At 38.4% G+C, this 57,671-nt stretch carries 56 protein-coding genes, 3 pseudogenes and 2 riboswitches (2 of these 61 only partly in view); of the genes and pseudogenes, 50 read left to right on the forward strand and 9 right to left on the reverse strand.

Features of this window, described 5'->3' with window-relative positions; genetic code table 11:
• The 8 genes and pseudogenes from RCG17_RS14650 to larC form a co-directional block, all read left to right on the forward strand.
• A protein-coding gene (locus RCG17_RS14650; RefSeq protein ID WP_308170933.1) for an MATE family efflux transporter crosses the window boundary here: on the forward strand, positions 1-1,157 show its 3' portion. The gene continues 211 nt to the left of window position 1, outside the view; only the last 1,157 of its 1,368 coding nucleotides appear in the window; its start codon lies beyond the left edge, outside the window; it ends in the stop codon at positions 1,155-1,157.
• 181 nt (positions 1,158-1,338) lie between these two features.
• Positions 1,339-2,037 (forward strand): FadR/GntR family transcriptional regulator, encoded by a 699-nt coding sequence (locus tag RCG17_RS14655; protein ID WP_308170934.1) that lies wholly within the window; start codon positions 1,339-1,341, stop codon positions 2,035-2,037.
• A gap of 15 nt (positions 2,038-2,052) precedes the next feature.
• Positions 2,053-3,327, forward strand: coding sequence for a nickel pincer cofactor-dependent isomerase, group 22 (locus RCG17_RS14660; RefSeq protein ID WP_308170935.1), 1,275 nt, complete (start codon positions 2,053-2,055; stop codon positions 3,325-3,327).
• Between the two features lie 22 nt (positions 3,328-3,349).
• On the forward strand, positions 3,350-4,753 hold the full coding sequence (locus RCG17_RS14665; protein ID WP_308170936.1) for an FAD-binding oxidoreductase: 1,404 nt from the start codon (positions 3,350-3,352) through the stop codon (positions 4,751-4,753).
• Positions 4,750-5,370 carry a (Fe-S)-binding protein gene (locus RCG17_RS14670; RefSeq protein WP_308170937.1) on the forward strand — a complete coding sequence of 207 codons (621 nt, stop codon included), beginning with the start codon at positions 4,750-4,752 and terminating at the stop codon, positions 5,368-5,370. Before RCG17_RS14665 ends, RCG17_RS14670 begins: the two co-directional genes overlap by 4 nt.
• Positions 5,367-6,116, forward strand: a complete 750-nt coding sequence (locus RCG17_RS14675) for a (Fe-S)-binding protein (RefSeq protein ID WP_308170938.1) — start codon at positions 5,367-5,369, stop codon at positions 6,114-6,116. Before RCG17_RS14670 ends, RCG17_RS14675 begins: the two co-directional genes overlap by 4 nt.
• A gap of 216 nt (positions 6,117-6,332) precedes the next feature.
• Positions 6,333-7,155: pseudogene (gene larE, locus RCG17_RS14680) on the forward strand (ATP-dependent sacrificial sulfur transferase LarE).
• Between the two features lie 273 nt (positions 7,156-7,428).
• Positions 7,429-8,313 (forward strand): nickel pincer cofactor biosynthesis protein LarC, encoded by an 885-nt coding sequence (larC, locus tag RCG17_RS14685; protein ID WP_308175851.1) that lies wholly within the window; start codon positions 7,429-7,431, stop codon positions 8,311-8,313.
• A gap of 902 nt (positions 8,314-9,215) precedes the next feature.
• Here the strand turns inward: larC and RCG17_RS14690 are convergent.
• Positions 9,216-10,280: an oxidoreductase gene (locus RCG17_RS14690; RefSeq protein ID WP_308170939.1), complete on the reverse strand. Its 1,065-nt coding sequence runs from the start codon at positions 10,278-10,280 to the stop codon at positions 9,216-9,218.
• The gene (locus tag RCG17_RS14695; RefSeq protein WP_308170940.1) at positions 10,267-11,055 is read right to left on the reverse strand and encodes a DeoR/GlpR family DNA-binding transcription regulator; all 789 of its coding nucleotides are present in this window, start codon (positions 11,053-11,055) and stop codon (positions 10,267-10,269) included. The genes RCG17_RS14690 and RCG17_RS14695 overlap by 14 nt, the downstream gene beginning before the upstream one ends.
• Positions 11,056-11,370: 315 nt before the next feature.
• Between RCG17_RS14695 and RCG17_RS14700 the strand changes: the two genes are divergently transcribed.
• The gene (locus tag RCG17_RS14700; RefSeq protein WP_374120824.1) at positions 11,371-11,562 is read left to right on the forward strand and encodes a winged helix-turn-helix transcriptional regulator; all 192 of its coding nucleotides are present in this window, start codon (positions 11,371-11,373) and stop codon (positions 11,560-11,562) included.
• Between the two features lie 333 nt (positions 11,563-11,895).
• On the opposite strand, the gene RCG17_RS14705 is transcribed toward RCG17_RS14700, so the two are convergent.
• Positions 11,896-12,225 carry a tyrosine-type recombinase/integrase gene (locus RCG17_RS14705; protein ID WP_308175852.1) on the reverse strand — a complete coding sequence of 110 codons (330 nt, stop codon included), beginning with the start codon at positions 12,223-12,225 and terminating at the stop codon, positions 11,896-11,898.
• A 139-nt stretch (positions 12,226-12,364) separates the two neighbouring features.
• Here RCG17_RS14705 and RCG17_RS14710 point away from each other — a divergent pair, with 139 nt between their 5' ends.
• The 6 genes from RCG17_RS14710 to arsA all read left to right on the forward strand — a co-directional run bounded on the left by RCG17_RS14710 (position 12,365) and on the right by arsA (position 18,794).
• A complete protein-coding gene (locus RCG17_RS14710; RefSeq protein ID WP_308170941.1) occupies positions 12,365-13,579 on the forward strand; it encodes a bacteriohemerythrin in 1,215 nt (404 codons plus the stop codon).
• A 1,101-nt stretch (positions 13,580-14,680) separates the two neighbouring features.
• A complete protein-coding gene (locus RCG17_RS14715) occupies positions 14,681-15,028 on the forward strand; it encodes an ArsR/SmtB family transcription factor (RefSeq protein WP_308170942.1) in 348 nt (115 codons plus the stop codon).
• A gap of 14 nt (positions 15,029-15,042) precedes the next feature.
• On the forward strand, positions 15,043-16,098 hold the full coding sequence (gene arsB, locus RCG17_RS14720; RefSeq protein ID WP_308170943.1) for an ACR3 family arsenite efflux transporter: 1,056 nt from the start codon (positions 15,043-15,045) through the stop codon (positions 16,096-16,098).
• A 26-nt stretch (positions 16,099-16,124) separates the two neighbouring features.
• Positions 16,125-16,547 carry an arsenate reductase (thioredoxin) gene (arsC, locus tag RCG17_RS14725; protein ID WP_308170944.1) on the forward strand — a complete coding sequence of 141 codons (423 nt, stop codon included), beginning with the start codon at positions 16,125-16,127 and terminating at the stop codon, positions 16,545-16,547.
• 95 nt (positions 16,548-16,642) lie between these two features.
• Positions 16,643-17,005 carry an arsenite efflux transporter metallochaperone ArsD gene (gene arsD / locus RCG17_RS14730; RefSeq protein ID WP_308170945.1) on the forward strand — a complete coding sequence of 121 codons (363 nt, stop codon included), beginning with the start codon at positions 16,643-16,645 and terminating at the stop codon, positions 17,003-17,005.
• A gap of 16 nt (positions 17,006-17,021) precedes the next feature.
• Positions 17,022-18,794 (forward strand): arsenical pump-driving ATPase, encoded by a 1,773-nt coding sequence (gene arsA / locus RCG17_RS14735; protein ID WP_308170946.1) that lies wholly within the window; start codon positions 17,022-17,024, stop codon positions 18,792-18,794.
• A gap of 80 nt (positions 18,795-18,874) precedes the next feature.
• Here arsA and RCG17_RS14740 read toward each other — a convergent pair whose 3' ends face one another.
• Both RCG17_RS14740 and RCG17_RS14745 read right to left on the reverse strand, forming a co-directional pair.
• Positions 18,875-19,297 carry a VOC family protein gene (locus tag RCG17_RS14740; protein WP_374120825.1) on the reverse strand — a complete coding sequence of 141 codons (423 nt, stop codon included), beginning with the start codon at positions 19,295-19,297 and terminating at the stop codon, positions 18,875-18,877.
• Positions 19,298-19,370: 73 nt separating this feature from the next.
• Positions 19,371-19,817, reverse strand: coding sequence for a MarR family winged helix-turn-helix transcriptional regulator (locus RCG17_RS14745; RefSeq protein WP_308170947.1), 447 nt, complete (start codon positions 19,815-19,817; stop codon positions 19,371-19,373).
• 65 nt (positions 19,818-19,882) lie between these two features.
• Between RCG17_RS14745 and RCG17_RS14750 the strand changes: the two genes are divergently transcribed.
• Positions 19,883-20,449: an arsinothricin resistance N-acetyltransferase ArsN1 family A gene (locus RCG17_RS14750; protein ID WP_308170948.1), complete on the forward strand. Its 567-nt coding sequence runs from the start codon at positions 19,883-19,885 to the stop codon at positions 20,447-20,449.
• A 36-nt stretch (positions 20,450-20,485) separates the two neighbouring features.
• Positions 20,486-21,550 carry an HpaII family restriction endonuclease gene (locus RCG17_RS14755; RefSeq protein ID WP_308170949.1) on the forward strand — a complete coding sequence of 355 codons (1,065 nt, stop codon included), beginning with the start codon at positions 20,486-20,488 and terminating at the stop codon, positions 21,548-21,550.
• A gap of 243 nt (positions 21,551-21,793) precedes the next feature.
• On the opposite strand, the gene RCG17_RS14760 is transcribed toward RCG17_RS14755, so the two are convergent.
• Complete coding sequence (locus tag RCG17_RS14760) at positions 21,794-22,498, reverse strand: DUF421 domain-containing protein (protein ID WP_308170950.1); 705 nt, start codon at positions 22,496-22,498, stop codon at positions 21,794-21,796.
• Between the two features lie 401 nt (positions 22,499-22,899).
• Here RCG17_RS14760 and RCG17_RS14765 point away from each other — a divergent pair, with 401 nt between their 5' ends.
• The 24 genes from RCG17_RS14765 (at position 22,900) to RCG17_RS14875 (ending at position 45,757) form a co-directional block, all read left to right on the forward strand.
• Positions 22,900-23,049, forward strand: a complete 150-nt coding sequence (locus RCG17_RS14765) for a DUF3934 family protein (RefSeq protein WP_308170951.1) — start codon at positions 22,900-22,902, stop codon at positions 23,047-23,049.
• A gap of 165 nt (positions 23,050-23,214) precedes the next feature.
• A complete protein-coding gene (locus RCG17_RS14770) occupies positions 23,215-23,424 on the forward strand; it encodes a hypothetical protein (protein WP_308170952.1) in 210 nt (69 codons plus the stop codon).
• 289 nt (positions 23,425-23,713) lie between these two features.
• Positions 23,714-23,914: a cold-shock protein gene (locus RCG17_RS14775; RefSeq protein WP_028401851.1), complete on the forward strand. Its 201-nt coding sequence runs from the start codon at positions 23,714-23,716 to the stop codon at positions 23,912-23,914.
• Between the two features lie 461 nt (positions 23,915-24,375).
• A complete protein-coding gene (locus tag RCG17_RS14780) occupies positions 24,376-25,965 on the forward strand; it encodes an NAD(P)/FAD-dependent oxidoreductase (protein ID WP_308170953.1) in 1,590 nt (529 codons plus the stop codon).
• A gap of 417 nt (positions 25,966-26,382) precedes the next feature.
• A complete protein-coding gene (locus tag RCG17_RS14785) occupies positions 26,383-27,015 on the forward strand; it encodes a fumarylacetoacetate hydrolase family protein (protein WP_308170954.1) in 633 nt (210 codons plus the stop codon).
• A gap of 475 nt (positions 27,016-27,490) precedes the next feature.
• Positions 27,491-28,414 (forward strand): alpha/beta hydrolase, encoded by a 924-nt coding sequence (locus tag RCG17_RS14790; RefSeq protein ID WP_308170955.1) that lies wholly within the window; start codon positions 27,491-27,493, stop codon positions 28,412-28,414.
• A gap of 60 nt (positions 28,415-28,474) precedes the next feature.
• Positions 28,475-29,272 (forward strand): nitrilase-related carbon-nitrogen hydrolase, encoded by a 798-nt coding sequence (locus tag RCG17_RS14795; RefSeq protein WP_308170956.1) that lies wholly within the window; start codon positions 28,475-28,477, stop codon positions 29,270-29,272.
• A gap of 60 nt (positions 29,273-29,332) precedes the next feature.
• The gene (locus RCG17_RS14800; protein WP_308170957.1) at positions 29,333-30,220 is read left to right on the forward strand and encodes a carbon-nitrogen hydrolase family protein; all 888 of its coding nucleotides are present in this window, start codon (positions 29,333-29,335) and stop codon (positions 30,218-30,220) included.
• Positions 30,221-30,332: 112 nt separating this feature from the next.
• Positions 30,333-32,366, forward strand: a complete 2,034-nt coding sequence (locus RCG17_RS14805) for a cache domain-containing protein (protein WP_308170958.1) — start codon at positions 30,333-30,335, stop codon at positions 32,364-32,366.
• A complete protein-coding gene (locus RCG17_RS28355) occupies positions 32,308-32,448 on the forward strand; it encodes an ATP-binding protein (protein WP_374120826.1) in 141 nt (46 codons plus the stop codon). Before RCG17_RS14805 ends, RCG17_RS28355 begins: the two co-directional genes overlap by 59 nt.
• On the forward strand, positions 32,423-33,793 hold the full coding sequence (locus RCG17_RS14810) for a sigma-54-dependent transcriptional regulator (protein WP_308170959.1): 1,371 nt from the start codon (positions 32,423-32,425) through the stop codon (positions 33,791-33,793). The genes RCG17_RS28355 and RCG17_RS14810 overlap by 26 nt, the downstream gene beginning before the upstream one ends.
• Before the next feature lie 161 nt (positions 33,794-33,954).
• On the forward strand, positions 33,955-34,830 hold the full coding sequence (locus tag RCG17_RS14815; protein ID WP_308170960.1) for a DUF6282 family protein: 876 nt from the start codon (positions 33,955-33,957) through the stop codon (positions 34,828-34,830).
• Positions 34,831-34,846: 16 nt separating this feature from the next.
• A complete protein-coding gene (locus tag RCG17_RS14820) occupies positions 34,847-36,253 on the forward strand; it encodes an FAD-binding oxidoreductase (RefSeq protein ID WP_308170961.1) in 1,407 nt (468 codons plus the stop codon).
• Positions 36,250-36,717, forward strand: coding sequence for a (Fe-S)-binding protein (locus RCG17_RS14825; protein WP_308170962.1), 468 nt, complete (start codon positions 36,250-36,252; stop codon positions 36,715-36,717). The genes RCG17_RS14820 and RCG17_RS14825 overlap by 4 nt, the downstream gene beginning before the upstream one ends.
• Positions 36,693-37,595 (forward strand): (Fe-S)-binding protein, encoded by a 903-nt coding sequence (locus RCG17_RS14830; RefSeq protein ID WP_308170963.1) that lies wholly within the window; start codon positions 36,693-36,695, stop codon positions 37,593-37,595. Before RCG17_RS14825 ends, RCG17_RS14830 begins: the two co-directional genes overlap by 25 nt.
• A gap of 176 nt (positions 37,596-37,771) precedes the next feature.
• Positions 37,772-38,428 carry an ABC transporter permease gene (locus tag RCG17_RS14835; RefSeq protein ID WP_308170964.1) on the forward strand — a complete coding sequence of 219 codons (657 nt, stop codon included), beginning with the start codon at positions 37,772-37,774 and terminating at the stop codon, positions 38,426-38,428.
• A 17-nt stretch (positions 38,429-38,445) separates the two neighbouring features.
• Positions 38,446-39,450 carry an ABC transporter ATP-binding protein gene (locus RCG17_RS14840; protein ID WP_374120827.1) on the forward strand — a complete coding sequence of 335 codons (1,005 nt, stop codon included), beginning with the start codon at positions 38,446-38,448 and terminating at the stop codon, positions 39,448-39,450.
• A 12-nt stretch (positions 39,451-39,462) separates the two neighbouring features.
• Positions 39,463-40,203, forward strand: a complete 741-nt coding sequence (locus tag RCG17_RS14845) for an ABC transporter permease (protein ID WP_308170966.1) — start codon at positions 39,463-39,465, stop codon at positions 40,201-40,203.
• Positions 40,204-40,414: 211 nt separating this feature from the next.
• Positions 40,415-41,329 carry a glycine betaine ABC transporter substrate-binding protein gene (locus RCG17_RS14850; protein WP_308170967.1) on the forward strand — a complete coding sequence of 305 codons (915 nt, stop codon included), beginning with the start codon at positions 40,415-40,417 and terminating at the stop codon, positions 41,327-41,329.
• A gap of 683 nt (positions 41,330-42,012) precedes the next feature.
• A complete protein-coding gene (locus RCG17_RS14855; RefSeq protein WP_308170968.1) occupies positions 42,013-42,678 on the forward strand; it encodes a cytochrome c3 family protein in 666 nt (221 codons plus the stop codon).
• A 35-nt stretch (positions 42,679-42,713) separates the two neighbouring features.
• Entirely contained in the window at positions 42,714-43,433 is a 720-nt protein-coding gene (locus tag RCG17_RS14860; protein ID WP_308170969.1) for a Crp/Fnr family transcriptional regulator, read from the forward strand.
• 209 nt (positions 43,434-43,642) lie between these two features.
• Positions 43,643-44,473, forward strand: coding sequence for a 5-dehydro-4-deoxy-D-glucuronate isomerase (gene kduI / locus RCG17_RS14865; RefSeq protein WP_308170970.1), 831 nt, complete (start codon positions 43,643-43,645; stop codon positions 44,471-44,473).
• A gap of 29 nt (positions 44,474-44,502) precedes the next feature.
• Entirely contained in the window at positions 44,503-45,285 is a 783-nt protein-coding gene (kduD, locus tag RCG17_RS14870; protein ID WP_308170971.1) for a 2-dehydro-3-deoxy-D-gluconate 5-dehydrogenase KduD, read from the forward strand.
• Between the two features lie 259 nt (positions 45,286-45,544).
• Positions 45,545-45,757, forward strand: a complete 213-nt coding sequence (locus RCG17_RS14875; protein WP_308170972.1) for a DUF1540 domain-containing protein — start codon at positions 45,545-45,547, stop codon at positions 45,755-45,757.
• A gap of 48 nt (positions 45,758-45,805) precedes the next feature.
• Here RCG17_RS14875 and RCG17_RS14880 read toward each other — a convergent pair whose 3' ends face one another.
• Positions 45,806-47,125, reverse strand: coding sequence for a cation:proton antiporter (locus tag RCG17_RS14880; protein ID WP_308170973.1), 1,320 nt, complete (start codon positions 47,123-47,125; stop codon positions 45,806-45,808).
• 195 nt (positions 47,126-47,320) lie between these two features.
• Between RCG17_RS14880 and RCG17_RS14885 the strand changes: the two genes are divergently transcribed.
• The 4 genes from RCG17_RS14885 (at position 47,321) to crcB (RCG17_RS14900) (ending at position 48,900) form a co-directional block, all read left to right on the forward strand.
• Entirely contained in the window at positions 47,321-47,674 is a 354-nt protein-coding gene (locus RCG17_RS14885) for a PepSY domain-containing protein (protein ID WP_308170974.1), read from the forward strand.
• 32 nt (positions 47,675-47,706) lie between these two features.
• Positions 47,707-48,087, forward strand: coding sequence for a DUF2680 domain-containing protein (locus RCG17_RS14890; RefSeq protein ID WP_308170975.1), 381 nt, complete (start codon positions 47,707-47,709; stop codon positions 48,085-48,087).
• A 75-nt stretch (positions 48,088-48,162) separates the two neighbouring features.
• A complete protein-coding gene (gene crcB, locus RCG17_RS14895) occupies positions 48,163-48,537 on the forward strand; it encodes a fluoride efflux transporter CrcB (RefSeq protein ID WP_308170976.1) in 375 nt (124 codons plus the stop codon).
• A 9-nt stretch (positions 48,538-48,546) separates the two neighbouring features.
• Entirely contained in the window at positions 48,547-48,900 is a 354-nt protein-coding gene (gene crcB / locus RCG17_RS14900) for a fluoride efflux transporter CrcB (protein WP_308170977.1), read from the forward strand.
• Here crcB (RCG17_RS14900) and RCG17_RS14905 read toward each other — a convergent pair.
• Positions 48,897-49,301 (reverse strand): hypothetical protein, encoded by a 405-nt coding sequence (locus RCG17_RS14905; protein ID WP_308170978.1) that lies wholly within the window; start codon positions 49,299-49,301, stop codon positions 48,897-48,899. The two genes, crcB (RCG17_RS14900) and RCG17_RS14905, sit on opposite strands and share 4 nt — an antisense overlap.
• 165 nt (positions 49,302-49,466) lie before the next feature.
• Positions 49,467-49,568: riboswitch (purine riboswitch) on the forward strand.
• A 110-nt stretch (positions 49,569-49,678) separates the two neighbouring features.
• Here RCG17_RS14905 and guaA point away from each other — a divergent pair.
• The 5 genes and pseudogenes from guaA to RCG17_RS14930 all read left to right on the forward strand — a co-directional run bounded on the left by guaA (position 49,679) and on the right by RCG17_RS14930 (position 57,330).
• Positions 49,679-51,250, forward strand: coding sequence for a glutamine-hydrolyzing GMP synthase (guaA, locus tag RCG17_RS14910; protein WP_308170979.1), 1,572 nt, complete (start codon positions 49,679-49,681; stop codon positions 51,248-51,250).
• 111 nt (positions 51,251-51,361) lie between these two features.
• Positions 51,362-51,463, forward strand: a riboswitch (purine riboswitch).
• 188 nt (positions 51,464-51,651) lie between these two features.
• Positions 51,652-52,829 (forward strand): annotated as a pseudogene (locus RCG17_RS14915) (NCS2 family permease).
• Between the two features lie 194 nt (positions 52,830-53,023).
• Entirely contained in the window at positions 53,024-53,866 is an 843-nt protein-coding gene (gene glcT / locus RCG17_RS14920; RefSeq protein ID WP_308170980.1) for a glucose PTS transporter transcription antiterminator GlcT, read from the forward strand.
• Positions 53,867-54,037: 171 nt separating this feature from the next.
• On the forward strand, positions 54,038-56,107 hold the full coding sequence (ptsG, locus tag RCG17_RS14925) for a glucose-specific PTS transporter subunit IIBC (protein ID WP_308170981.1): 2,070 nt from the start codon (positions 54,038-54,040) through the stop codon (positions 56,105-56,107).
• Positions 56,108-56,347: 240 nt separating this feature from the next.
• Positions 56,348-57,330, forward strand: a pseudogene (locus RCG17_RS14930) (serine hydrolase domain-containing protein).
• A 26-nt stretch (positions 57,331-57,356) separates the two neighbouring features.
• Here the strand turns inward: RCG17_RS14930 and RCG17_RS14935 are convergent.
• Positions 57,357-57,671, reverse strand: the 3' end of a protein-coding gene (locus RCG17_RS14935) for an ArnT family glycosyltransferase (RefSeq protein ID WP_308170982.1). Its footprint extends 1,131 nt past the window's final position; the window shows 315 of its 1,446 coding nt (coding positions 1,132-1,446); its start codon lies off the right edge, out of view — the gene reads right to left on this strand; the stop codon is at positions 57,357-57,359.

Genomic DNA, 57,671 nt, shown 5'->3' on the forward strand with positions numbered 1-57,671 from the left:
GAGCATCGGTGCTCATGAGTGAATTATTTGGTGCTGGAAAGTACAATGAATTAAAAAAGGAAATATCTACTACGTTACAATTTGGCTGCTTTTTTTCCTTGTTTATTGTGTTACTTGGTTTGATTTTTTCAAAAGGAATATTGAATCTGCTTGGTGTGCCAAAGGAGATTCTCGATTCAGCAACACTATATCTAAGAATAATATTTTGTGCAATGCCTTTTACCTATTTGTATAATGCAGCATCAGCAGCAATGAGAAGTGTTGGTGATTCCAAAACTCCAATAAGATTTCTAGCCATTGCCTCTATTTTAAACGGATGCCTTGATATCGTTTTTGTAGCAGGTTTAAGAATGGGCGTGGTAGGAGCAGCATTGGCAACAGATATTGCAGAAGCTTGTTCAGCTATTTTCTGTATCCTTTACATTTATAAAAAGGTTCCATTATTAAGGCTCCGCAAAAGTGATATAAAATTAGATAAAAATCTCTTGAAAAAGACACTTCAATATGGTTCGGTCACGGCTTTGCAGCAGTCCGCTCAGCCAATTGGTAAACTATTAATACAAGGTGTTATTAATCCATTAGGTGTCGATGCAATTGCAGCATTTAATGCTGTCAGCAGAGTAGATGATTTTGCATTTACACCACAGCAAGGCATATCTCATGCAATGATGACCTTTACAGCACAGAATCGTGGAGCAAAAAATAAAAAGCGTGTTATAGATGGATTTAAAATTGGATTACAAGTAGAGGTTTGTTACTGGATCTTCATTTGTATTGTTACTTTGTTATTCAAACAACCAATTATGAAACTGTTTCTTTCTTCAAAAGAAACAGGAATGATTAGTTTGGGTGTTCACTATTTAAGCCTTATGGCATTTTTCTATTTGCTTCCTTCATTCACAAATGGTGTACAAGGATTCTTCAGAGGTATGGGAAATATGAGAATAACATTAGTTTCTACCATTATTCAAATATCCTTTAGAGTACTATTTGTATTTGCATTAGTCCCTCAGTTTGGAATGGAAGGTGTAGCTTACGCAAGCCTTATCGGCTGGATATTAATGTTAGCCTACGAAGTTCCTTATTACTTCAGATATAAGAGAAAAAATGATTTTTTTAAAGACTCAAGTGGATTTGAGGGAAAGGATGCAGTATAAAAAATTGATCTCTAATAGGAATAGGACAACAGTAGATATGTCCTTAGAATTGGCCTCCTACAATTCTTATAAATTTTCTTTTTGAAACTGTTGACATTAGCCTAAATTTAAATTAATAAGGAACTGTCCAGACCACCTGAACACCTGAACACCTGAACGAAGTATAGAAAGGTACTTTTATATGAATTTTAATGAAATTAAAAAAACAAGAGTATATGAACAAGTGATTGAGCAGATTAAAGGACTCATGGAACTTGGTAAACTAAAAGGAGGAGATAAGCTGCCATCTGAACGTGAAATGGCCGGAATGTTTAATGTTTCACGGAGTGTCATTCGGGAAGCGATGAGCGTTCTCAATGCTGGCGGAGTGCTCGATATACGGCCTGGAATTGGGGTTTTCATTGTCGATGACGAAGAATCTACATTAATTCAGAGGATGGACCGGGCGCTAAAAAAGGGGAATGTTAGTTTACAAGAGTTACTAGAAGTAAGACAGGGGTTAGAATCACAGGCTGCCTATTTGGCAGCACATAGAGCCACACCAAAGGATATAGAGAGACTTGAGGCAGCTTATCATTCTCTTCTGGAAGCTGTGAAAAAGGAAAGTGTTGGTGCCAAAGAGGACTTTATTTTTCATGAGGCCATTATTAAAGCCAGCAAAAATGAAATTCTTATGGAAATGCTCCGTTTATTATCTGATCGGTTGCTAGTGGGTATCCTGGAAAGCCGCAGTAATTCGCTGAAACAACCACAGCGGATTGAAGATGTTCTTAAGGAACATAAAAGAATTGTTGAAGCAATTTCCAATAGAGATGCGGACCTGGCAAAAAAGCTAATGTTCGAGCATCTTGAAAATGTTAAGAACTCAAATAAAATGTAAAGAAGGCGAAATGCGTTGTTAACAGGAGAAAAAGAATTTCCAATATATCATATCAAAGTTCACCACAAGTCGTCTGCAATAGCAGACATTCCCTTAGCGCTAAAAAAGGAGCTTGATCAACTTAAATTTAGTAAGCGGTTTCGAAATTTAAAACCTGGTGCTTCAATCGCTATAACGGCAGGAAGCAGAGGAATCTCGAATTATACTCTAATCTTAAAAACAATCGTTAAGACATTAAAGGAATGGGGATATGAACCATTTCTATTTTCGGCAATGGGTAGTCATGGTGGAGGAACGGCAGAGGGCCAGCAAGAAATCCTTCAAAGTTTAAATATTAATCCCGAAACAGTAGGGTGCCCTGTTTATTGTTCCAGTGAAGTGAAAATACTGGAGGAAATTGAATGGCTTGGCCAAAAAATTCCTGTATATTGTGCAGCGGAAGCGATCAATGCTGATGGTGTCTTAGTTGTTAACCGAATTAAACCACATACTTCATTTCATGGGAATTATGAAAGCGGATTGCTGAAAATGATGACAGTCGGCATGGGACGTGCTAAAGGTGCTGACAGATTCCACAGTTTGGGGGCAACACATCTTGCCGATGCTATCCCATTAATCGCTGGTCAAGTCCTGGAACGGGCTCCGATTGTTGGAGGGATCGGGATTGTTGAAAATGAACATGAAAAAACGGCTATTATTAAAGGCATACCATTTGAACAGATTGTTTATGAAGAGAAAAGCCTTTTACTAGAAGCAAAAAGACTAATGCCAAAGCTGCCGCTGGAACACGCAGATCTCTGTATTGTTGGAGAAATGGGAAAAAATTTTAGTGGAACAGGGATGGATACAAATATTATTGGGCGCCTCCGAATTCAAGGAATACCGGAACCAACAACACCTTATTTTACCTACCTTGGTGTTCTCAGATTGTCAGAACCATCACATGGTAATGCAACAGGCATTGGTCTTGCAGATTTCACTACTCAAAAATTGGTTCAAGAGATTGATTCAAAAGCTACATATTTAAATTGTTTGACGAGTGGGTTTGTGATTCGTTCGGCAGTCCCAATGACCTTTAACACGGATAAAGAATTGGTTCAGGGTGCATTGCAAGCCTTAAAATACGATGGCAGTGGTGGTATTAGGTTGTTATTTATCAAAAATACATTATATATCAATGAATTATGGGTATCGAAAGCGATCTATGATGAGCTTAAAGATAAAGAGGAAATTGAACTTGTCGAAAAATTACCAACGATTCCGTTTGACGCAGATGGAAACTGGATATAGAGAAAAGGGGTGTAAATTAATAATGGATAAAAGACATATTCAAGAAATAAAGAAGATCATTACTAAGGGCAGAGTGCTATCAGAGCCGAGTGACCTTTATAGTTATTCTTTTGATGGATCATTTGGTACGTTTGTTCCTGAAGTAGTGGTTCAGGCAAAAGATGTACAGGAGATAGCAGCATTAGTTAAATTTGCAAATCGTGAGCTTATCCCAATTACGCCAAGGGGACAAGCCACATGTCTTAGCGGAGGTCCTCTACCTGTTAAAGGAGGGATTATCCTTGATATGACAGCTATGAATGAACAATTGGAGATTAACGCGGAAGATTTGGTTGCGATTGTTTCTCCAGGTGTGCTAACAGCCAATATCCATAAAGAAGCTGAAAAACATGGCTTAATGTATGCCCCAGATCCTAGCAGTTCCCATGTGTCAACGATTGGGGGAAATCTAGCAGAGAACTCTGGTGGTCCCCGCGGATTAAAGTATGGAGTGACCAAAGATTATGTCATTGGACTGGAGGTTGTTACTCCTCAAGGGGAAATTATTCAAACCGGTGGAAGAACGGTCAAAAATGTTACTGGGTATGATCTAACCAAGTTAATTGTTGGTTCAGAGGGAACTCTGGGAATTATCACTAAGGCCATTCTGCGGCTGATTCCCAAACCACCTGCCTCCGAAACAGTAATGGTTATTTTCGATAGTTTAGTTACCGCCGGAGCGGCCATATCCAAAATTTTAACATCCGGGATCCTGCCATCCAAATTGGAGATAATGGATCAGGCTTCGATACGAGCTGTTGAAAACTATGAACCTATGGGGCTGCCCACGGATGCGGAAGCGTTGCTATTGATTGAACTGGATGGACATTTGGCTGCTGTTCGTGATGAAGCTATGCAAGTAGCTGATTTGTGCAAAAAGGTAGGAGCCAGAGCTGTCAAAGTTCCACAGACACAAAGTGAAAAAGCTGAGGTTTGGAAAGCAAGAAAACTGGTTTCCCCTGCCATCGTCAGAATTAAACCGACGAAAATTTCCGAAGATGCAACGGTTCCACGCAGCAAGATTCCTGAAATGTGCCAAAGGCTTCAAGAAATTAAGAAAAAATATAATATTCATTTAGTAGTCTTTGGTCATGCTGGTGACGGCAATTTGCACCCTAATATTATTGCAGATAAAAAAGATAAGGAAGAAATGAAACGCGTTGAACAAGCGGTAACAGAAATCTTTCAAGCTGCCGTTGAATTAGGCGGGACGCTGTCTGGGGAGCATGGTATTGGCACGATGAAGGCGCCATTCATGGAAATGGAGCTTGGCAAAGCTGGTTTGGATATGATGAAACGAATTAAAGAGGCATGGGATCCCAATAACATCCTTAATCCTGGGAAAATATTTTCTGAGCCAGGACAAAAGCTGGTGTTGAGCGAATGATACAAGATCTTGAACAATTGAAAAAAGATTTAAAGTACGAAAAAACCACCAGTTGTGTTCAATGCGGCTATTGTTTACCTGTTTGTCCAACATATGCAACAAAGAGAAAAGAGACGCATTCACCCAGAGGAAGAATAAATTTAATCAAAATGGTTGGAGAGGGAAGAATTACAGATTTGTCTGTTCTTGAAGAACCGTTAAATATATGCCTTGCTTGCCGTGCTTGTGAAACAGCCTGTCCCACCGGTGTACAATACGGAGAGATTTTGGAAGCAGCCAGGTCGGTAATTTCGAGAAATAAAGAGGCTTCTCTTCCTGAAAGAATATTAAAAAATACGCTATTGAATAAAATCATTCCTAACCCAAAAGCGATGTCCCAGATTGGCAATGCCTTATGGTTTTATGAAAAAAGTGGTTTACAAAAAGTAGTTCGTAAATCAAAAATTTTAAACATATTTCCTGCCCATCTCGGAACTTTTGAAAGGATTATCCCATATGCAATTTCACCAAAAGAACGAGCTTCGCTGCCTAAAAGGCTAAAGATAAAAGAATCTCGTTTACCTGAAAGCAGTATTAATACTAGCAAACATAACAATGGGGAGAGTATGAAAATATGACGAAAAAGTATACTGTTGCCCTTTTTACTGGCTGCATCATGGATGCAATGTTTAGGCGCATCAACCACTTGACCGCTCAACTGTTATCAGAGGTGGGCTGTGAAGTGGTCATCCTTGAAAACCAAACCTGCTGTGGCGCACTTCATGCACATACAGGCGATTCTAAAAAGAGTAAAGAGCTTGCAAAACAAAATATTATTGCCCTTGAAAAAGAGGATGCAGACTTTTTAGTAAATAATGCCGGCGGTTGTGGAGCGATGTTAAAGGAATATGACCATCTTCTAGCGGATGAGCCCGAGTGGAAAGAACGCGCGAAAAAATTTGTCGAAAAGTCAAAAGATATCTCTCAGGTATTAGTTTTGTGCGGGGGAATCCCAGGAATGGTTCATACCCCGGAACGGATCACCTATCAACGGTCATGCCATATGACAAATGTTGAAAAAGTAACGAAAGAACCTGTACAGCTTCTTAATAGTATCCAAAATGTAGAGCTTATTGAAATGAACGAAGCTGGAATGTGCTGTGGATCTGCAGGGGTTTATAATATTGTTCATTATGATGACTCAATGGAAATCCTTGATAGGAAAATGAAGAATGTTAAAGACACAAAGGCAACTACGATTATTACCACGAATCCTGGCTGTTTATTGCAGATGAAATTAGGTGTTGAAAGGGAAGGTTTATCCGGAAAAGTAAGAGCACTCCACCTTGTTGAATACCTTGCCGAAGCAGTTGGAATTGATTAATTCAAATGAGAGAAAAGATTATGCTTGAAGAGAAATATAAAACACAAGATGTATTTGATGTTCGCAGTCAGCCCTAGCTCGCTATGTAGAGATGGGTGGCCTGGAGGAAATTATAAGAAAGAGCCGTCATCTCTAATACCATTTTATAACGGTCATTAGAGATGACGGCTCTTAAACTAAAAAAGGAAAAGGTTATTTTAAGGGGAGCGGTTTTGCATGCCATTTCAAAATAAATATGAACAATTACTAGAGAATCTTAAAGGGCTTGGAAGTGTTGTGGTTGCATTTTCAGGTGGGGTTGACAGCACTTTTCTGCTTAAAGCAGCAGTTAAAGCACTGGGGGCAGAGAATGTTTTGGCTGTAACTTCTGATGCAGAGACCTATCCAGAGCGAGAGCTAAAAGAAGCCATGGACTTAGCAGAAGAAATCGGTAGCGAACACTTGATCGTTCAGACGAGCGAGTTAAGTATTCCCGGATATGCAGAAAACCCAATCAATCGCTGCTACTTTTGTAAACAGGAGCTTTTTAGCCATTTGATTCCGGTTGCACAAGAACGAGGGTTTGATCACGTTGTTTTTGGAGCAATTGCTGACGATTTAAGTGATTATCGTCCAGGTTTTAAGGCAGCAGTTGATAAAGGAGTTCGCGCCCCCTCCTGGAGGTTGGGCTAACCAAAGCTGAAATTCGCACCTTGTCCCAACAGTTAGAGTTACGAACCTGGGATAAACCATCGTTTGCCTGTCTTTCCTCTCGAATTCCTTATGGTGAAGAGATTACCCGAGAGAAATTAACGATGATTGATAAGGCTGAACAATTCTTAATGGATATCGGTTTTCGTCAAGTCCGGGTACGTCAGCATGATCTATTAGCACGTATTGAAGTTCTTCCAGTAGATATCCAAAAACTAGCGGATTTAATGAGATGATTGTAAGCAAACTGAAGAGTATTGGATATAAGTATGTAACCATTGATTTGCAAGGTTACCGAACCTGCAGTTTAAATGAATCATTAGAAGCTCCCCAATTAGCAATGGTATAATAAATGAATTCCTTACAGTTACGTTTAATCGTATAAATAAATGGATGAAAAAAATAGATAAAAACAATATTTTTGTAGGTGTTGCTGATGCAGCTAAAATTGCTGAACAGCAGAGCTTTACATGCACCAGCGAAAAATTATATGGCATTACGGGATAAAGGAGAGTGTGAGTTTTTTAATCAACAAAGGAGGCGGCAACATGAGTTTACGGAAAATATTACATCGTGTCCAAAATGGAGAAATATCTATTGATAAAGCGGAATTGAAATCGCGATTGCCGAGGGAAAGATTCATGGAGTCGACCCTATGGAGGTTCATTTCCATGAGGTGGGAGCAATGGACTCAATTATTGACACAATCGGGGTTTGTTTAGCACTTGAAAACCTCGGAATTGATGAAATTTATGCATCAGCTGTGCCTACGGGCTTTGGAAAAAAGCGAATGGCACATGGACTTTACCCCATTCCAGCTCCAGCAACGTTAGAACTGCTAAAGGGGATTCCACTTGCTGAATTAAACGTCATGGGTGAATTGACTACCCCGACCGGAGCAGGGATTTTACGAGCACTTGTGAAAAATTTTATCATGCCAGGCGGTTTTACCGTTGAACAGATTGGATATGGTGCAGGAGAGAAGGACTTTGTGCATCCTAATGTTTTAAGAACACTGCTCATTAGGCCTTCTGACTTAAAAAAAAACCCTTTTGAAGATAAAGCTCCCCTGGAACGTGAATCAGTTTTTGTATTGGAAGCCCAACTGGATGATATGACAGGGGAAGGACTTGGGTATACCATGGAGGTTCTTCTTTCAACGGGTGCCCTTGATGTATTTTATACACCTGTCTACATGAAGAAAAACCGGCCAGGTACGCTTGTAACCGTTTTGGCATCCCTAGAAACAGCAGATCGGTGTGAGACCGTTTTGCTGACTGAAACGACTACTCTTGGGGTACGGAGAAGTATCTGGAGCCGTAATATTCTTGATAGAAGATTTATTAATGCTGATACACCGTATGGACAGATAAAGGTGAAGCAAGCATTTATGGGGAATAAAATGCTGCACCAAGCACCTGAATACGAAGACGTGGCCAGAGCGGCAAAAGAGTATCAGGTAACGTTTCAAGAAGTGTACATGTCCGCAATGAAACAGGGAATATAAAAATGGGTTAAAGGTGCTAATCCATAACACAGCACCTTTTTCTTTTGGCATAATGACTTATTGCTTCAATAACTACAAAAAAGCGTCGATGTTACAAGAATGTTTTGCATGCTCAATCTTTTTGAACAAAAACTTTATAGCAGGGCAATAAGCTAGAATCGATGTGCTACAGTTTCTTCTACTTTATTCTGAGTTCTCCTTATACCACTCCTCTACATGTATTATAATGAGTCTAAAAACTAAAAATAATGAGACCTGGTCTTTTTATAAACTGTTCGGTAAACATGAACGCTTTTTATCCTTTTTAATATTTTGCGGTCTACACTTAAGCCATATGTAGTGTGTAGGACTTGAAAATATACTTATGTCTTTATTACAAAAAGCGATGCCTTAAATAGCATCGCTTTACTTGGTCAACTATGGATTGGTGTCAAGCATCACTTAGTCTTAAGAAATGTTTTATAAACAAAATGCTAACATTTTGCTAACGCAATGAAGTAAAAACGGTAAATTTGCGTTAAAGATGTTACAGTTAAAAAATGTAAAAGCCTTGATATATCGCACTTTCAAAACATAACGTGTAAGATATTACACACTCTCACCTTGTGGGCGGCATGATGTAATCTGCCCCTCAAACCCTTGAAATGACTGGGTTTTTGAGTAAGATGTGAGTGAAATGCTAACATTTTGTTATCATAGAGGATTTTAATGAAGGCTTCTCATGAGTTGACCAAACTTGTGAGAAGCCTTTTTCTTCATTTCTTTTGTCACATGACGATAGATGATCCGCGTTGTAACACAACCTCCGCTTCTGCCAGCAATGAAGTGTGCGTGTGTATAAGTGAGTGAGGAGTTAGGGTTCATTTAATCCCGCTAATTTCAGTAATCTCTTCATTCTGTTTTCAAGCGTTTTGATCAAGATGGGGTAACAAATATATTGCTTGCTTTTCTGTACTGCTTTTAAGGGCAGCCTCAATGACTTTAATAACTAATAATCCTTCATGTGCGGTAACAGGAGCACTTTTTCCTTCAAGTATGCTTTCAGCAATTTTTTTATAGTAGGTTATATAAGAGCCACGTAATGTTTCGATTGTTTCCTGCTTCTCTTTTTCCCCATCTATAGTAACAAGCTTACCGTAAAATTGTGGATCATCTGCTCCCCATGAGTGATTAACAGGCTTTTTTCCTTCCTTAAGCGCAGCTTCCTGTCCATCAAGCCCGTACTTAATAAAGCTTCCTTTGCTTCCGTGAATTTGAAAACGTGGTCCATTACTCGGAATGATTGAACCAGAATGTAAAATGACTCTCAGCTTATCGTATCCTAGAATTACATGGAAATAATCATCCGTTTCTGCATTCTCTCTTTGCGCAAAAATATCTGCTAATATGAATTGTGGCCAGCCAAATAAATCTAAGGCTTGATCAATTAGATGCGAACCTAAATCATATAATATGCCAGATCCAGGACCTTGCTTTTCTCTCCATCTATCTCTTACAACTGGCCTGAAACGATCATAATGGACCTGATAGGTATTAATTTCACCTAGTACGCCATCATTCACAAGCTTCTTAACCGTCAGATAGTCATTATCCCATCTTCTGTTATGATAAACACTTAAAAGCAGCTTTTTTTCTTCTGCAATCTTAATGAGGTCCTCTGCCTCCCATGTTTCTACCACCATTGGCTTTTCCAAGATCACATGTTTTCCAGCCATTAAACTTTGTTTGGCCATTTCGTGATGCATACCGCTCGGTGTGGAAATAACCACCAAATCAATCATTACATCCTCAAGAACCTCTTCTAGGTTACTTACTACTTCCACGTCCCCCAAATCCTGTTGAACTTTTTCCTTTTTAGAACTAACAACTTTCGTAATTTCAAATTCTTCTAAAACACTTAGCAAGGGTGCGTGAAATGTAGCACCTGAAAAGCCATACCCAACTAAACCAACCTTAATTTTCCTCATTCTTTTTCCTCTCGCTTTCTTCATCTTCTGTAACGATTAAATGAATATTATTTTCTATTATTTTTTCCTTTACAGCATCGTCCGGATTTTTATCTGTAACGATCACATCAACGTCCGTAATAGTACAAACCCTGTGTAGAAACTCCTTTTCAAACTTAGTATGATCGGCCAGCAGTATAACTTGTCGTGCACAGTTGATCATTTTTTTCTTTAAGTATGCCTCTTCCTCGTCGGGAGAAGTTATGCCTTCGGAACTGATTCCACAAGCACCAAGAAATAGTTGGTCAACGTTGTAGTCGCTCAGTGTCTCCATTGTTTTTGGACCTGTTAGATTTCTGTTTTTTCTATTGAATTTTTCGGGTAGTACAAAGGTTTGAATATCTGTATACTCGCTTAATAATTCAACTATATCTATGGAGTTTGTAACTACATTCACTTGTTTGTTTCCCATGAATTTAGCCATAAGAGCGCAAGTGGAAGATGTATCCATCAACAAATCATAATGATCCTGGATAAGTGATGACGCAATCTGTGCAATTCGTTCTTTACCTGCTGTTGCAATTCGTTCTTTGTAATCGATTAAATTGCGATTGGATGATGGAAGTGTCGCTCCTCCCTTAATTCTTATAATTTCCCCTCGTTCTTCGAGTTTTATGAGATCTCTTCTTGCGGTATCCTTTGAAACACTAAGTGTTTCACATATTTCTTCTAACGTAATACTTTTATGAGAAGACAAATACGTTTTTATCAATGTTAGCCGTTGTTCTTGATACATTGCTTAAAGCTCCTTTATCAATCCTGCAACTAAAATGGAAATCTTGAAACCAATTATATAAGGTTAATATCAATAAATCCACAAAAAACTTAAGGAAAATAATCATTTTAAGTTTTTTGAGTTTCTAAAGAAAAGACAAGTGAAATATCTCAAAAGTATCTTGGATAGTTATATGGTTAATAGTGAAAGCCACCTATAAAGGTGACTTTCTCTTATTAAAATTATGGTAGGTAGGGGCACGTTTTATATTTCATTTGGTAAGTTTATTAAGAAATTTCATTAGAAATCAAATTTGTCAGGATCTGGACCGACTCGATGATTCTGATTCAAGCTATCTATTCGTTTGAAATTCCCCCAAAAGTGGAATATGAGCTCAGTGAATATGGATGGAGTTTGAAAAGTATTTTGGATTCTTTATGTGCCTGGGGAGAAAAACATATTACAAAAGTATATGGTGATAAATTTGCAGTTTTGGAAGATAATGTTTTAAATGAACGTCCAAAGTAATCTTATCCTTTGGTAAACCTTATTTCGATTCGTAACGGGGACCTTACCAAGGAAAGGAACTGCAGCACCGATGAATCTCTTGGAATATGGGGAGCGAAATGTCAGAAAAGTAGTTAATGGAACTGGGGATGCCCTCCTCGACACTTTCTTACGAGAGTCTACGGTTTGATGAGGGGGAGCAGGAGAAGGAATTGCCCTCTTGTCTGGCTCAGTAAGGTGGAATACCCTGAACCCCGAGGGCAAGAAGGCATCATCTAATTCCTGTTTTCTACTCTACAATTATGGATGGTGTTGAGCATCATTTAGAATTAAGAAATGTTTGATAAAAAAATGCTAACATTTTGCTATCATAGAGGCCTTTTTCTTTATTTCTTTTGTCACATGACGATAGATGATCCGTGTTGTATTGTCATCAGTGTGCCCAAGCCTTTCCATAATATCTTCTAACACAACTTCTGCTTCTGCTAGCAATGACGTGTGCATGTGTCTAAGTGAGTGAGGGGTTAGAGCTTCATTTAATCCCGCTAATTTCAGCAAGCGTGCCATTCTATTTTCGACCGTCTTAATTAAGATGGGGTAACCCGGATGTCTCAATTGGAGAAGCATAAACAGACTGAGGTATTTAACGATTTTAAAAAATATGCAATGCAGTACAAACATCATATCTTTTAGGATGTTTTCTTTATACAATAGACCTGTATCCCTTTTTCAGAATGGCATCAAAGGGAAGATGGACAGTGCTTTGAACAAACAAGAACAATGGATTGAACGACAAAGTCGTCATGAGAGAGGCTGATAACCTATGAGAGTAAAAAGTTTAGACAGTTTGATAGAATCGGGCGATACTTATTTACGTTTGTTAAATGGATATGAAACGTCTACTTTATTGGTTAGTAATTTGACCCGTTTTGTCTACGTAAGGGATGAATTTGGATTGGGAATCCGAGAAGGAGACACGGTGAAAGAGGGGAGTGCCACCCATACAGCTATAGCCTCCCAACAACCCTATGTTTCTTCGTTCGATAAGGATTCCACCAAGTATAAGAAAGGGTATTGGGCATCGAGTGTTCCTGTCTTTAATCACGAGAACGAATTGATTGGAGCCTTGACGTGGATTCACCAGAATGAAAATAATCTAATGCGAAAAACAGGACGAGAATTGTATTCACTTTCTGAGGAACTAGCGTCTACGAGTGAGCAATTTGTTACCAACGCTTCCAGCTTGAATACCGACAGCCAAAAGTCGTATCAACAGATTTTGCAGTTAAATCAACAAATTGCAGAGATTGGGAAAGTGACAGAAATTATCACTGAAATATCTAGTCAATCGAATTTGTTGGGCTTGAATGCGGCCATCGAAGCGGCCAGAGTGGGGGATGCAGGAAGAGGTTTTGCCATTGTTGCAGAAGAAGTACGAAAACTTGCAGATAAGAGCAAAGGGAGTGCAAAATCCATTAAGGACACGGTAAATCAAATTACGAAAACCATGAGTGGGGTCTTACAGACCATGCAATCCGAAAGTAAAGCATCTGAAGCCCAAGCGGGGGAAGCCCAAGAACTATCAGCGATGGCGATTCACTTGTCGAAGTTAGCCCAATCCTTAATTGAAGACGAAAACTATGGGAATGATAAAATTATGGAATGGGATAATAGTAAGTTCAGTGTCCATGATAGAACCATTGACTCCCAACATAAAACCTTAGTGGACTTAGTTAACCAGTTGTATAGTGGAGTAAAAAACCAGAAGTCGAAGGCAGTATTAAAAACTACCATTGAAGAGCTCGTAAAATACACCGTCACTCATTTCAGCCACGAAGAACAACATATGCGGAAAATTGTTTCGGAAGCGGAGTATAAAGCACATAAGGCACAGCATGAAGCGTTCGTGGATAAGGTATCCAAATTCCAAAAAGCATTCTTAGCAGGAGAAACCGATGTTCCGTTTGAAGTGATAGATTTTTTGAAAGATTGGTTAATTAGACACATTATGATTACAGATAAAAAATATGCAAGGTAGAGAAATAACATTCACAATTTGGGTTATCTTCTCTCATAATCTTTTTAGAATATTGAAATAAGAAAAAACTAGATTTAGGTAAATACTGCTACATCTGTATTTATCTGCGATTCTTACCAATAAATATTTTGAAAAATTTTGTTCCTACTGTGAGTCACTTGCTCATATTTTGCTAACGCAATGAAGTAAAAACAGTAAATTTCCGTTAAAGATGTTACAGTTAGAAAATGTAAATACCTTGATATATCGCACTTTCAAGACATAACATGTAAGATATTACACCCTCTCACCTGGGCGGCATGGTGTAATAACGTCCCTCAACCCTTGAAATAACTGGGTTTTTGAGTAAGGTGAGAGTGAAATGCTAACGTTTCGCTATCATAGAGGATTTAAAAAAAGGCTTCTCTCTAGTTGACCAAACTTGTGAGAAGCCTTTTTCTTTATTTCTTTGGTCACATGACGATAGATGATCCGTGTGCCCGAGCCTTTCCATTCCATAATATCTTCTAATTCAACCTCCGCTTCTTCCAGAAATGAAATGTGAGTAATACAAATCTGAAATAGTTCCTAATGTACAATTTTGCAAATTGCTTCGTGACCCATTTGATCTTATTTTTTCGTAACAGTTTTCTTATAATAAAAGTTGGAAAATAATTCTTTAACATAGTATGAAGCTGGTACAAATCCGGGTGCTCCGTTCCCATTTCCTCGGTAATTCAATACATCGCATCCATTCCATGAATCCCAAATATTAATTACCTTCCTTGAAACTTAAAATTCCACAGGTTTTCTTTTCTACTTTAGATGCTTGCAACACAATTATGTTTAAAAATTTTACCAAAGCTGTAATACTAGGGGAAAATCGGGAGGGAAAAGTTAACCCCAATACTTTGATAGGTTAAATTTACCTCCCCAGATTGATACGTGAGAACCGTCCCGATGTTGATGTTTCCCCAATGTTTCCTGTTGATACGTGAGAACCCTCCTGATGTTTCCCTTGAATTGTTTATATAAGTGATTTATTATATAAGCGGATGTTTATATAAAAGATAAATAAGGAAATAGTTATTTGCTTATACTTCTAAAGGAGGAGGTGTTGATTTGTTAGAATCAAAGGTTGACTTGGATAAGGCTGCTAACATTTTAAAATTATTAGGTGATAAAACACGATTAACCATCGTTGGGATATTAAAACAACGAGAGTGTTGTGTATGTGAATTTCTCGAAGTATTTGATACGAGTCAACCATCAATCAGCCAGCATCTACGTAAGTTAAAGGATGCAGGGATGGTTAAGGAAGAACGACGGGGTCAGTGGATTTATTATTCCCTGAATCAACAAAGTGAGATTTATGGACTTATACAAGATATTTTGGAACACGTCCCCGACCAGACAGACAAAATCAAAATGATTGATAAAAACAACCCAACCCTTCGGTGTGGTTGTTAAGGGGGAGTAAGAAGATGAGCAATTCAGAAAAAAAACGTTTATCGTTCCTGGATCGGTACCTGACACTTTGGATTTTTCTAGCTATGGCAGTTGGAATAGCATTAGGATTTGTCTTTCCAGGGTTCGCCAACGGAATGAACAAATTTCAAGTAGGAACAACATCTATTCCACTTGCAATAGGCTTAATCTTAATGATGTATCCACCTCTTGCAAAAGTTCGTTATGAAGAGATTGGTCGAGTATTTAAAGATGTAAAGGTACTTGCTTTATCGCTAGTTCAAAACTGGATTATTGGACCTATTCTTATGTTTTTATTGGCCATTATCTTTTTACCAGATAAACCGGAGTACATGATCGGTCTAATTATGATTGGTCTTGCTCGTTGTATCGCAATGGTTATTGTATGGAATGACCTTGCTAAAGGAGATACCGAATATGCTGCAGGACTTGTAGCGTTCAATGCTATTTTCCAAGTAATATTCTTTTCTGTATATGCTTACGTGTTTGTAACCATCGTACCAGGGTGGTTCGGAATTCATGGAGCAGTCGTCAATATTACAATGGCAGAAGTAGCAAAATCCGTTTTCATCTATTTGGGCATACCATTTATAGCAGGTATGATAACGCGCTTTATAATGGTAAAGGCAAAGGGCAGACAGTGGTATGAAAAAGTGTTTGTACCAAAGATTAGCCCTATTACTTTAATTGCACTCTTATTTACAATCATTTTCATGTTCTCTTTAAAAGGAAACATGATTGTAAGTTTACCGCTGGATGTCGTTCGTATCGCCATCCCGTTATTGGTCTACTTTGTACTTATGTTCTTTGTTTCCTTTTTCATGGGAAAAAAAATCGGTGCAGGATACGCTGTTACCACAACCCTTTCTTTTACAGCTGGTAGCAATAACTTTGAACTTGCGATTGCGGTTGCAGTTGGGGTATTTGGGATCCATTCTGGTGCAGCCTTTGCAGCGGTAATAGGACCACTTGTAGAGGTGCCTGTGATGATTGGGTTGGTTAACGTAGCATTTTGGTTAAAACGAAAATACTTTAAAGAAAATGTAGCCTAAAAATAATAGTAAAGGTGGAACTCAACATGGAAAACAAAAAGAAAATTTACTTCTTATGTACAGGAAACTCTTGCCGTAGCCAAATGGCTGAAGGATGGGCAAAAAAATATTTAGGTGACAAGTGGGAAGTAAGAAGCGCTGGTATTGAAAAACACGGTTTGAACCCGAACGCTGTTAAAGCGATGAAAGAAACTGAAATTGATATTTCAAACCATACATCAGATCTTATCGACCCTGAGTATTTAAACAGCGCAGATTTAGTCGTCACATTGTGCGGAGACGCAGCTGACAAGTGCCCGGTTACACCACCAAGCGTAAAACGGGTACATTGGGGATTTGACGACCCGGCAAAAGCTCAAGGAACTGATGAAGAAAAATGGGCGTTCTTCCAACGCGTTCGTGATGAAATCGGGGATCGCATTAAGCTTTTTGCTGAAACTGGTGAGTAAAAGTTAAAAAGCCAAGATGATTACTCTTGGCTTTGCCTTTATCACTAGTATAAGTAATTACTTATATTTCTTATTTCCTTTAGGAGGGTGTTTCAATGAGTAAAGTAGAAATTTTTGATCCAGCGTTATGTTGTTCTACGGGAGTTTGTGGACCAAGTATTGACCCAGAACTTGTAAGAGTAGCGACAGCCATCTTTTTATTAGAGAAAAAAGGATGCGATATTAAACGATATAACCTTGGAATTGAACCAGCAGTTTTTGTAGAGAACCAAGATGTAAACAAAGTTCTAAATGAAAAGGGACCAAATTCGCTTCCTGTAACATTAGTTGATGGCAAAATAGTTAAAATCGAAACCTACCCAACGAACGAAGAATTTGCAAATTGGTTTGGCGTGAACGCTGAGGAACTTATCACAAAACCTGCAACACACAAAATTGATCTTAATCCATTGAAATAAGAAAGAAGTGAAAACCATGTTTCAATCTTTCGATACGAAACGGATCGTGAACACAAAATTTTTATTTTTCACAGGAAAAGGCGGGGTAGGGAAAACATCCACTGCCTGCGCTACAGCTGTTACTTTAGCCGGTGAAGGAAAAAAGGTGTTATTGGTCAGCACCGATCCTGCCTCTAACTTACAGGATGTATTGGAAGTTGAGCTATCAAATACGCCGGTAGAGATTCCAAATGTCCCAAATCTATATGCTTGTAATCTTGACCCGGAAGAAGCGGCAAGGGCTTACCGAGATCGAGTGATTGGACCTTATCGTGGCATGCTTCCTGATAGTATAGTAGGAACTATAGAAGAACAATTATCCGGTGCTTGTACTGTTGAAATTGCAGCATTTGATGAATTTACAAACTTACTGGCAAATACTGCTGTTGTTGACGCATATGAACATATCATTTTTGATACAGCTCCTACCGGTCATACCCTTCGGCTTCTTCAATTGCCGACTGCCTGGAGTGGATTCTTAGAGGAAAGCACACATGGTGCTTCTTGCCTTGGTCCTCTTTCCGGGTTATCTGAAAAAAAACAGATATATTCATTAACAATGGATGCACTTTCCGACCGCACAAAAACAACATTAATCCTTGTAGCAAGACCTGATGAATCATCTTTATTTGAAGCGAATCGGGCTTCAAAGGAGTTAAAAGAAATCGGCATTTCGAACCAAATATTAATTGTTAACGGATTAATGCAATCGTATTTACCAGAAGATAAAATATCGTCATCTTTTTATCAACGACAACGGAATGCCCTTAAACAAATACCTGACGATTTAAAACAAGTGGGCACTTATTCATTACCATTTGTTTCGTATTCCTTAACAGGTGTTAAAAACCTTCGGTATTTATTTAAACAATATACAATGCCTGCGACACAATCGTATGTTGAAACGCAAACCATATCATTACCAGGTTTAAATGAAATGATTGAAGACTTTTCTGCTAACAATACAAGAGTGATTTTTACGATGGGCAAAGGTGGGGTCGGCAAGACAACAATGGCTTCAGCTATTGCTGTTGGATTAGTCGAAAAAGGACATAAAGTTCATTTAACCACAACAGACCCTGCAGCACATTTGGAATTTGTTTTTCAAACTGGTGAGTTGAATGAGAATTTAACCATCAGCCGTATCGATCCGAAAGCAGAAGTTGAGGCTTATAAAAAAGAAGTGCTATCAAAAGTCAGCAATGAACTGGATGATGAAGCATTAGCCTATATCAAGGAAGATTTAAATTCTCCATGCACAGAGGAAATTGCGGTATTTCGCGCATTTGCGGAAGTAGTAGCAAGAGCAAAAGATGAATTCGTTGTGATTGATACTGCCCCAACCGGACACACCTTACTGCTTTTAGATGCTGCGCAGTCCTATCATAAAGAATTGACTCGCTCAACGGGAGAAGTTCCTGAAAGTGTAAAAATGCTACTTCCTCGATTAAGAAATCCAAAGGAGACAAGCGTGGTCATTGTAACATTGGGTGAAGCAACTCCTGTGTTGGAAGCTAGTCGACTACAGGATGATTTAAAGCGTGCTGACATTTTTCCTAAATGGTGGATCATAAACCAGAGTCTTTATGCTACGGAAACAAAGGATCCTATTTTAAAAGGAAGAGCACAAGCTGAAGAAGAATGGATACAAAAGGTATCTACAGAATTGGCAGATAAATGTGCAATTGTTCCTTTAATGGGTGAAGTGAATAAGGGATATGGGCAATTAAAAAAATTTATCATGGTCTGATTGGAAGAAAACAATTAAAAAGGTGGACTATTTTACTAAGCTATCAGGGACTACAATGAATTTATAATAGACCATATTTATTATGGTAGATAAGCAAAAAGGGTCTCAAAAGCTGGAGACCCTTTTTGAATATGAATATTAAGAACAGCAGTTGTTGGTATTCGTTGATTGAGAAATTCCGGTAGGAAGGCAGCAAGATGTTGCATTGGTACTCTTCTCCTCAACATCCTCTTAGTGTAGAAAAACTCCCATTCGTTTCCATCAGGATCATGAACCCAGAATTTGTCTCGGAGGGCGTAACAGCATGTAGTGTTTATTTCGTCCAATTGGGAAAGGATGCCGTTTTCAGCAAGTCTCTGCTTGTGGGCGATCACCTCTTCTGTGCTTTCAACTTGAAAACCAAAATGCCCAACTTGATTTCCACTTGCGTTTCTTGCATTCTTTTCTGTTTCCTCCTGGTGATGTTTCATGGTTTGATACACTGCATACTCGTTAAAGAACATAGTGGATTATCTCCTTTAAATATTTGCATATTGCAAGTATTATTCTTTATTAAAAGAGCAAGATTATTCTTGCTCAAATTAAAGGTTTACAACAAACAGATGATTTTGACATTGCATCGTTGAGAAGCTTGATCGAGTTAATTACCATATCTTTTTCAAAATCACTCATATGTGAAAATACTTCATTAAGATATTGGTTCATTTGTGCATCAATTGAAGCTGCAATAAAGTTCCCTTGTGTCGTTAAGGATAGTACAGAAACACGTCTATCATCAGGAAGTGGGGACTTTTTCACCAGTTCCAACTTAATTAACGTTTGTATCTGCCTGCTAAAAGTGGTTATATCCATCCCCAGTGCATCAGCGACCTGTTGCATCGATGGTCGATCTTTACGAAGGATTTCATAAAGGATATGGCTTTGAACAAGGGATATATCCGTACCACCGATTTGACAGCAATTTTTATTCAAAAGACCGAATCGTCTTGTCATGATTTGGAACAACTCTCGAAAGTCTTCCATATTTTCCACCTCTGATTTATTTATATACTAATTATTTGCAATCTGCAACTAAATCCCTTTGTAAAATGGAAAATTCTTTATATAATGGGTGTAAGCCTGATAGAACTGGGGGGATTAATCTGAAAACAGAGTTTAAAACAAGGAGTGCTTCGACCGATGATTTGGAGTCGATTTTAAACATCTATAACCAAGGAATTGAAGACAGGATTGCAACGTTGGAGGAAGATGAGAAAGATATTGGATATATGACAGACTGGTTTAACAACCATAACGGACGTTTTGCAGTTATGGTAGTCGAGAATAGCGATGAAATTGTTGGATGGGCATCATTAAATCCATATTCCAATCGGTGCGCATATGCCGGAGTGGCTGATTTATCAATTTATATAAGGCGGGATCATCGAGGAAAAGGAGTTGGCTCGTTATTACTAAAAGAAATCGAACGAACTGCAGTCAAGAATCAATTTAATAAAATTGTTCTTTTTACGTTCCCTTTTAATACATTAGGGCAGGGTCTTTACAGAAAAAATGGGTATAGGGAAGTCGGAGTTTTCAAGAATCAAGGAAAATTAGAAGGTCGCTTTGTTGACGTAATGATCATGGAAAAGGTTTTTGAAGATTTCCTTACTTAAATGAAATATCTATCATAGGAATACGGGGGTGCTTTAATGGCTCATAGATATAATAAAGGTGAATGGTCAGAATTATACGCTTTCCTTTTTTCGTTGGCTAATGGAGAAATGTACGGTGCTGATGAAAATCTCGATAAAGACCCAAATATAAAGTACGATATCATTTCAGCTTTCCAAAGTGACAACGAATATTTACGAAGTATGCCAACTTCAAACGTTGATTTTGTTATTGGAGGAGTGACGTATACAGTTCCATTCAGTGATTTTAAGTTTGAAGCTGATAAATTATTTCAAGGAATAAAAAATGGTAGCGGTCGAACTTTTGAAATACCTGATATCGAGCCTTTTATTAAACGTCTGAAAATTCATTCTCTAAAAGCAGGAAGTAGATTAAAGGGAGATTTAGTTATCAAAGTTCATGATGCTATGACTTCAACAAATCCTATATTAAGTTTTAGTGTAAAATCGTATATTGGTGGTCGAGCTACTTTACTAAATGCTTCAGGAGGAACTAATATCACCTATAGCGTGTTAACGCCAACTGCTCCATTAACTAGTAGTGATATAGATGAAATAAACAATATCGGGGGTAGTTCAAAAATTAAGGATAGAATCGCTAAAATCTATCAAAAAGGTGCTGAACTCAAATTTGAAAGTATTTCCTCGGATACGTTTACTAAAAATCTTCAAATGATAGATTACCGTATGCCAGAATTATTATCACTTCTTTTTGAAGAATCTTATTTTGTTAGAGGGAAAAAGATACCTGATGTTGTAGATTCATTCATAAGAAAAACTGGTGAAGACAAAGAAATCATTGAATATAAAGTAAAACAGTTATTAATAGCTTGCGCTTTAGGAATGGTTCCCCAAACACCGTGGCATGGATTAGACGAAGCTACTGGGGGATATATCGTAGTTAAAGATGATGCTGACGTTTTGTGTTACCACATCTATGACCGAAATAAGCTGAGTAAATACTTATATACGCACACTGCATTTGATACTCCAAGTAGTTCAAGATATGGTATTGGAGAAATTATAGTTGACCCTTTAACAAGTGAACTTAAGTTTGTATTAAACCTCCAAATACGATTTTAAGGATTAGCAATTAACAGGAAGTAATGCAACAGAATGCCAACATTTTGCTCTCATAGAAGATTTTTTATGAAGACTTCTCATAAGTTGAGCAAACTTGTGAGAAGCCTTTTTCTTTATTTCTTTTGTCACAGGACGATAAAGGATCCGTGTTGTATCGTATTCCTTGTATCCGAGCCCTACCATAATATCTTCAGCACAGCCTCAGCTTCTGCCAACAATGAAGTGTGCGTGTGTCTTAGAGAATTATTTATATAGGAATACTTGCAAATTGTTCTTCTTATCAATGGTTGCAAGTAAAACTTGATTTACTACAGTTTGGTGAGACTCTTTCAAGCTTTTAATTAGCCAGCTTTCCTCCATTTTAATTTGGTCGAGCTCATGATAATTAATCTTTCCATCTGAAATGATAACTTTGGGCAGCTCAAAAGGTTCCGGCATAACCTGGTAAGTTTCTGGAGTTAAGGGCTGATATTTAGGATCTAAAAAGATGGAAATGGTGCCATCGGTTTCCCATAATGCCAAAGCTACTTTTCTTACATCCTCTACTTTTTCCTTTCGAAGTTCCGACAATAAATAATCGATTGATATCCTAGCCTTTTTTAGAGCGCTATAACTAATTTCTCCTTTGTTAATCAAAGGCACTGGTTCTGAATCAAGGACTTTTCTTAACCCCCTCCATTTTTGGGTAAGGAAAATACCTACTACATACAAAAACGCTAAAACGATGGTTGAAATAATCGACCCTTTCATTCCTATCGTTTGATCTGATAATGGATGGGCAATTATATTTCCTAACATAAAGGCTATTACAAAGTCAATTGCCCTTAATTGAGATATAGTCCTAAGCCCCATTACTCTTACGGTTATCAGCATAATGAAAAAAGCCACTACTGCTCTTAAAACCCAATCCATTGTCGATATTGTTTCATGGGCTTGGAAGAAATTCATCAAAGAACACCTCTAAATACCATAAGCTTTTATATTATTTTGTCTATAAATTAGGAGTTTATTATCCATTGCTTGTTTCCAATCATTCGTTGATCTAAAAAGAAAGAGACTCAATGAGAACGTACTTTTGCTCAATCGAAAATCAAACTTAAACTCAAAAGAATGGGGTTTATCTTTTAACTATTTTTTGTTACATGCTACGAGTGTGATTCTATTTTGTTAAACAACTATCTGGGGAATAATAAAAAAGGAAATTCCATGTAGTCGATAATAGTGTATTGTTTCTACTCTATGGGACTGGTATGATTTTATTTATTGCAATCGATTGGTTAATAACCGTGTAAAATGACTAAAACTAAACAGATAGGTTACTCAACCGAGAATAATATTGGGGTGATTATATGAGTAAAGCTAAGAGTAAAGGCGGAACGGGTAGAGGAACAGGCAAGAAGGGATGGAATCGTTGGCAAGCTAGTGCCAAAAAATTTAAGAGCGCCAAACCATATGTAAGCAAAGGTACAAAAAAAGCGGATGCTGAAAATGACAACTAACAATAGTTATAGTGATATATCCGAAATATAGTGAATGCTGAATCCATACAATGATTTAATTGATGTTATAATGATAAGAAACTTAGGGTAATTGCGACTTTTGCTCATAATTGAACGGATGCCAAGAAGCCTCCGCCAAGCAATAAAATATCGAGGTGTAAGAGAATGAATAAACGATGGACAATCGGTAAAATTAAAGAATTTGTTGAGAAAAATTCGGAAAGTACGTTGCTAACGACGGAATATCAAGGTTTTTCTCAAAAGTTACTATTTAAATGTTCATGTGGTAGCAATTTTGAAAAAACATTTACAAAATTTAAAAATAATCACCAACGTAAATGTGACGTGTGCCAACCGCCAAAAGTGTCACGCTAAAAGGTGTAGCGAATAAACGAAATACCGATTTCTACTTTAATAGGAGAAATTTGATGGATGATGAGTTAGTGAAAGAAGTTACTTCTATTCGCTATTAGAGTCAATTCATGAGTTATATAAATGGCAGCTTGTATATTCTCTTGCAAATACTTGTGAAAAATGTTATTCTAATTAAGAATTATTTTTGTTCGGTGTAAAGGATAGTATTAGTAAAACTTTTCGTCTTGATGATCACTGAGAGCAAGGATAGTAACACAATGTGTGTTTTTCACACTAGGAGGCAACAAAAATGGAAAATGGTAAAGTAAAATGGTTTAACAGCGAAAAAGGCTTCGGATTCATCGAGCGTGAAGGTGGAGAAGACGTATTCGTTCATTTCTCAGCTATTCAAGGCGAAGGTTTCAAATCTTTAGAAGAAGGCCAAGCTGTGACTTTCGATGTTGAGCAAGGTCAACGTGGAGCTCAAGCAGCTAACGTTCGTAAAGCTTAATAACAAAACCAAACTCAAGCAGACTCTTTATAGAGTCTGTTTTTTATTTATCTTTAAAGCAAGGAACCCCACTCACGAATGAGTAGGGCACATGTAAACAGGTAAATCAAATGGTAAACAAAGTGTATCACATAATCGCAAATTCTCCTAATTACATTGAAATAAACAATTTTAAGTCATTTTTGTAGAGAGTGGCTAAAAACGTTATTCTTTTCACGCTCATCTTACTTAAAAACCCAGTCATATCAAGGGGGGAGGGGCGGATTGAAGGCTTCTCATGAGTTAACTAAACCTGTGAGAAGTCTTTTTCTTTATTTCTTTTGACATAGAAGCATCTTGACCGATTGTTTTGGAGTAATCATAATTAGAACGTCTGAGAACAATTTTTGCTAACGCAAATAAATCACGGATACGGATATGTCTGAATTTGTTATGAAAATAAATTTAGGATGGAATTTAACATGTTAAGAATAAGTAATATTAAGCTTCGTGCTGATTTTGAACCAAGTAAGGAAAATGAACTTTTAGCTCAGAAAGTCCAGAAACTATTAAGGGTCAAGCAAGATAAAATATTGTCTTTTAAGATTTCTAAGAAGTCGATTGACGCAAGGGAAAAACATAATATCCTCTTGGTTTATTCTGTTGATGTTGAAATTGAAAGTGAGAAATCATTTTTAGGAATAAAAAATGTTTCTTCCATTGAACCAATAGAATATGTGACCAAGAAAACCAAAAAAACCACCCGTCCTGTTGTAGTAGGCAGTGGACCTGCTGGACTTTTCTGTGCCCTGGTTTTAGCAGAAAGTGGTTTAAACCCAATTGTTGTTGAACAGGGAATGGACGTTGATCAAAGAAAAATGGCTGTTGAAAAGTTTTGGAAATACGGTGTTCTTGAAACGAATAGTAATGTCCAATTTGGTGAAGGTGGAGCAGGAACATTTTCAGATGGTAAATTAACAACAGGCATAAAAAATACTAGAATTCCCAAAGTATTAAAGGAATTCGTAGCAGCTGGTGCACCAAAGGAGATTGCTTATTTATCAAAGCCCCATATTGGAACTGACATTTTGATAACGGTTGTTAGAAATATACGAAAAAAAATAGAACGACTAGGCGGGGAAGTACGTTTCAAAACGAAAATGCAGGAGCTTATGATCGAAAATGGTAAAGTTAGAGGCGTGCTGCTAGAAAGACAAGGGAAAACAGAGGCAATGGAAACCGATGCTGTGGTATTAGCGATCGGGCATAGTGCTCGAGATACTTTTTATATGTTAAAGGATTTAGGTGTAGACATGATACCGAAGCCTTTTGCTGTAGGTGTGCGCATTGAACATCACCAAAAAGACATCGATTTACAGCAATTCGGCAGTTTTGCAAATAATCCTCTGCTTGGTGCATCTGACTATAAGTTGAATGCACATCTTCTTAATGGACGAGGTGTTTTCACGTTTTGTATGTGCCCTGGAGGTCATGTTGTAGCTGCCGCATCAGAAAAAAATTCTGTAGTTACAAATGGAATGAGCTATAGCGCAAGAAGCGGTGAAAATGCTAACAGTGCATTGCTTGTTTCTGTCACACCAAATGACTTTAATGGAGATGTTTTGGCGGCTGTAGAGTTTCAAAGAAAACTTGAGCGAAAAGCATTTGAACTTGGAGGCAGAAATTATTTTGCACCAGTCCAATTGGTCGGCGATTTCTTAGAAAATAAGGGTAGTAAACAACTTGGCGATATTATCCCAACATATACCCCGGGTGTAACCCCAACGGATTTAAGGGAATGTCTTGATGAGTTTATCGTTGAAAGTTTAAAAGACGGGCTGCGAGTAATGGATAAGAAACTTGCGGGCTTTATTAAACATGATGCCGTTTTATCAGCTGTAGAAAGTCGAAGTTCATCACCAGTTACAATTAAGCGAAATCCTCTGACATTTGAGTCGAACATCAAAGGGTTATACCCTTGTGGTGAAGGTGCAGGTTATGCTGGAGGGATCACGTCCAGTGCTGTTGACGGCATAAAATGTGCAGAAGCGTTAATAGAGATTGAGGCTTAGTTTTTAATACACATAAAGAGTAGGAAAGAATTAAAAAAAGCTTTCTCCAAATGCATGATGCTGTTAGGCGCTGGTATTTGGGATTTTGGGCTTCACCCTGAGTAAGATTTAGCTAAGGCTCTAACTGAAAAGGGAATTGACCACGCTTATCTAGAGGTTCCTGGTGCACATGACTGGAAAGTTTGGCAGTTGTTATATGCAGCTTTTGTAAACGTACATCTGTGGAAGGCTGATAAAGATAAAGTGAAAGCTGAATAAGATATAACTAATTTTAATCAAACGTTTGATTGAATTATCCGTAATTTCATCTGATAATATAAAGAAAAGGTCTTTCATCAGTTAACTTAAACTAATGAAAGGCCTTTTCTTTCCATGTCATATCGTACTGTCTAACTGTTAAGTGAAAGGGGTTTACTAATGGAAACGATTCGAAATATCTACTGTGTAGGCAGAAATTATGCATCACATGCAAAAGAGTTGAAAAATGATATTCCAACCTCGCCTTTTTTGTTCTCTAAGCCGACGCACGCTTTGGTAGAGGCAGGCGGACAAGAGATTAATTTGCCAGGTGACCGTGGGGATATTCACTATGAAGTGGAATTAGTTATACATATCGCTAAGTCTTATGAAAAGGGAATGAAAGTTGACGAACTCGTTGATTGTATGGCTCTGGGGATTGATTTTACACTACGGGATGTACAAAGCGAGTTGAAGAAAAAGGGATATCCTTGGCTGCTTGCAAAAGGCTTTCCAAACTCTGCAATATTGTCCCAATTCATTGAGTTCCCTGGTATAGAAAATTGTAAGCAATTCGATTTTGCTCTTTGGAAGAATGGTGAGCAAGTGCAGCGAGGGAATATTCAAAATATGATTTTCGACTTACAGACCATAATTGATTTTAGCGCATTACATTTTGGTCTTGGGAAAGGAGATATCATTTTTACAGGAACGCCTGAGGGGGTTGGGCCTGCTGCAGAGGGTGATCATTTTGCCCTCAAATGGGGAGAAAATACACTTGGAGAGTTTTCTGTTTCATTTAAAAATAATTAAATTAAAGCTGCCAAAATAAACTTAGGATAGAATTTAACATGTATTATTGCAGGCTTCTCATTAGTTGGCCAACTTTTGAGAAGCCTCTTTCTTTAAAAGATAAGTATAAAATTTTATTACTCCACAGTCCTTGATTCTTGAAATTCCACTTTTTTTCTTTTCTACTTTAGCTCCCCACACCTCAATCATGTTTAAAAATTTTAACAAAGCTTTAATACCAGGATGAAAACTAGAAGAAAAAAGTTAGCCCCAATATTTTAATAGAAAGAGATTCCCTTCCCGAATATTTCAATAATATAAAGTTTGTCAATAAATTGATTAATCATGTAAAAAAATATTTACAAATATTCAGAAAACTACTCATCGTTTTGGCTTCTTTGACCATAAAAAGGATATTTCATTTATTTTTTTAGGTTGGCACACAACTTGCAATAACTTAAGTGTATTCATTATTTAATTAAGTGGAGGGAAAAACATGATAGAACGTCAGATTTCTTTTTATAGTGAAGGATTTAAATTAGAGGGGACTATTTATCTTCCGGATGACTACAAGCAAGGTGAAAAACGCCCTGCGATTATTCCGAATTCAGGATATAACGGATTCAATGAATTTTATCCAAAATTGTTTGCAAGGAATTTAACGGCTGCCGGTTATGTATGCTTAGGCTTCGATTACCGCAGCTTTGCTAATAGTGAAGGTGAAGAAGGAAGAGTTATTCTCGACGAGCAAGTCGAAGATATTCAAAACGCCATTACATTCCTATCCCTTCAGGAGGAAGTAGATCCTGACAGAATTGGAATCCTTGGCTGGGGAATGGGTGCTTCCAATGTTGTTCGTGTGGCAGCAAAAGACAAGCGCGTGAAAGCTGTAGCAGCACTAAACGGGTTCTATAACGGAGAAAGATGGTTGCGTTCCATTCATTCCTATGTAGAATGGAATGAAATCTTGAAAATGGTAGAAGAAGATCGAAAACAGCGTGTTTTAACTGGAAAGTCACAGCTTGCGGATCCTTTTATCCATTACCCACTTGATCCAGCTACTGCTGATTATGTAGATAAAGAGTTGGCTATTCTGGCACCATTTGGACGTCAAACTGTTCTTCAGTTTACAGATTCGATTATTGGTTTAGACGCTGAAAAGGCAGCACAAGATGTAAAGGTACCGCTCTTTATCGCACATGGAAAAGATAATTTATTGCATCCGGTTGATGAGGCATATGGTTTATATGAAGCAGCAAATGAACCAAAACAGCTCTTTATTATCGATGGTAAACACAATGACTTTATGTATCATGAACACGAAGTCTTTCAAGATTTGATTTCCAGAGTGAAGAACTTTTTTAACATTAATGTTGCCGGAAAGGTAGAAACTGCGAAACTGGCACAATTACAATCTTAAAAATGAGCGAAAACAGATGGCGTAAATTGCCATCTGTTTTTTCGAAAGGAGGATTCTTCTGTGCATATTCGTAAGCCATTTAAAGCAGCCGTTATCGAATTTAATCCATGCTTAAACAATTTGGATATAAATATATCTAATTTACTGGATGAGGTAACGGAGGCAGCAGAGTGCGGAGCAAAGTTAATCGTTACCCCTGAAATGGCAACAACGGGCTATCATTATGAAAATCGCCAGGCGATTGAGCCCTATGTTGATACGATTCCTGGAAAAACAACGAAAGCTTTTGAAAGTGTGGCAAGGGAGTATAGTACATATATTGTCATTGGCATGGCAGAAGTAGATGAAGAAGATGGCCTTTTCTATAATTCCGCGGCTTTAATTGGCCCAAATGGCTATATAGGGAAATACCGTAAAATCCATCAGTGGGCAGCCGAAGATTCGTGGGCAAGCTGGGGGGATATGGGTGTCCCTGTATATAAAACGGAGATTGGCAATATCGCCATGATTATTTGTATGGATGCTACCTATTTTGAATCTGCAAGGATGGCTGCCATAAACGGTGCTGATATTCTATGTTTTCCAACAAACTCCACTGGCGGAACTCTTTCTATGCTTCAGGCTTGGGCGGAGATGAATGGACTATATGTACTGGGGGCGAACCGCTCGAATACTGAAATTGGCTATCACATGGTTGGGGCAAGCACTATATGGTCGCCAAAGGGGAAAAAGCTTGCAGAAACTCCTTATTCGGATGAGAAAAATGAAAGAGCTCAAGCAACGATTTTATATGCAAATGTAGATCCTCTGGAATTTAGGAATTCCTCCAAAAAAAGGCTTACCCAGAGAAGGCCGTAACTTTATCGTGACCTCTTGCTATATTCAGGTCCATGGGACATACCAAATCATGAAGTTGAAATGGGAAAAAAACAATGTGCGGCTCTATTGCAATATATACCGCAGGTTGGGGAGAAAATTGCAAATCTGAACAAAATAAGAAGTCTGGTTTCAGCTGCAGTTGTAAAGGCAAGGGATGGAGGAAGTTTGCTTTCACTAGCCGTTTGTCCAGAGCTTTCCCTTACAGGTCCTGTTCATTCTCTTAATATTGAAATGATTCATCGGCTTGGTGAAGCTGATGATGGTGAAACAATGTGTGAAATGAAAAAACTGGCACAGATGTATCATACTCATCTGGTATTCGGCATGATCGAAAAGGATCAACATCTCTTTTATAACACCATTTACGCAGTTGCACCTAATGGTGATATTGTTGGTAAAACCCGAAAAATGCACTTAACAACCGTTGATGAACGCTGGGCAGCTCCAGGTAAAGAGATAGTAACAGCTGAATTAAAAGGCATCGGTACAGCAGGTTTAATGGTTGGATACGATGCGGCATATCCGGAAATGGCGGGGGTATTAGCCGTAAAAAGGGTCGATTTTATTATTATACCGTCTTGCTGGTATGGAGAATTTGGAGAAACGATGGCACTTCATACGAAAATGATGGAAAATAAGTTCCCTGCCAATACCATGACCACCTGGGATGCCATCGCAAGATTCTCACAAGCCCAAACGCTTATCGCCAACTTTACAGGCACAAGCCTTGGCTGCATGGGAGGAAGCGCATTATATACTCTTGACCCAATTTATGGAGGGGAAAGTCCTATTGTGGCATCGCCTGATGAGGAAGAAGCTCTTGTTGTTCCACTTAACAATTCCCCCAAAGACTGGTGGTTCGATCAGCAAAAACTTCTATTATCCCGGAGAATACAATTTTATAAACCACTTGTTAAAAATATGTAAAAATTTAGAATTGTCATTTTTTAAAGGATTCTGCGGCTTTTTGGCAAATATATAATAGTAGTAAAACATCTATACTTTCATAGAAATTTAATTTGAAACCCGAGGTAATGCGATGAAATTATTCCATTCAAAGTTAACAAAACGGTTTGTCACCACCGTATTAATAGTGGTTGTATTTGTACTTACATCTATTTATTTGGTGACTGTAAATGTTATGAATGCCTCTGTTCGGTCACAAATGGAATATCGTGACGACCTCATCGCAAAATCTCTTGGAAATCAGATTGAGAGTATATTTAATAATATCATTGATAATATGCGACAAATTTCACCCATAACTGAAAGCAGTAACAGAAGTACATATCAGCATGAAATTGAAACCATTATTTCACAGGATTCTCTTTATCTATTTTTTCAAGTATATGAAAAAAATGAACAAATACTTAGGATTCCTGACGTACCCCTTACCAGTCCAGTACAAGTTAATTCCATATTAAAGCGTCTGTCATGGACCAAAACAATGTATATATCTAATTTGATGAAACTTCCCGATGGACGCAAGACAATTGCGATTGCCTACCCCACATTAAATGATCAAGGTGACTATACAGGTGCGATCATCACTTATTTAAATGTAAATGTTCTTTCAGATCAATTACAGAAATTTTCTATCGGCAATGAAGGGATGAATGCCATTGCTGACAGTAACGGAACGATTATTGCTCATACAAATAAACGATATATTGGAACATCCATAAAAAATAACAAGGTTGGTAATGAGTTAGAAAAAGAACGATTTGGCATATTGGATGGGAAGATTTTTAATGAAAAAATGGTGGTCTCCTATCGGCCCCTGATGATGGGCAAAATCAGCCTTATAGCGGGTGAACCTATTAAACAAGCACTCACACCTGCCAGATCGGTTAATACTCTATTAATTCAAGGATTTTTAGCTGTATTTATTATTGCCCTAGCACTTGCTATTATTGGAGCATCCAGAGTTGTTAGACCTGTTATGTCTTTGATTAAGCAGGTACAAGAATACAGAAAAGGCGATCGGAAGAGGTTTAAGATCCTGCATACAAAAGATGAAATTGAAGATCTGTCCCTTGTATTGTCTGAAATGGCAACCGAACTTCGGGAAAAGGAACGGAGCATGTTTTATATTTTGGAATCCATTCCATATGGTGTCATAACAACGGATCAAAATGGAAACATTAAAACCTTTAATAAAGGTGCAGAGCACTTGATGCTGCTCAATCGCAAAGAATTAGTGGGGAAAAATATTATTCATTTGCCAATCAAACAGGACGTCCAGGAATCGGTTCTCTTCAAAACCTTACAAGAAGGCAAAGCATTTGAAGAATTAGAAAGCAAGATTGTGGACAAACAAAACAAAGTTCACGATGTTCGTGTTTATGCTTCTCTTTTTAAAGGGGAACAGGATGAACATCTTGGCTCCATCCTAGTCATACGAGATGTAAGCGAATTAAAGAAGCTCGAAGAATATTTAAAGCAAAGCGACCGACTTGCCTCGTTGGGACAGCTGACTGCAGGAATCGCTCACGAAATAAAAAATCCATTAAGCATTATTCAAGTTGCAGCTGAAACGATTCTTCTTCAATTAGAGGATCATCTTGAGGATTTCGAGATTATCGAGGAAATGACGGATGATATATTAGTATCTTCTGAGCGAATGAACAAACTGTTAACGGACTTCTTGAAACTATCCAAAAAAGAAGATAAGAATAATGATGCTGTTCCAACTGATTTGATTTCGATTGTGGATGAGCTGCTAAATTTATTAAGGAAAAAGTTCAATGACCACAACGTCACAGTGAAGACAGTCTATGAAACAAAGGTGGCAATCGTAATCGGCGATAAGTATCGGCTGACACAAATGTTGTTAAATGTTTTCCTGAACAGCCTTCAGGCAATGAAAAATGGAGGAATAATCACTGTTGAATTTAAAGGGGACTCTGATTGGTGGAATTTTTCAGTGACTGACTCAGGTGAAGGGATCCCTGGAAGAAACGTTAAAGTGGATTTTCAACCCGTTTTTCTCCACAAAACCCGAGGGTACTGGTTTGGGTTTATCCATTGTGCGAGAAATAATGGTCCAGCATGGGGGCAAGATTTGGGCTGAAAGTGAAATCCAACAAGGAACAACTTTTCATTTTCAATTACCGAAGGGAGAAGAATATGAAAAAGAGCATCTTGTTTGTTGATGATGAAATCAGACTTTTACGTGCACTATCATTGTCTTTTCGAAAAAAGGGATATGAAGTTATTATTGCTGCGAACGGGCAGGAAGCAAGGAGAAAATTACAAGAAAATGAAATTGATTTGGTTTTTCTTGATTTAAATCTTCCAGATGTAAATGGTTTGGAACTGTTACAGGAATTTAGCTCTCTGTATTCTAATAAGGTTTTTATTATTATGACCGCTTACGGAGAAATTGAAAGTGCGGTATCAGCCATGAAGGCGGGGGCATTTGATTACATTGTTAAGCCTGCAAAGTTGGATGAAATTGAGCTCATCATTAAAAAGGCCCACAGCTGGGCGGAAATGAAGCAGGAGAACCTTTATTTAAAAGAGCAACTGAAACAACATGAGGCAGCGAATGGTTTTATTAGTACGAGTCTGCAAATGAAACGCATTTATGAATTGATCGAACGGGTTTCACCTTCAGATGCTACAATCTTACTTCATGGCGAGAGTGGGACAGGGAAGAGTCTAATTGCAAAATTGATTCACAATTTAGGTCAGCGAAGCCAAGGGCCTTTTATTGCGGTAAACTGTGCCGCCATTCCGGAGCAGTTGCTGGAAAGTGAACTATTTGGTTACGAAAAAGGAGCATTTACTGGTGCTTCAGCCAGCCGAGCAGGGAAGTTTGAGGCAGCACAAAACGGCACTATTTTCCTGGATGAGATTGGTGAAGTGCCTTTGTCTGTACAGGCAAAGCTTCTTCAAGCTGTCCAGGATAAATCCTTTATTCGCCTTGGAAGTAACCAGGTAAAGCAGGTTGACGTTCGTATAGTGACTGCAACCAATCGAAACTTAAAACAAATGGTTCAGGATGGTACCTTTCGTGAAGACTTGTATTACCGATTAAATATTGTCGATATGCACATACCGGCACTTCGTGAGCGAAAGGACGATATACCGCTGTTAGTAGAAGAGTTTTTAGAAAAACATCGGAGGAAATTTAAGAAAAACTTTCATATATCTCCGAAGCTGTTAACGGTTTTGACCGCCTATACTTGGCCTGGTAACGTAAGGGAACTGCAAAACGCAGTAGAAAGGGCAGCGGTTTTATGTGGTGGGGAGGAATTATCGATCCAGGATTTCCCTCAAGAAATCCAAGGTTTTAGCAAAATGGACTTGGTCTCCGAGGGGCAGTTTTCGTTTGACAATTCGAAAACACTTCCAGAGCAGCTCGAAGAAATCGAGCGGCAGATTATTTTAAATGCAATTGAAGAACATCATGGTCAGATAGCTTCTGCCGCCAGAGAGTTAGGAATCTCCCGACAGCGGCTTTTTTATAAAATGAATAAATATCTTGAACAATGAAAATACCATTCTCCAACGGAATGGTATTTTTTATTTTAGGAATCAGAAAAAATTTTTTACACGTTCTCCTTACAAAAGTACAAATTACACATTCTATGAAAATGGCACAGTTCTTGCATATTAAGTAAATATAAAGAATAGCTAGATAAGGAGATGGAGAGATGAACTATCATTCTTTATTAGAAGGCGCCATTGAATTACATTGCCATAGTTATCCAAGTATTTTTCGAAGAAAGCAAAACGATTGGGAGCTTATTGAAGATGTTAAGCAGGCCAAAATGGCGGGTGTAGTGCTAAAAGCACATGAAGCCAACACGGTGGATCGTGCTACCTTAATCCGATTGAAGGAGCCGGGCCTCCATGTGTATGGCGGGCTGGTATTAAATGAGTTTACTGGAGGGCTGTCGCCTAAGACAGTGGATGCGGCAATTCAGCAAGGGGCTAAAATAATCTGGATGCCGACCATTTCAGCGAATCAGCACTGTTGTCACTTTGGTAAAAAGAAGACTCGGTTTTTTAACAGTGAAAAGCCTTTAGAAAATGAGGAAAAAGGTCTAACTGTTCTGGATGATAACAAAAAGATTAAGCCGGAAGTTCATGAAATTCTTGCTCTTATCGGTGAAGCGAACATTGCCTTGGCTACAGGCCACCTGTCCGAGGAAGAAGTAGCCGTTTTACTAGATGTAGCAAAGGAGCATCATATCGAGAAAATCCTTATACAACATGTTGACCTTGGCATCGCACCTGTTTCAATAGAAATGCAAAAAGAGTTTGCCAGAAAAGGTGCCATTCTTGAGAAATGTTATTTGGCGTGCAGCGAGGATTTCCAGGACCTTTCCACAGTACAAATGGCGCAAAGTATTAAGGGAATTGGGGCTGATTCTTGTGTTCTTGTAACAGATTACGGTCAGGATCATAATATTCCTCCAATTGAAGCGCTAAGTAATTTTGTCCATGAAATGGTGAAAGCGGGTATATCAAGCCAGGAAGTTGAAAAAATGATTGTTCAAAATCCACGGAAACTTCTTGGTATTTAATAACGAGGTGAAAAAAATGATCGATAAACAGCTGTTAAAGGAAATTCACGACATAGTTCCATCTGAACGAATCTTAACCGATTTATCAGAAAGATATTCTTATAGCTATGATGCCTCTTTCGGAGAATATTTGCCGGATATTGTTATTCAGCCAAAGAACACAAAAGAAGTGGCAGCACTTATAAAGCTGGCGAACCAGTATAAAATTCCCGTCTATCCGAGAGGAGCTGCAACATCCTTAAGCGGAGGTTCACTGGCTGTTAAAGGGGGCATGACGCTAGATATGTCTCAATTTGAAAAAAGGCTCACGATTGATACTGAAAATATGCTGGCAATCACCACTCCGAGTGTCATTACGGGTGAAATCCATAAAAAGGCAGAAGAAGCAGGGTTATTCTATCCGCCTGATCCAAGCAGTTCTCATGTTTCAACAATTGGCGGAAATCTGCTTGAAAACTCAAGCGGACCTAAAGGATTAAAATACGGAACAACGAAGGAATATGTCATTGGATTAGAAGTAGTTACTCCAACGGGCGAGATTATTCGAACGGGCGGACGAACGGTAAAAAATGTGACAGGGTATGATTTAACCAGGCTCATTGTTGGATCGGAAGGAACACTTGGAATCGTAACAGAAGCGATCTTGCGACTGATTCCAAAACCGCTGGCCAGGAAAACCTTGTTAGCTTCTTTTACCCATCTCAATGACTCCGGTCATGCCATAACCAAGATTCTATCATCAGGGATCCTACCATGTGCGATGGAGCTAATGGATAATGCCTGTATCCGTGCGGTTGAAAACTATCAGCCGAGCGGACTTCCGATTGATGCAGAAGCCATTGTGATTATCGAGGTGGATGGACATCCCTCTGCAATTGCTGAAGAGATCACAAAATGTGAGCAAATTTGCTGGGAACAGGGAGCGTCCAATGTAAAAGTGGCGAGTACAGAAACGGAGAGAAATGATATTTGGAAGGCGAGAAAAATGGTTTCACCTGCGATCACTCAAATGGGGCCTACCAAGATTTCTGAGGATGCTACGGTACCGAGAAGTCAAATTCCAGCAATGGTGGAAAAACTTGAACGAATTCGCAAAAAATACAATTTAAATCTCGTAGTATTCGGACATGCTGGGGATGGAAACCTGCATCCAAACATCATCACTGATAAGCGGAACATCGAGGAAATGAAAAGGGTAGAATCAGCTGTCAGTGAGATATTTGAATCAGCAATCGAGCTGGGCGGTACGCTATCAGGCGAACATGGCATAGGTATGTTAAAAGCACCGTACATGGAAAAGGAACTTGGAAAAGATGGACTATTTATGATGAAAAAAATTAAAGAGGCATGGGATCCCAATAACATTTTAAATCCTGGAAAGATTTTTCCTCAACCAGGTCAAACAAAGGTGGTATTAACATGAGTGGAGTACCGGCACAAAAAGAAACCATACAAGAAAGTGAATTAAGTCAAAAACTTCGCCGGCTTTCTTATGATGATGCCAATAAATGTGTTCAGTGCGGATATTGCCTCCCGGTGTGCCCGACATACGAATCTATGGGGAAGGAATCCCAGTCACCAAGAGGGCGAATTAATCTTGTCAAAATGGCTGCTGAAGGGAAAGTAGATATTTTACAAGATCTTGCTGAACCAATTGATCTTTGCCTTGGCTGCAGGGCCTGTGAAGTAGCATGTCCTGTAAATGTTCCATACGGGTCTATTTATGAAGCGGCAAAGGAAGTTATTGCAGAACAACAAAAAGTAGAACGGAATGATTCAAAAAATAAAACGAAATTTCGGGATATTACTATGAACCATTTATTTCCAAAACATAAACGACTTCGTGCAGTAGGGAACATGGTATGGGTCTATCAAAAAGCGGGCTGAGAAAGCTTGTTCAAAAAACGAAGATACTCAATAAGATTTCCGAGCCAATGGGACAGTTTGAAAAAGTCCTTCCCAAACTGGAATCACCGCTTAAGCGGTATAAATTTGGCGGTAAATATTCGGCAAGTGGAGAGCAAAAAGCGAAGATTGCCTTTTTCCCTGGTTGTATTATGGATGCCGTTTTATATAAAACGAATAGACTTACCATTGAACTGCTTCAAGCAATCGGGTGCGAGGTCGTAATTCCAAAACAGCAGAGTTGCTGTGGTGCACTCCATGCCCACCAGGGGCAAATAGAAGAAGCTAGGAAACTGGCAAAAGCAAATATTGAAGCATTTGAGGCTTCAGGTGCCGATTATTATATCAATAATGCGGGCGGTTGCGGTGCGATGTTACGAGAGTATGATCACCTTCTAAAAGATGAACCTGATTGGATCGTAAGAGCAAAAGCGTTTGTAAATAAATCGAAAGATATTACTGAATTGCTTGTCGAGTTGGGTCCTCTTCCTTTTAAGAAAGACTGGGATGGGATTATCACCTATCAGGATTCCTGCCATTTACGGAATGTACAAGGAGTGATCGAACAGCCTCGAAAACTCCTTAGATCCATTCCAGGTGCAAGCTTTATAGAAATGGAAGGAAGTGACCGCTGCTGTGCATCGGGTGGAATTTATAACCTGCTCCATTTTGATGAATCCATGGAGATTCTGGACAAGAAGATGAAAAATGCGAAAAAAACAAATGCAACTACCATTGTCACGACAAATCCAGGCTGTTTACTTCAAATGAGACTTGGAGTCGAAAGAAGTGGCATAGGAGATCAGGTTCAAGCGCTGCATATTGTAGAAGTACTAGCAGAAGCGTGCGGGATCGAATAAAAAGTGACAATGCAAAAAATTTTAACACCATTTTAAAATATTTTAACGAATAATCAGAAAAGTCATAAAAGTCTTAAAAATATACACGATTAATACTGAATTTTTTTGGCACAATACTTGCATCTAACATTAATAGAATCATAGATATTCTAAAAAGTAGAAGGAGGAAGAGGTATTTGGCAGATTTTTTTAACTTTTTTGCCTCTAATGGAAGCGACATTCTCTTTTTGACGTGGGAACACATTCGCCTGGTCGGTCTTGCTGTTATTGTAGCCATCATCATTGGCGTTCCATTTGGGATCTTTATTACTCAGAATGAAACTCTTGCCAATTTAGTTTTAGCTGTTGCCGGAGTTTTGATGACGATTCCAAGTATCGCCCTCTTTGGGATTATGATCCCGCTCTTATCAATCATTAACCAGGGGATCGGTTTTTTACCTGCATTTATTGCACTAGTTTTGTATTCACAGCTTCCAATTATCCGCAATACGTATATCGCTGTTAAAAATGTCGATCCAAATATGCGTGATGCAGCAATCGGAATGGGAATGACAACCTGGCAGCGGCTAAGGAAAGTGGAAATACCCATCGCATTGCCTGTTATTATGGCAGGAATTCGAACAGCTGTTGTATTAACGATTGGAATTGGCGCCATTGCCGCTTATATTGGTGCAGGCGGGTTAGGTGAATACATTTCAAGAGGTATTTCTACAAGCTACTCGACAATGGTTCAGGTAGGTGCGGTTTCCGTTTCAGTATTAGCCGTCGCTGTTGATTATCTGCTTGGCCTTGTTCAAAAGCGGGTTTCGCCAAAGACAGCACAAATAAAATAGGAAAGGGGATGTTGTCCGTGATTACGTTTAAAAATGTTTCAAAGATTTATAATAGCAGCGGCAAACAGGTGAAGGCAGTAGATAATGTGAACATGACCATTGAAAAAGGAGAAATTTGTGTTTTTTTAGGTCCTTCCGGATGTGGAAAAACAACGCTTCTTCGGATGGTTAACAGACTTGTCCAAATCAGCGATGGTACGATTGATATCGGGGGAAAGGACATTTATTCTTTAGATGCTATTGAATTAAGACGATCCATCGGTTATGTTATTCAACAAAATGGCTTGTTTCCCAATATGACCATCGAAGAAAATATTAACGTCGTACCAAAAATGCTTGGCTGGGACCAGGCAAAAATGAAAAAACGATATAGTGAATTAATGGAAACGATGGGACTAAATCCTGAAGAATATCGTAAGCGCTTTCCGTGGGAATTATCAGGAGGACAGCAGCAGCGAATTGGCGTTGCACGCGCCATGGCGGCAGACCCTCCCGTCATGTTAATGGATGAGCCCTTTGGTGCTCTTGATCCAATTATTCGTGAGCATCTGCAAAATGAATTTTTGAGAATCCAAAAAGATGTAAAGAAAACGATTCTCTTTGTCAGCCACGATATTGATGAAGCGATTCGCTTAGGTGATAAAATTGCCATCTTCAACAAGGGTCAATTAATGCAATTTGGAACACCAGATGACATTCTAGCAAATCCAAAAAATGATTTTGTACAAGACTTCATTGGCAGTGATCGGGAAATTAAACGCCTGACTCTTTTAACTGTTAAGGATCTACTTAATAAAGGGAAAAAGGCAATACGAAAATCAAATATCCAATTTGAGGCAGATGACTCTTTCGTAACACCTGATACGGATTTACGCACCGCTTTATCCGAATTATTATCCTCACCATCAGGGGAAGTTGTTATTGTTGACCAGAACCATCATCCACTGGGAGTAATAAGCTTTTCTGATTTCGACCTCTTTACAGGCGTCCATCCAACAACATTAAAAACAGTGATTCAATAAGGCGGTGAATATATGAAGGGGAAAAGTAAAACAGAAAAGGTCATTCGCATCGGGCTTTACATACTGCTGTTGGCATTGTTTTTATATGCCTTAAAAATCGGTGCCTTTTCGTATATTTTTAAGAATACGAATGAAGTAGTTAACCAGCTTGGGCAGCATCTGAAACTAGTAGCGATTTCATCGCTTGCAGCAGTCGTTTGTGCCGTCCCGCTTGGAATTTTTATCACCAGACCCAAGTTTAAAAAATTTGAATTTATTGTCATGAACATTGCTAATATTGGTCAAACCGTACCAAGTATCGCTATTTTGGCACTTGTTATGTCCTATCTCGGATTAGGATGGAAGACAGCTGTTTTTGCCTTATGGTTCAGTTCATTGCTGCCAATTCTTCGCAATACCATGGCAGGCATCAACTCCGTTCATCCCGCCATCATTGATGCTGGGAAAGGTATGGGTATGACACAAAAGCTTATTCTATGGAAGCTTGAAATTCCCAATGCTGCCTTTGCCATTTTAGCAGGAATCCGCACCTCCATTGTTATTAATGTAGGTACTGCCGCTCTTGCCTTTTTAATTGGCGGAGGAGGACTCGGCGACTTGATTTTTACAGGAATATCTTTATATGACACTGGAATCATGCTCGCAGGTGCATTGCCGGTCGTTTTATTAGCTATTTTAATAGATGCAGGATTAGGAATCTTTGAAAAAGCAGTCATACCAAAGGGATTACAACGTAAAGCAGAACTAATATAAAAAATAGGCTGTGTTAAAGGCCATTGTTGATTTTTTGAACCTGTTGATTGGAGTGGAAGGCACCTGACTCCTGCGGGAGTACGGGGCTGTGGAGACCCCACAGGCGCCTATGGCGCCGAGGAGGCTCCACGGCACGCCCGCGGAAAGCAAGTGCCTGGAGTGGAAATCAACAGCCAAATTTGACACAGCCCAAAAATAAGGGGGAAATGATATGAAGAAAATAATTCTGTTAATCTGTACGATGATTTTTGCAACTTTCCTTGCAGCATGCGGCTCAAGTACAACATCTGGTAGTGGAGATAAGGGTAAAATTACAGTAGGGGGAAAGGACTTTACGGAGCAGCATATTTTAACAAAAATGACCTCTATCCTGTTAAAAGAAAAGGGATATAAAGTGGATGAAGCAGATAGTATGGGGAGTACTGTTGCTAGGACTGCACTGGAAAATGGGCAGATTGATTTGTACTGGGAATATACCGGAACTGCTTTGCTTGTCTATTTAAAACAGCCGTTAGTAACAGACCCTGTTAAAGCCTATGAAAAAGTAAAAGAATTGGACAAGAAAAAAGGGCTTGATTGGTTAAATCGATCTGAGTTCAACAATACGTATGCCATCCTGATGCAAGCAAACCGTGCAAAAGAATTAGGAATTACGTCCTTATCGGATCTTGCTAAGTATGTGAAGGAAAATCCAAATAAGTTAAAATTTGCAACGAACGCTGAGTTCTTTGCGCGGGCAGATGGTCTTAAGGGGCTAGAGAATAAATATGGATTCAATTTTCCAGACAGTAATATTGTGAAAATGGATTCAGGTCTTGTCTATAATGCCGTACATGAGAAACAAGTGGATGTTACAATGGGATTTGCTACAGACGGGCGCATTAAAGGCTTTGATTTGGTAGAGTTAAAGGATAATAAACAATTCTTCCCGCCATATAACGGTGCACCCGTTATTCGTGAAAAAACATTAAAACAATACCCAGAAGTAGGAAAGCTTTTAAATCAAATGGCTGATAAATTAAATGCAGATACAATGAAGGAATTAAACTATGAAGTAGATGTTAAACACGAGGATGTTACGAAAGTAGCAAGAGATTGGCTTTCTAAAGAGGGATTGATCAAATAAATGTTAGCTTTTGGTGAATTGCTAACAACATAAGTGTTATGGCAGGCTTCTCATTAATTGTCCAAATTTTTGAGAAGCCTCTTTTTCTTTCTTTATATGCCCAACTTTGAAACGGTATTTACATTCACAAAACTCTCATTTTTTCAAACCCCTATTTCTATAGACACCTTCACAAAACCTTCACATAACAGCAAAAAGTTGTGATAGCCATCACAGGACTAGCAACTTTTAGCTATTAGGATTTAATTGTGATTTTTGAATAAAAAGGAGGGGGAAAATGGTTAAAGCGATCATTCATTTCATTGTCAGTGCAGGTTAGGTCTTGGTATTAGAGCTGTTTTCTTTGTCATAATCCTTAGTTGCCAAGATGTACCAATTGATGTAATAAATAGTTCGGCCGAAACCTCTGCAGTAACTGCAGCCTAGCACACTTCCAAAGATATTGAAAAATCCAGTGAGCAAAGTACTAGTACCATTAGTCAAAACTCTGCAACAACCGTTCAACATTGCATCAATAAAAGAAATGACAGGCCATTTGATTGTTCAACCAGATGTAAAAGCAATGACGATCCAAATTAATAGTGTTTAATGTCATACATAGTTCGTGTATCAGTTAATTGCGACTAGTGTTGCTACTATCTCAAAATGTATAAAACAATTCATAAAACAGGAGGAATATTGAAGTGGAAGAAGAACAAGAAAAACTACAGAGCTCTAACCGTCCAAGGTTAAAGCTGTATAAAATTCTACTAATCTCATTAGGTATCCTGATCGTCTTCGGCTTTGCTGTGTATGGCACTGCTCAAGCAACCTCAAGTTCGAAATTCTGCAACAGCTGTCATGAAATGAATCCAGAGGCCGAAACGTGGAAAGTATCATCGCATAGTCAAGTAGCTTGTAAAGAATGTCACATACAACCTGGAATAATCAATGAGGCAAAAGCAAAGATAAACGGGCTTGACCAAGTCTATCAAAAGGTTACAGACAGTTACACAGCCCCAATCAAAATAAAAGATCCAATACCAAACTCAGTATGCGAAAAATGCCACAATATGAAAAATAAAACACAAGAGCAAACTGTGGATGGCATAGTCATCATTCCGCATGAAAAGCACTTAGAAAAAGGCGTCCTATGTGTGCAGTGTCATTATAATGTGGTTCATGGCGGCATTTCAGAAGGGAAAGAAACTTCAAAAACAACGTATGGTAAGTGGAATTCAGCACAGGCCAAACAGGTTGTCTATAATGATAGTTTTATTAGGCCGAAGATGGATGATTGTATTAAATGCCACAAGGTGCGTAAAGTTTCGACATCTTGTGATACCTGTCATGTAACAGGCATCAAATGATGTGAAAATCAGTAAGTGGTGGAGGTGACAATTCCGTGTGGCAAAAAGAGAAAATTGCAAAATGGTTAGCTGTAATTCCTTTATTTAAAGACTTGACTAAAGAGGAGCTTTCTTTATTTGCAGATGCTGCTCAAATCCGTCCTTATAAGCAAAAAAGGCACATTTATAAGGAAGGTGACCAACTTGACCACATTTATTTTATTTGTAATGGAAAGGTAAAAATATATAAAAAGAATCTCACTGGCAAGGAGTATATTATTTATGTCTTGGAGCCCGGGGAGATGTTTCCGTATATCGGATTTAAGAGAACAGGATACCACGTTACTGATGCTAAAGCTCTAGAGGATGCTCATTTAATATCCATTCCCATTAAGTACTTTTTAGAAATCCTTGTTTTTTTTCCTAAAGTTTGTATGAAAATCTTTAATTTCTTAGGCGAAAGAATTACTGATTTGGAAAGAAGATTAGAGGGACACCTTTTTCATGATACTTATGAAAAAATCATTTTACTCTTGATCAGGCTTTGTCAATCAAATGGTGAAAAAACAGAAAAAGGTTATAAATTGAAGACAAAGTTTACAAGCAGTGATTTAGCGAAAATGATTGGCACCTCACGAGAAACAGTATGTCGAACAATAACTGAATTAAAACAGAAAAATTATGTTTCTTTAAATCAGGATGGCTATTATTTTATTGATAAAGATTCATTAAAACGAAAATTGTTTTCTGAGAACGAACAGTATCAAAGTCAATAGTTCATTCATTCAATTTAGTTAGGTCGTCCACATTAAAGTACCAAATAAAGAAAAAGGTCTTTCAGGAGTTTACTCAACTACTGAAAGACCTTTTTTCATATAAATTAAACTAACATTTTATGAATTTCTTATGGAACGGAGGATAATAAGGTAGAATTGCTTGTATGGAACTTCTTAGTGATTAACATATTTTTGGGAGGAATGGTTTAATGGAAACTCGTTATGCAAATCATCCAGCAGAAGTAAAAAAAATGAATACAGACGAACTGAGAGAAAACTTTCTTGTTGAAACTCTTTTCGAGCCTGGGAAGGTTCATCTAACATATACGCATGTTGACCGCATGATTTTTGGGGGAGTAACTCCAGCCCAAGAGGAACTGAAGATTAAGCTTGATAAAGAGCTAGGGGTTTCTTACTTCCTGGAACGCCGTGAATTAGGGATTATCAACATTGGCGGAGACGGCAGTGTGATCCTGGACGGTGTGGAGTATGATATGAAACGACGCGATGGCCTTTATGTAGGGAGAGGGACTGAACAGGTACTCTTTCGCTCAAAGGATGCAGCTAATCCTGCTAAATTCTATATCAACTCTACTCCAGCCCATCATACATATCCAACTGTAAAGATCGATATTAAAACCATTAAGCCACTTGAAGCAGGTGAACAAGGAACATTAAATCAAAGAAGAATTTATCAGTATGTTCATCCGAATGTTTGTGAAAGCTGTCAGCTGCAAATGGGGTTAACAATGCTGTCACCGGGCAGCGTATGGAATACAATGCCATGCCATACCCATGAAAGACGCATGGAAGTATACCTATATTTTGATATGGAATCGGATACACGTGTTTTCCATTTTATGGGTCAGCCGAATGAAACGAGACATCTTGTCATGAAAAATGAGCAGGCGGTTATTTCTCCTAGCTGGTCAATCCACACAGGGACAGCTACAAGCAACTACACCTTTATTTGGGGAATGTGTGGAGAAAACATCACTTATGACGATATGGACCATGTGAAAATGGGAGATTTGAGATAAGCATTTAGATTAGATCAGGAGGAGATTTTATGACATCGCCGTTAAGCAATTTCTCGTTAGATATGTTCTCGCTTACCGGAAAGGTTGCAATTGTTACTGGGGGAGCTACTGGGCTGGGACAAGCTTATGCAGTTGCGTTAGCCAAAGCAGGTGCTGATCTTTTTGTTGTTACGCATGGAACAAGCTGGGAAGAAACAAGAGGCCTGATCGAAAAAGAAGGCTGTCGTGCAGAATTTTTTCAAGCAGATTTAGCAAACCGCGAAGCTCACAAGGAAATTATTGCTAAATGTCTAGAAGTATATGGAAAAGTTGATATTTTAGTCAATAATGCAGGTACGATTCGCCGCGCACCACTTCTGGAGTACAAGGCTGAAGATTGGGATGCCGTAATGGAGCTTAATTTAAATTCTCTATACTTCTTAAGCCAAGAAGCAGCAAAAGTAATGGTGGAACAAAAAAGTGGAAAGATCATTAATATTGCTTCCATGCTTTCCTTCCAGGGTGGAAAATTTGTTCCCCCCTATACTGCCAGCAAGCATGCGGTTGCAGGGGTTACAAAGGCATTTGCCAATGAATTAGCACAATATGGGGTTCAAATCAATGCAATTGCACCAGGTTATGTAGAAACAGCCAATACAGCACCGATTCTTGAGGACCAAGAGCGTAAAAAGGAAATTACCTCTCGTATTCCGACAGGCCGCTGGGCAACACCAGCTGATTTAATGGGGGCAGTTGTTTTCTTAGCAAGTCCAGCATCTGATTATATAAATGGTCATGTTTTAGCCGTTGATGGCGGCTGGTTAGCAAGGTAAAGACATACCATCCAATACGCTGCATGGGGTAAAAGCACTTGAAGAAAATTCAATGCTTTTAGACGTTTTTACCCCAATTAGGGAAGACTTTTTAAAATAATTGTTTGATCCTTAGTATCAACCGCAAGTCCAATCCTAACCTCACTTTTTTTCCCAATTATATTGAGAGCGAAAGCAAGACAAAATAATGATAATGAGGGGTCGTGTACGTGATCTACTCATTGGTCTTAAACTTTTGGCTTTAGTTGGGAGGATATTTATGCCTAATGTAGAGGTTAACTGTTCGGTAGCAAATTGTTTTTTTCATGCCGAAGGGAATATATGCGGAGCTGATCGAATTAAAATAGATATGGATCATCAATCAAAGTATGATACTGAATTTTCACAGGACTTTGATGATTTTAAAAATCGGACAGAAGAGGCAAATCATTCTGCCAATACATGCTGTAAAACATTTAAACCGAAATCCTGAGTGATTTTCCAAATGGAAAGAGGTATGGGGCTTACCCATGCCTCTTTATTAGTGTAATGATTTTATATTTTTTTTGTTCTCTTCATGAACTTCGTTTATTTTTTCATCACCAGGCATTAATTTCCATCCCTTCTGAAGAACAAAACTTAGCCATGTTCCTGGGAACCAAGAGGTCACTAGAGCTAACATAACAAGAATCGCAAAAAAGTCTTGATTAATAATTCCCGCTGCATAGGCAACCGATGAAAGAACAATCCCAGGTCCGCCCCGATTATTAATCGCAATCCCCAGGTTGAAACTTGTGAGCCGATCAAATTTCATTAACCTTGAGGAGAGGTAGACAGCTAAAGTTTGCGTGAGTGTAGCAAGGAGCAAGTAGCCGAGGAAAAATAAGAAGTTAAAATGGTTAACAAGGTTCAGCTGTAAACCAACCGTAGCAAAATAGATCGGTATGAACCAAGAGAAGGAAATATTGGCAACACCTTGCTCTATTCGATCAGACACAGCCTTTGGCATGGCTATTTTTACAATGAGACCAGCCAATAAAGCCCCGAAGATCGTTTCTACTCCAATCGAACCTGCTAAAGCGGCTAGCATGAACATAATAAACAAAAAATAGCCAAGATTCGAGGACCTGAAGAGGAGATTCATTTTTAAAAAAGTCACCCGATTAAAGAGCCAGTACCCGAGTAATAATACTCCGACGATAAACCCTACACTAATCGCTATACTTGTGAAAGCGGTGCCGATTGTATAAGATCCATGGTTGGCAGCGAGTGACGTAGCAAATCCTAAGGCAATCCAGAGCAAAATATCATGAATACCTGCACAAGAGATCACAATTTTTGCAAAGCGAGTTTGCATAATTCCAAGGTCATTGAAGATCTTTGAAATGACGGGAATGGACGTGACTGCTATCGAAATAGCGATGACAATCTTTAATGCAAGAACGTTATTTACCGCACCCAAGTAAGGAGTGATATTTAGCGTATCTGCGGAGAGCCAGCCGATAATAAAGGCGGGAATCGTTGCTCCAGCAACTAGTAAGGATGTAACTTTCATATCCTCCTTGGTAAAGCTTGTTTGAAATTTAAGCCCTGAGCTGAACATCAACATAAGCAAACCAAACTGATAAAGAAGCGCAAAGAGTTTTTCCTCTGCTGGAAACCCTAAAAAAACCCAATGGAATAGAGTTGGAAAAAAGTGACCCAAAAGTGTTGGACCTAATAATAACCCAGCAGCAACTTCCCCAATTACCCGCGGGATTAATAACCGTTCAGCTAAAAAGCCTAATAAATGTGCTGTGGCCAAAAGAAATCCCATCGCAAATAGAAAATGACTGATCTCTGATCCCTGTAAACTAAACATACATTCCAATCCCTCCGATTTCTACTACAATAACGTATGCGCAAAAAGGGACAACCGTAATAGGCGACAGGCCTATCTTTTTCAGATATTGCAACTAATCTTAACTAGCTGATCCTCTCTTTTTTAAAAAATAAGCAGCAGTCTGTATATTTTCATCAGGAACTCGAAAACTAAGAAAAAAGAATAGGAGTGTTTATGATGAAAAAGACATTAATCATCGGATTGCTTTTATCCCTCAACTTAGTTTTCAGCCTTAATGCTTTAGCAGCTAAGGCAGCAGAGGTTAGCCCAAAAGAGGCAATTACGATGGAAAAGGCAAAGCAAATTGCCCTTAGTAAAGTTAAAGGGAAAATCTTAAGCGCCAAAGTTGAAAAAGATGACGGAATGGAAAAATACGAAATTATTGTCCAAGCAAAAGATGGTAAGTATGAGATTGAAATTGAGAAATCTTCAGGTAAAGTATTAGAGGTGGAAAAAGAAGGGGCTGGCCATGGGCATGGCACCGATGATGATCATCACGAAGGTGAAGATGATCGGTATGATGACTAATTTGCGACTTTCGGCTAAAGAGGTTTAGGAGGATGGAAAAACTACTTATTGCTTTCATGCTTCTGTGTTCATTTTTTCTAACATCTGCTGATACGTATGCTAAGGGTACGGAGAAGGTAGCCTATCCTAAAAAAGAATTGTATGACCCTGAAATGAATTGTACCAAGAATATTAAATACACCTGGGCACAGAGGAAACAGCTTGATCAAGCTTATAAGCGGATTTATCGGGATTATAGCGACTTAATCCAAGTTTACTCTCGTGCAGGCGCATTACCCCCTGAACAAACAAGGATCAGGCATCTTATGTTGAATAATTATATTAAAACCTTCTACCAAAGAAACTATAGGTGGTGCTCTGAGCACGAAGCCGATGAATGGGAAGAAGAATGGTATAACAATGACAATGATTAAAGAATTAGAGTTCATGCTCTGATTCTTTTTTTGCTTGTCCGGCATAAAATAGGGAAGGAAAGGGGGATGGGGAACATGTATTTTGCTGTTGGGATGGGAGGAGCCATTGGAGCGATTCTTCGATTTTTAATTTATAAATGGTTTTTACTAGCAGAGAATATTCCGATTATGGGAACCTTGTTCGTTAATCTATCCGGCTGCTTTTTCTTGGGGTGCTTGCAGGGGCTGGCAAGAACCTATCATCTCCCAAATTGGATTGTTGTCGGTATTGGCACAGGGGTAATTGGTGCCTATACAACTTTTTCAACCTTCAGTGTGGAGGTCATTACTTATTTTAAGCATGGAATCTTTCTACTTCCTATTATGTATCTTCTGGTAAGTTCCATTGGAGGCTACTTATTTGTATATTTAGGTTTTTCACTAACAAGATGGGAAAGCAAAGGGGTGTAAAGACAAATTATGGACAGCCAAATATGGTTAGTAGGATTAGGGGGGGTTTTGGGGGCAATAACTAGATATTGGGTAAATCTTACTTTTACTAAAAATAGATTGTTTCCACTTGGAACGTTTATCGTAAATATAACTGGATCATTTTTAATGGGGATATTGATCGGAAATGAGTGGATTCCTGTTTCGGTCACTTTGTTAGCTGGCACAGGATTTTTAGGGGCATACACGACCTTTTCGACCTTTACTTTTGAACTCTTTTTATTAAAGAAAAATCAGCAGCAGTTTCTCTTTATTCTTTATTTGTTTAGCAGCTATTTTCTGGGATTCCTATTAGCTGGGCTGGGATACTGGATTAGCAGCTAAATATACCCTTCCTCTACCTTAAAATGTCCACATGCTATATGAAAGCTATTAAAAACCTCTATCTGAAAATGTTCTCCGTTAGGTATATCCTTTACCGTGATTTGGAAGCAATGAGGTTCTTGGTAATTCCCCAACATTTCTATTTCACCATATACTTCTTTTTTTCCCCACCATTTTTTTTTGACAATGGAGTAACGAATAGCAGCATTCTCAGCTAATGCCTCTTGAAAACCTTCGAGAGTGACACAATGATTACGAACTGAAAAGCGGGAACTATGGTAGGTGCAGCAATCTACCCCAAGACCCCAATAATGAAATTTGCTTTCTTTGTGTCTTTTTATCATGTTAATAGGTGAAAATAAATCCAACACGATCATCTTTAGGTTGAAAAAGTTGTTCATTTAGAAACCGATCACCCCTTTCTAGCCTGTCTCTATATTATTTGTGAATTTCTTGCGATTGGTAACGGCGAATAACCAATATGTATGTATTAAAAATTATGGGAATATTCTATTAAATAGGCAACTGCTTGACCGATAAAACATCCTATTGTTACAATATGGTGGAAATTTACGAACGTTTTCCTTCATATATCCTCGATAATACGGTTCGAGAGTATCTACCGGGTTACCATAAATAACCTGACTATGAAGGCAGAAATTTTACATCTATGTTTTTTACGAGAAAACTAGATTTCTGCCTTCTTTATTTTTTGGAAAGAGGGACGGGTTCTAGTTTTCTTTTTTTGTTATGTTTTCGGATTTCGGCGGAAAACTAAATGAATGAACATTTTAGAAAGAGGTGGCTAACCTTGACGGGTAAGCAAGAAATGATTGTTGTCCTAGATTTTGGCAGTCAATATAACCAACTGATCACACGGAGAATTCGTGAGTTTGGTGTGTATAGTGAACTTCACCCCCATACCATTACAGCTGAGGAAATTAAAAAGTTAAATCCAAAGGGAATTATCTTCTCTGGTGGACCAAACAGTGTATATGATGAAAATTCATTTCGCTGTGATGAAAAGATTTTTGAAATGGGACTTCCGATCTTCGGTATTTGCTACGGCATGCAGCTAATGACCCTTTACTATGGCGGAAAGGTAGAGAAGGCAAAGAATCGGGAATATGGAAAAGCAGTTTTAAGCATTCAAAATCAATCCGCATTATTTGAAGGCCTTCCAACTGAACAAACTGTGTGGATGAGCCATGGAGATTTGGTTGTTGAAGCACCTGCGGGCTTTGTGGTCGATGGTACCAACCCATCATGCCCAATTGCTGCGATGAGTGATAAAGAACGAAATCTTTATGCCGTTCAGTTTCATCCAGAGGTACGCCACACCGTTTACGGTAACGATCTTTTGAAAAACTTTGTTTTCCGGGTTTGCGGGGCTAAAGGTGACTGGTCCATGGAAAACTTTATCGAAATGGAAATGGAGAAAATCAGGCAAACCGTTGGCGATAAAAAAGTATTGTGCGCCTTAAGCGGCGGTGTTGATTCTTCGGTTGTAGCAGTACTTATTCATAAAGCAATAGGGGACCAGCTGACTTGTATCTTTGTTGACCATGGCTTACTTCGTAAATATGAAGCTGATAGTGTAATGAAGACCTTTGCAGAGGGCTTCCATATGAATGTCATTAAGGTTGATGCCCAAGACCGTTTCTTAAGTAAGCTTGAAGGTGTCTCAGATCCTGAGAAAAAGCGGAAAATTATCGGAAATGAATTTATCTATGTTTTTGATGATGAAGCAACGAAGCTTGAGGGAATTGAATTCCTAGCTCAAGGGACCCTTTATACAGATATTATTGAAAGCGGCACAGCAACAGCTCAAACGATTAAATCACACCATAACGTTGGTGGCCTGCCAGAAGATATGCAATTTAAATTGATTGAACCATTAAATACATTGTTCAAGGATGAAGTTCGTGCACTTGGAACTGAGCTTGGAATTCCTGATGAAATCGTGTGGAGACAGCCATTCCCAGGACCTGGTCTTGGTATTCGGGTTCTTGGAGCCATTTCAGATGATAAGCTTGAAATTGTAAGGGAATCAGATTGGATCCTTCGCGAAGAAATTAAAAGTGCAGGATTAGATCGCGATATTTGGCAATATTTCACGGTACTACCTGATATCCGCAGTGTTGGGGTAATGGGTGATGCCAGAACGTATGATTATACAATCGGAATCCGAGCGGTCACTTCCATTGATGGAATGACATCTGACTGGGCAAGAATCCCATGGGATGTTCTTGAGAAAATATCAGTCAGAATTGTAAACGAAGTTGCCCATGTTAACCGTGTTGTCTATGATATAACCAGTAAGCCACCGGCAACCATTGAATGGGAATAAAATAATATAGAGGAATATTTCGGAAAATACGAACGTACTTATTAAATAAGTGAAAAACGTTCGTATTTTTTGTTGACAGAAGAAGGGGGAGGTTGGTATGATACAAAGGTACTAATAATTTCATATTGTTTTCGTATAATATTGGGAATATGGCCCAAAAGTTTCTACCAGGCTACCGTAAATAGCTTGACTACGAGGTAAGTGTTAGATAGGAGTAATTTCCTTTCTTTTGTACATATGCCTATAGTCAACGCTTCGGTGGATACCGAAGCGTTTTTTTGGTCAATATATTAGATAATCATTATAGGGGGAAAACAAAAATGCAAAAGTATTTTCAGTTCAAAGAGCTGGGAACGAGTTATCGTCAAGAGTTTCTTGGTGGTTTGACAACCTTTTTGGCAATGGCTTATATTTTAGCGGTAAACCCAATTACATTGTCACTTTCTAGTATTAAAGGTCTTCCAGATGCAATGAGAATGGATTATGGTTCAGTGTTTGTAGCAACAGCGATTGCTTCAGCGATTGGTTCAATTGTTATGGGGCTTCTTGGTAAATATCCACTTGCATTGGCTCCAGGAATGGGACTAAACGCATTTTTTGCATATTCAGTTGTTTTAGGCAGTAAGGTTCCTTGGCAGCATGCACTTGGTGCAGTATTAATTTCCGTGTATTCTTCTTTTTATTAACACTAACAGGTCTTCGGGAAAAGCTTATCAATGCGATTCCTGTTCAATTAAAACATGCAGTCGGTGCTGGTATTGGCTTATTTATTACTTTTATCGGCTTCCAGGATGCAGGAATCATTGTTAAAAATGATGCAACTTTAGTTGGCTTAGGGGATTTAACAAAAGGTCCAACATTGCTTGCTATCTTTGGAATTATCATTTCGGTTATTTTAATGGCAAGAAAAATTAAAGGTGCCGTTTTTTACGGAATGATTATTACAACAATTGTGGGAATGATCTTCCATTTAATCAAAGTACCTACAGCTGTTGTAAGTGCTGTACCAAGTGTGAAGCCAACATTTGGCGCTGTTTTCTCATCCTTTGGTGATCATTCTTTCTGGTCTACAGGCATGATCGGGATCATTTTAACGTTCTTGTTTGTTGACTTCTTTGATAACGCTGGGACACTTGTTGCAGTTGCAAGTCAAGCTGGTTTAATGAAAGATAATAAACTGCCTAATGCAGGAAGAGCTCTTGTTTCAGATTCAATTGCTACAATGGTTGGTGCAGTGTTAGGAACTTCAACGACGACTTCTTATATCGAGTCATCTGCTGGAGTTGCTTCTGGTGCAAAAACAGGTTTTGCTTCATTAGTTACAGCAGGATTCTTTATTTTGTCATTGTTCTTCTTCCCGTTATTATCAGTTATTACATCGTCTGTAACAGCACCTGCACTTATTATAGTCGGGGTATTGATGGTTTCATCATTACGTCATATTGAATGGGATAAGTTTGAAATTGCGGTACCTGGCATTCTTAACAATGGTAACAATGCCTTTATCCTACAGTATTTCAACTGGTATTGCCCTAGGCTTTATCTTTTATCCAATTACCATGATCGTAGCAGGACGTAGAAAAGAAATTAATCCAATTATGTATTTCTTCTTAGTCATCTTCATTTGTTACTTTATTTTCTTAGTATAAAAAAAGGAATCATGCGATCTGCATGATTCCTTTTTTTATGATGCTGTCGATTAATGTCGTTGATTTTCCGCTTTGACTCAGGTAACATATTTATACTAGCGTTATGCTGAAAAGAGGAGAAGGAATGGCAACCTTACAAATTGAAAGGGTTTTAAATAATAATGTACTCATTGCTGATCATCCCTCTTATCAAGAAGTTGTATTAATTGGTAAAGGGATAGGATTTAACAGGAAACAAGGGGATACTATAGATACGGATTTAGCAGAGAAGTTTTTTGTACTTAAAAATGAAAAAGAGCAAGAAAATTATATTAAGCTTCTTCCGTTTATTGATAATGAGTTGTTAGAGGTAATTATTTCCGCTATACAATTAATCAAGCAAAGGACAAATTCACAATTAAATGAGCATATTCATGTTGCTTTAACAGATCATTTAATGTTTGCCATAACTCGAGTAAGACAAGGGATGGGAATCACCAACCCCTTTTTAATTGAGACAAAAACTTTATACAGATTCGAATATGAAGTCGCATCAGATGTGGTTGAATTAATTAAAAAGAAAACAAGTGTGTCTCTTCCAGTTGGAGAGATCGGGTTTATCGCCTTACATATTCATAGTGCGATTACCAATAAAACACTATCGGATGTAAATCAGCATTCTCAGCTTGTCAGCAGGTTAATTAGAATGATTGAAGAACAAATGGGGATTGAAATAGATAAAGAGAGTATTGATTATATGAGGCTTGTTCGCCATCTTCGCTATACAATTGAAAGGGTTGTCAAAGGAGAGCAAGTTGAGGAACCAGATAAAATTTCCTCCCTATTAAAACAAGAATATCCTGTGTGCTATAATCTCGCTTGGAAGATCATTAAGATTATGCAACAAGCTTTGAAAATAAAGGTTTTTGATGCTGAAGCAGTGTATTTAACCATGCATCTCCAACGGCTTCAAAAGAAAATAAAATAGCCATTATTTATTTACGTGTTACTGATTCGATCAGGCATGAGTAAATTTTTTATGAGAGTGAAGTTTTGGGAAAAATACACCCATATACCTTCCTTCATTGATTTTTTACTCATGCCCTTTTTGTTTGGAAACGCTTAATGTGTTTTATTCGTGATTAGGAGGTTTTTTTCTATGCTTAAAAACGCATTTGGCGTTTTGCAAAAAGTAGGTAGAGCTTTAATGCTTCCAGTTGCTATTTTACCGGCAGCAGGCCTCTTGTTGGGGATTGGAAATGCTCTTCAACAGCCAACAACTCTATACTATCTTCCGTTTTTACATGTACATTGGATTCAGATGGTCTCAAATATACTGGAGAATTCCGGCAATATTATCTTTGGTAACTTGCCACTAATTTTTTCCACTGGTGTTGCCCTTGGTTTAGCTGGAGATGGTGCCGCTGCTCTTGCAGCTATTGTAGGCTATTTAGTCTTAAACCAAGTAATGAGTTCATGGCTTGGTGTGACAGCGAGCATGGTAGCCAAGGACCCATCTTTTGCGACTGTATTAGGGATCCCAACGTTACAAACGGGAGTATTTGGGGGCATTATTGTTGGTTTGATTGCTGCATTTGCTTATAATCGATACCACAACATTGAAATGCCTTCTTTCCTTGGTTTTTTTGCTGGTAAACGGTTTGTCCCAATTGTCACTGCAGCTTTTTCCCTTATTGCTGGATTGTTGTTATTAGTTATTTGGCCGCCAATTCAGCATGGTATGAATGCTATGTCAAACTGGATGTTAGGAAGCGGAACTTATTTTTCAGTATTTATGTTTGGATTTATTAAAAGATTGCTTATACCTTTTGGATTGCATCATATTTGGTATGCTCCATTCTGGTATGAGTTTGGTTCATATAAGACACACTCCGGTCAAATTGTACATGGTGATATGACGATTTTCTTTGCACAATTAAAAGATAACGTGAAACTTACCGCTGGTTACTTTATGCAGGGGGAATTCCCAATCATGATGTTTGGTTTACCAGCTGCTGCACTTGCTATGTATCATACAGCTCGTCCTGAAAATAAAAAGATTGTTGCAGGCTTACTTGGGTCGGCTGCTTTAACATCATTCCTAACTGGTATAACTGAACCATTGGAATTTTCCTTTTTATTTGTATCACCGTTATTATTCTTTATCCATGCGGTATTAGATGGCCTTGCATTTGTATTAATGGCATTTTTTAAAGTACATCTTGGTTACACATTTTCTGGCGGAGCAATTGACTTTGTATTGTTTGGCATACTGCCAGGAAAAGAGCGCTGGTGGATTGCGATCTTGCTAGGTCTTGTTTTTGCTATTATTTATTACTTTACTTTCAGATTTATTATTCAAAAATTTAACATAATGACACCTGGACGCGAAACGGACGAAGAAAATACCGAAAATAATGAGGGTACAAAAGGGCAAGTAACTGAACTTCCCTACAATATCCTAGAAGCAATGGGTGGAAAACAAAACATTGCTCATCTTGATGCGTGTATTACACGTCTTCGTGTTTTGGTTAATGATAGTAAGAGCGTTGATAAAAATGAGTTAAGAAGACTGGGTGCAGCTGGTGTACTTGAAGTTGGCAACAATATTCAAGCTGTCTTTGGACCACGTTCTGAAACGATTAAGGGTCAAATGAAAGATATTATGGATGGAAAGAAATCTCGCTTATCTATTATAAAATCTCTTGAAAAAGGGGTAGAGCAGCAAATTGAAGAAGGAAACCCAGCGGCACTTCAAGTAAGAACAACAATAAATGAAGTTTTTGCTTCTCCATTAAAGGGCGAAATCAAAGCCATATCTGAAGTTCCAGATCAAGTATTTGCTGAAAAAATGATGGGAGACGGTTTTGCGATTATTCCAAGTGAAGGAACAATCGTATCACCTGTTGATGGAAAAATTGTTCACCTGTTCCCAACGGAGCATGCGATCGGGATCATGTCCAATAGCGGCAGAGAAATCCTTATCCACGTAGGTATTGATACTGTAAACCTACAAGGCCAAGGTTTTGAAACACTTGTGGAAGAAAATGAAACAGTAAAAAAAGGCCAGCCGCTTATGAAAGTGGATCTTGCCTATGTAAAAGAACATGCGACATCGATTATTACTCCGATTGTTTTCACCAACCTTACAGATGGTGAAAAGGTTGTCATAGAAAAACACGGACAAGTTGATGCGAATGAAGAAGGTATTGTAAAAATAACAAAATAATTAGATGCCGTAGTGCCAGCCTTAAACAAGGCTGGCATTTTTTTTGAGGGTTTGTACTATAATGATGAGGGTTTTACTTTTTCTTCAAAGGAGGGAGTAGCAAGATTGAAAAAAATAGTAAGGTGGTTGTTATTTTTGAGCGGTAGTCTCTTGCTCATTCTCGTTATGCTTTTAATAACTTATGGAAGTACTTCGCATTCGGAATTAAAAGGAACCCTCCAGCAAAAAGTTACAGCCTATATGAATAAGGAAGCTGCTGAAATTCAGTTTAATGGGACAGTGCTTGTTGCTAAAGACGGTAAGATTCTATTTCAGAAAGGATATGGTTTTTCTGATTACAGCGAAAAAGTCCTGAATCAAGTTGATACAGAGTATCGAATTGCTTCACTGACGAAATCATTTACAGCTTTATCGATCTTGCAGCTTGAAGCAGCAGGTAAATTAAAAACTTCTGACCTTATCTCAAATTACTTTCCAGGCTTTCGAAATGGGGAGAAAATTACGATACATGACTTGTTAACGCATAGTTCGGGAGTGAAAGATCACTTTAAAATCACTGATACAACAAAGCCGATCACGATCTCTGGTGTCATCGATTTAATGAGCCAAGAGCCTCTATCATTTTCCCCGGGACAAAATATGTTTACTCGAACACTGGATATACCATTCTTGCTGGGATCATTGAAAAAGTGAGCGGTGAAAGTTATGGGAATTACCTTAGAACACATATTTTTCGGATTGTGGGAATGAACCATACCTATCTAAATGAAGATGATGCGGAAATGCTGGCGGACGGCTTTCAGAATATGAAGAAGCTTGAAATGAAAGATGATGAAAGCCAGCTTGCAGGGTCAGGTGATATTATATCAACCGTTGGTGACTTGCAAAAATATGATAATGCCATTCATAATGGACGCCTTCTTCCTTCTAAGGAAATAAAGAAAATGGAGACAGGTTATATAAACAGTGCCCGATGGGGTGTTTTTAAATATGGTTATGGCTGGAATGTGGCGGATAATTTGATTAGTTTTGGAAGACCTATGATCGAACATAATGGTAGCTTGCCAGGATTCAAATCAGAGTTTGTTGAATTTGTCGATGATAGAGTTACGGTCATAGTCCTTTCTAATAATAACGGAACTTGGAATTCGGGAGCATTGGCACGAGAATTGGCGTCCATCTGCCTCGGTAAACGTTTTTGGTTTTATGAAAAGTATTTCTAAAGGGCTTGTAAAAAAGACCAAGCCCTTTATGGAGTAGACTTACTGACGATATAGCCCCATTTATTAGAGGTTATAATCGCTAGATGGTTCGATTTGATCAGCTGTTTTGTCTTTTCTGTTTTCTTTAACAAAAGTAATGCCCGATCATTTTTCAAAAATGTTTTTAACCCGCCATCTCGTACCCTTAAATCACCATATAATTCCGCTGCCAGTACGGTATTTTGTGCCCACACATTCTTGGTATGACGGTAAATATATAAATTATAACCCTTTACTTCATTTATGTTTTGTAAGCTTTGAACTAAGCTAAGGTGTAATTTTGGAATGGGATGGTGTATATA

This window comes from Neobacillus sp. PS3-12, assembly GCF_030915385.1.
In the GTDB taxonomy this organism is placed as follows: domain Bacteria; phylum Bacillota; class Bacilli; order Bacillales; family Cytobacillaceae; genus JAEVLT01.

Excerpts from the sequence above, each read along its gene's own strand:
- RCG17_RS14655 (WP_308170934.1), top strand. The coding sequence starts at position 1,339 with ATGAATTTTAATGAAATTAAAAAAACAAGAGTATATGAACAAGTGATT.
- RCG17_RS14665 (WP_308170936.1), top strand. The coding sequence starts at position 3,350 with ATGGATAAAAGACATATTCAAGAAATAAAGAAGATCATTACTAAGGGC.
- RCG17_RS14670 (WP_308170937.1), top strand. The coding sequence starts at position 4,750 with ATGATACAAGATCTTGAACAATTGAAAAAAGATTTAAAGTACGAAAAA.
- RCG17_RS14675 (WP_308170938.1), top strand. The coding sequence starts at position 5,367 with ATGACGAAAAAGTATACTGTTGCCCTTTTTACTGGCTGCATCATGGAT.
- RCG17_RS14690 (WP_308170939.1), bottom strand. The coding sequence starts at position 10,280 with ATGAGGAAAATTAAGGTTGGTTTAGTTGGGTATGGCTTTTCAGGTGCT.
- RCG17_RS14695 (WP_308170940.1), bottom strand. The coding sequence starts at position 11,055 with ATGTATCAAGAACAACGGCTAACATTGATAAAAACGTATTTGTCTTCT.
- RCG17_RS14700 (WP_374120824.1), top strand. The coding sequence starts at position 11,371 with ATGATTCTGATTCAAGCTATCTATTCGTTTGAAATTCCCCCAAAAGTG.
- RCG17_RS14705 (WP_308175852.1), bottom strand. The coding sequence starts at position 12,225 with ATGATGTTTGTACTGCATTGCATATTTTTTAAAATCGTTAAATACCTC.
- RCG17_RS14710 (WP_308170941.1), top strand. The coding sequence starts at position 12,365 with ATGAGAGTAAAAAGTTTAGACAGTTTGATAGAATCGGGCGATACTTAT.
- arsB (WP_308170943.1), top strand. The coding sequence starts at position 15,043 with ATGAGCAATTCAGAAAAAAAACGTTTATCGTTCCTGGATCGGTACCTG.
- arsC (WP_308170944.1), top strand. The coding sequence starts at position 16,125 with ATGGAAAACAAAAAGAAAATTTACTTCTTATGTACAGGAAACTCTTGC.
- arsD (WP_308170945.1), top strand. The coding sequence starts at position 16,643 with ATGAGTAAAGTAGAAATTTTTGATCCAGCGTTATGTTGTTCTACGGGA.
- arsA (WP_308170946.1), top strand. The coding sequence starts at position 17,022 with ATGTTTCAATCTTTCGATACGAAACGGATCGTGAACACAAAATTTTTA.
- RCG17_RS14740 (WP_374120825.1), bottom strand. The coding sequence starts at position 19,297 with ATGTTCTTTAACGAGTATGCAGTGTATCAAACCATGAAACATCACCAG.
- RCG17_RS14745 (WP_308170947.1), bottom strand. The coding sequence starts at position 19,817 with ATGGAAGACTTTCGAGAGTTGTTCCAAATCATGACAAGACGATTCGGT.
- RCG17_RS14750 (WP_308170948.1), top strand. The coding sequence starts at position 19,883 with ATGGAAAATTCTTTATATAATGGGTGTAAGCCTGATAGAACTGGGGGG.
- RCG17_RS14755 (WP_308170949.1), top strand. The coding sequence starts at position 20,486 with ATGGCTCATAGATATAATAAAGGTGAATGGTCAGAATTATACGCTTTC.
- RCG17_RS14760 (WP_308170950.1), bottom strand. The coding sequence starts at position 22,498 with ATGAATTTCTTCCAAGCCCATGAAACAATATCGACAATGGATTGGGTT.
- RCG17_RS14765 (WP_308170951.1), top strand. The coding sequence starts at position 22,900 with ATGAGTAAAGCTAAGAGTAAAGGCGGAACGGGTAGAGGAACAGGCAAG.
- RCG17_RS14770 (WP_308170952.1), top strand. The coding sequence starts at position 23,215 with ATGAATAAACGATGGACAATCGGTAAAATTAAAGAATTTGTTGAGAAA.
- RCG17_RS14775 (WP_028401851.1), top strand. The coding sequence starts at position 23,714 with ATGGAAAATGGTAAAGTAAAATGGTTTAACAGCGAAAAAGGCTTCGGA.
- RCG17_RS14780 (WP_308170953.1), top strand. The coding sequence starts at position 24,376 with ATGTTAAGAATAAGTAATATTAAGCTTCGTGCTGATTTTGAACCAAGT.
- RCG17_RS14785 (WP_308170954.1), top strand. The coding sequence starts at position 26,383 with ATGGAAACGATTCGAAATATCTACTGTGTAGGCAGAAATTATGCATCA.
- RCG17_RS14790 (WP_308170955.1), top strand. The coding sequence starts at position 27,491 with ATGATAGAACGTCAGATTTCTTTTTATAGTGAAGGATTTAAATTAGAG.
- RCG17_RS14800 (WP_308170957.1), top strand. The coding sequence starts at position 29,333 with ATGGGAAAAAAACAATGTGCGGCTCTATTGCAATATATACCGCAGGTT.
- RCG17_RS14805 (WP_308170958.1), top strand. The coding sequence starts at position 30,333 with ATGAAATTATTCCATTCAAAGTTAACAAAACGGTTTGTCACCACCGTA.
- RCG17_RS14810 (WP_308170959.1), top strand. The coding sequence starts at position 32,423 with ATGAAAAAGAGCATCTTGTTTGTTGATGATGAAATCAGACTTTTACGT.
- RCG17_RS14815 (WP_308170960.1), top strand. The coding sequence starts at position 33,955 with ATGAACTATCATTCTTTATTAGAAGGCGCCATTGAATTACATTGCCAT.
- RCG17_RS14820 (WP_308170961.1), top strand. The coding sequence starts at position 34,847 with ATGATCGATAAACAGCTGTTAAAGGAAATTCACGACATAGTTCCATCT.
- RCG17_RS14825 (WP_308170962.1), top strand. The coding sequence starts at position 36,250 with ATGAGTGGAGTACCGGCACAAAAAGAAACCATACAAGAAAGTGAATTA.
- RCG17_RS14830 (WP_308170963.1), top strand. The coding sequence starts at position 36,693 with ATGGGTCTATCAAAAAGCGGGCTGAGAAAGCTTGTTCAAAAAACGAAG.
- RCG17_RS14845 (WP_308170966.1), top strand. The coding sequence starts at position 39,463 with ATGAAGGGGAAAAGTAAAACAGAAAAGGTCATTCGCATCGGGCTTTAC.
- RCG17_RS14850 (WP_308170967.1), top strand. The coding sequence starts at position 40,415 with ATGAAGAAAATAATTCTGTTAATCTGTACGATGATTTTTGCAACTTTC.
- kduI (WP_308170970.1), top strand. The coding sequence starts at position 43,643 with ATGGAAACTCGTTATGCAAATCATCCAGCAGAAGTAAAAAAAATGAAT.
- kduD (WP_308170971.1), top strand. The coding sequence starts at position 44,503 with ATGACATCGCCGTTAAGCAATTTCTCGTTAGATATGTTCTCGCTTACC.
- RCG17_RS14875 (WP_308170972.1), top strand. The coding sequence starts at position 45,545 with ATGCCTAATGTAGAGGTTAACTGTTCGGTAGCAAATTGTTTTTTTCAT.
- RCG17_RS14880 (WP_308170973.1), bottom strand. The coding sequence starts at position 47,125 with ATGTTTAGTTTACAGGGATCAGAGATCAGTCATTTTCTATTTGCGATG.
- RCG17_RS14885 (WP_308170974.1), top strand. The coding sequence starts at position 47,321 with ATGATGAAAAAGACATTAATCATCGGATTGCTTTTATCCCTCAACTTA.
- RCG17_RS14890 (WP_308170975.1), top strand. The coding sequence starts at position 47,707 with ATGGAAAAACTACTTATTGCTTTCATGCTTCTGTGTTCATTTTTTCTA.
- crcB (WP_308170976.1), top strand. The coding sequence starts at position 48,163 with ATGTATTTTGCTGTTGGGATGGGAGGAGCCATTGGAGCGATTCTTCGA.
- crcB (WP_308170977.1), top strand. The coding sequence starts at position 48,547 with ATGGACAGCCAAATATGGTTAGTAGGATTAGGGGGGGTTTTGGGGGCA.
- RCG17_RS14905 (WP_308170978.1), bottom strand. The coding sequence starts at position 49,301 with ATGAACAACTTTTTCAACCTAAAGATGATCGTGTTGGATTTATTTTCA.
- guaA (WP_308170979.1), top strand. The coding sequence starts at position 49,679 with ATGAATGAACATTTTAGAAAGAGGTGGCTAACCTTGACGGGTAAGCAA.
- glcT (WP_308170980.1), top strand. The coding sequence starts at position 53,024 with ATGGCAACCTTACAAATTGAAAGGGTTTTAAATAATAATGTACTCATT.
- ptsG (WP_308170981.1), top strand. The coding sequence starts at position 54,038 with ATGCTTAAAAACGCATTTGGCGTTTTGCAAAAAGTAGGTAGAGCTTTA.